Origin of the sequence: Kribbella italica (genome assembly GCF_014205135.1) — a bacterium.
Taxonomy (GTDB): Bacteria; Actinomycetota; Actinomycetes; order Propionibacteriales; family Kribbellaceae; genus Kribbella; species Kribbella italica.
This window is the reverse complement of the sequence record NZ_JACHMY010000001.1, coordinates 6,812,022-6,865,921: the sequence shown is the minus strand read 5'-3', so window position 1 is coordinate 6,865,921 and position 53,900 is coordinate 6,812,022. Positions and strand designations below refer to the sequence as shown.

58 protein-coding genes, 1 tRNA gene and 1 other RNA gene (2 of these 60 cut by a window edge) are annotated in these 53,900 nt (G+C 68.1%); 26 read left to right on the top strand and 34 right to left on the bottom strand.

Features of this window, described 5'->3' with window-relative positions:
• Together HDA39_RS32080 and HDA39_RS32075 are read left to right on the top strand one after the other, a co-directional pair.
• Positions 1-327: the 3' portion of a MarR family winged helix-turn-helix transcriptional regulator gene (locus HDA39_RS32080; protein WP_202893181.1), read on the top strand. 171 nt of this gene lie to the left of the window's left edge; the window shows 327 of its 498 coding nt (coding positions 172-498); the start codon falls outside the window, past its left edge; it ends in the stop codon at positions 325-327.
• Between the two features lie 2 nt (positions 328-329).
• Entirely contained in the window at positions 330-728 is a 399-nt protein-coding gene (locus HDA39_RS32075; protein WP_184801579.1) for an SRPBCC family protein, read from the top strand.
• 3 nt (positions 729-731) lie between these two features.
• Here HDA39_RS32075 and HDA39_RS32070 read toward each other — a convergent pair whose 3' ends face one another.
• The gene (locus HDA39_RS32070; RefSeq protein ID WP_184801577.1) at positions 732-1,904 is read right to left on the bottom strand and encodes an acyl-CoA dehydrogenase family protein; all 1,173 of its coding nucleotides are present in this window, start codon (positions 1,902-1,904) and stop codon (positions 732-734) included.
• 94 nt (positions 1,905-1,998) lie between these two features.
• Between HDA39_RS32070 and HDA39_RS32065 the strand changes: the two genes are divergently transcribed.
• Positions 1,999-2,868, top strand: coding sequence for an alpha/beta fold hydrolase (locus HDA39_RS32065; protein WP_184801575.1), 870 nt, complete (start codon positions 1,999-2,001; stop codon positions 2,866-2,868).
• Positions 2,869-2,899: 31 nt separating this feature from the next.
• Here the strand turns inward: HDA39_RS32065 and nadE are convergent, their stop codons facing one another.
• Positions 2,900-3,715, bottom strand: a complete 816-nt coding sequence (nadE, locus tag HDA39_RS32060; protein WP_184801573.1) for an ammonia-dependent NAD(+) synthetase — start codon at positions 3,713-3,715, stop codon at positions 2,900-2,902.
• Between the two features lie 130 nt (positions 3,716-3,845).
• Between nadE and ffs the strand changes: the two genes are divergently transcribed.
• Both ffs and HDA39_RS32050 read left to right on the top strand, forming a co-directional pair.
• An RNA gene (gene ffs, locus HDA39_RS32055) (signal recognition particle sRNA small type) lies at positions 3,846-3,942 on the top strand.
• 102 nt (positions 3,943-4,044) lie between these two features.
• Positions 4,045-4,857, top strand: coding sequence for a TIGR03620 family F420-dependent LLM class oxidoreductase (locus HDA39_RS32050; RefSeq protein ID WP_184801571.1), 813 nt, complete (start codon positions 4,045-4,047; stop codon positions 4,855-4,857).
• 25 nt (positions 4,858-4,882) lie between these two features.
• On the opposite strand, the gene HDA39_RS32045 is transcribed toward HDA39_RS32050, so the two are convergent.
• Both HDA39_RS32045 and HDA39_RS32040 read right to left on the bottom strand, forming a co-directional pair.
• Complete coding sequence (locus tag HDA39_RS32045; protein WP_184801569.1) at positions 4,883-5,980, bottom strand: GNAT family N-acetyltransferase; 1,098 nt, start codon at positions 5,978-5,980, stop codon at positions 4,883-4,885.
• Positions 5,962-6,606, bottom strand: a complete 645-nt coding sequence (locus HDA39_RS32040) for a CatB-related O-acetyltransferase (protein ID WP_184801567.1) — start codon at positions 6,604-6,606, stop codon at positions 5,962-5,964. The genes HDA39_RS32045 and HDA39_RS32040 overlap by 19 nt, the downstream gene beginning before the upstream one ends.
• A gap of 819 nt (positions 6,607-7,425) precedes the next feature.
• On the opposite strand from HDA39_RS32040, the gene HDA39_RS32035 reads away from it, so the two are divergent.
• Positions 7,426-7,513: transfer RNA gene (locus HDA39_RS32035), tRNA-Ser, on the top strand.
• A gap of 145 nt (positions 7,514-7,658) precedes the next feature.
• On the opposite strand, the gene HDA39_RS32030 is transcribed toward HDA39_RS32035, so the two are convergent.
• The 9 genes from HDA39_RS32030 to HDA39_RS31990 form a co-directional block, all read right to left on the bottom strand.
• On the bottom strand, positions 7,659-8,936 hold the full coding sequence (locus tag HDA39_RS32030) for a tyrosine-type recombinase/integrase (RefSeq protein ID WP_184801565.1): 1,278 nt from the start codon (positions 8,934-8,936) through the stop codon (positions 7,659-7,661).
• Between the two features lie 12 nt (positions 8,937-8,948).
• Entirely contained in the window at positions 8,949-9,221 is a 273-nt protein-coding gene (locus HDA39_RS32025) for an excisionase family DNA-binding protein (protein ID WP_184801563.1), read from the bottom strand.
• On the bottom strand, positions 9,218-10,540 hold the full coding sequence (locus HDA39_RS32020) for a DUF3631 domain-containing protein (protein WP_184801561.1): 1,323 nt from the start codon (positions 10,538-10,540) through the stop codon (positions 9,218-9,220). Before HDA39_RS32020 ends, HDA39_RS32025 begins: the two co-directional genes overlap by 4 nt.
• On the bottom strand, positions 10,537-11,415 hold the full coding sequence (locus tag HDA39_RS32015; RefSeq protein ID WP_184801559.1) for a bifunctional DNA primase/polymerase: 879 nt from the start codon (positions 11,413-11,415) through the stop codon (positions 10,537-10,539). The genes HDA39_RS32020 and HDA39_RS32015 overlap by 4 nt, the downstream gene beginning before the upstream one ends.
• Complete coding sequence (locus HDA39_RS32010; RefSeq protein WP_238356192.1) at positions 11,415-11,696, bottom strand: hypothetical protein; 282 nt, start codon at positions 11,694-11,696, stop codon at positions 11,415-11,417. The genes HDA39_RS32015 and HDA39_RS32010 overlap by 1 nt, the downstream gene beginning before the upstream one ends.
• Positions 11,697-11,946: 250 nt before the next feature.
• Complete coding sequence (locus HDA39_RS32005) at positions 11,947-14,151, bottom strand: cell division protein FtsK (RefSeq protein WP_184801555.1); 2,205 nt, start codon at positions 14,149-14,151, stop codon at positions 11,947-11,949.
• A 2-nt stretch (positions 14,152-14,153) separates the two neighbouring features.
• Positions 14,154-14,972 (bottom strand): ABC transporter permease, encoded by an 819-nt coding sequence (locus HDA39_RS32000; RefSeq protein WP_184801553.1) that lies wholly within the window; start codon positions 14,970-14,972, stop codon positions 14,154-14,156.
• A complete protein-coding gene (locus HDA39_RS31995; RefSeq protein ID WP_184801551.1) occupies positions 14,969-15,331 on the bottom strand; it encodes a hypothetical protein in 363 nt (120 codons plus the stop codon). Before HDA39_RS31995 ends, HDA39_RS32000 begins: the two co-directional genes overlap by 4 nt.
• A complete protein-coding gene (locus HDA39_RS31990; RefSeq protein WP_184801549.1) occupies positions 15,328-15,576 on the bottom strand; it encodes a DUF6284 family protein in 249 nt (82 codons plus the stop codon). The genes HDA39_RS31995 and HDA39_RS31990 overlap by 4 nt, the downstream gene beginning before the upstream one ends.
• Before the next feature lie 188 nt (positions 15,577-15,764).
• Between HDA39_RS31990 and HDA39_RS31985 the strand changes: the two genes are divergently transcribed.
• Positions 15,765-16,496, top strand: a complete 732-nt coding sequence (locus tag HDA39_RS31985; protein ID WP_184801547.1) for a GntR family transcriptional regulator — start codon at positions 15,765-15,767, stop codon at positions 16,494-16,496.
• Complete coding sequence (locus HDA39_RS31980; protein ID WP_184801545.1) at positions 16,496-17,032, top strand: GNAT family N-acetyltransferase; 537 nt, start codon at positions 16,496-16,498, stop codon at positions 17,030-17,032. The genes HDA39_RS31985 and HDA39_RS31980 overlap by 1 nt, the downstream gene beginning before the upstream one ends.
• Here HDA39_RS31980 and HDA39_RS31975 read toward each other — a convergent pair.
• The 4 genes from HDA39_RS31975 to HDA39_RS31960 form a co-directional block, all read right to left on the bottom strand.
• Positions 17,004-17,564 carry a hypothetical protein gene (locus HDA39_RS31975; protein WP_184801543.1) on the bottom strand — a complete coding sequence of 187 codons (561 nt, stop codon included), beginning with the start codon at positions 17,562-17,564 and terminating at the stop codon, positions 17,004-17,006. The genes HDA39_RS31980 and HDA39_RS31975 overlap by 29 nt on opposite strands.
• Entirely contained in the window at positions 17,561-17,785 is a 225-nt protein-coding gene (locus HDA39_RS31970) for a hypothetical protein (protein WP_184801541.1), read from the bottom strand. The genes HDA39_RS31975 and HDA39_RS31970 overlap by 4 nt, the downstream gene beginning before the upstream one ends.
• Positions 17,786-17,819: 34 nt before the next feature.
• A complete protein-coding gene (locus HDA39_RS31965; RefSeq protein WP_184801539.1) occupies positions 17,820-18,581 on the bottom strand; it encodes a TIGR04255 family protein in 762 nt (253 codons plus the stop codon).
• A gap of 314 nt (positions 18,582-18,895) precedes the next feature.
• Positions 18,896-20,092, bottom strand: a complete 1,197-nt coding sequence (locus tag HDA39_RS31960) for a helix-turn-helix domain-containing protein (protein WP_202894297.1) — start codon at positions 20,090-20,092, stop codon at positions 18,896-18,898.
• Positions 20,093-20,155: 63 nt separating this feature from the next.
• On the opposite strand from HDA39_RS31960, the gene HDA39_RS31955 reads away from it, so the two are divergent.
• Entirely contained in the window at positions 20,156-20,317 is a 162-nt protein-coding gene (locus tag HDA39_RS31955) for a hypothetical protein (RefSeq protein ID WP_184801535.1), read from the top strand.
• Between the two features lie 609 nt (positions 20,318-20,926).
• On the opposite strand, the gene HDA39_RS31950 is transcribed toward HDA39_RS31955, so the two are convergent.
• On the bottom strand, positions 20,927-21,316 hold the full coding sequence (locus HDA39_RS31950) for a hypothetical protein (RefSeq protein ID WP_184801533.1): 390 nt from the start codon (positions 21,314-21,316) through the stop codon (positions 20,927-20,929).
• Between the two features lie 231 nt (positions 21,317-21,547).
• Between HDA39_RS31950 and HDA39_RS31945 the strand changes: the two genes are divergently transcribed.
• The 4 genes from HDA39_RS31945 to HDA39_RS31930 all read left to right on the top strand — a co-directional run bounded on the left by HDA39_RS31945 (position 21,548) and on the right by HDA39_RS31930 (position 26,664).
• The gene (locus HDA39_RS31945; protein WP_202893180.1) at positions 21,548-22,225 is read left to right on the top strand and encodes a VOC family protein; all 678 of its coding nucleotides are present in this window, start codon (positions 21,548-21,550) and stop codon (positions 22,223-22,225) included.
• A 134-nt stretch (positions 22,226-22,359) separates the two neighbouring features.
• Positions 22,360-24,048, top strand: a complete 1,689-nt coding sequence (locus HDA39_RS31940) for an AfsR/SARP family transcriptional regulator (protein ID WP_184801531.1) — start codon at positions 22,360-22,362, stop codon at positions 24,046-24,048.
• An 85-nt stretch (positions 24,049-24,133) separates the two neighbouring features.
• On the top strand, positions 24,134-25,552 hold the full coding sequence (locus tag HDA39_RS31935; RefSeq protein WP_184801529.1) for a tetratricopeptide repeat protein: 1,419 nt from the start codon (positions 24,134-24,136) through the stop codon (positions 25,550-25,552).
• Between the two features lie 128 nt (positions 25,553-25,680).
• Positions 25,681-26,664 carry a BTAD domain-containing putative transcriptional regulator gene (locus HDA39_RS31930; RefSeq protein WP_184801527.1) on the top strand — a complete coding sequence of 328 codons (984 nt, stop codon included), beginning with the start codon at positions 25,681-25,683 and terminating at the stop codon, positions 26,662-26,664.
• Here HDA39_RS31930 and HDA39_RS31925 read toward each other — a convergent pair.
• On the bottom strand, positions 26,648-27,472 hold the full coding sequence (locus tag HDA39_RS31925) for a nitroreductase/quinone reductase family protein (protein WP_184801525.1): 825 nt from the start codon (positions 27,470-27,472) through the stop codon (positions 26,648-26,650). The genes HDA39_RS31930 and HDA39_RS31925 overlap by 17 nt on opposite strands.
• A gap of 235 nt (positions 27,473-27,707) precedes the next feature.
• On the opposite strand from HDA39_RS31925, the gene HDA39_RS31920 reads away from it, so the two are divergent.
• Complete coding sequence (locus HDA39_RS31920; RefSeq protein ID WP_184801523.1) at positions 27,708-28,304, top strand: TetR/AcrR family transcriptional regulator; 597 nt, start codon at positions 27,708-27,710, stop codon at positions 28,302-28,304.
• 420 nt (positions 28,305-28,724) lie between these two features.
• Here the strand turns inward: HDA39_RS31920 and HDA39_RS31915 are convergent, their stop codons facing one another.
• The 4 genes from HDA39_RS31915 to HDA39_RS31900 form a co-directional block, all read right to left on the bottom strand.
• On the bottom strand, positions 28,725-29,627 hold the full coding sequence (locus tag HDA39_RS31915) for a carbohydrate ABC transporter permease (RefSeq protein WP_184801521.1): 903 nt from the start codon (positions 29,625-29,627) through the stop codon (positions 28,725-28,727).
• On the bottom strand, positions 29,620-30,564 hold the full coding sequence (locus tag HDA39_RS31910; protein ID WP_184801519.1) for a carbohydrate ABC transporter permease: 945 nt from the start codon (positions 30,562-30,564) through the stop codon (positions 29,620-29,622). The genes HDA39_RS31915 and HDA39_RS31910 overlap by 8 nt, the downstream gene beginning before the upstream one ends.
• Positions 30,561-31,835 carry an extracellular solute-binding protein gene (locus HDA39_RS31905; RefSeq protein ID WP_184801517.1) on the bottom strand — a complete coding sequence of 425 codons (1,275 nt, stop codon included), beginning with the start codon at positions 31,833-31,835 and terminating at the stop codon, positions 30,561-30,563. The genes HDA39_RS31910 and HDA39_RS31905 overlap by 4 nt, the downstream gene beginning before the upstream one ends.
• Positions 31,836-31,946: 111 nt before the next feature.
• Positions 31,947-33,032 carry a LacI family DNA-binding transcriptional regulator gene (locus tag HDA39_RS31900; protein WP_184801515.1) on the bottom strand — a complete coding sequence of 362 codons (1,086 nt, stop codon included), beginning with the start codon at positions 33,030-33,032 and terminating at the stop codon, positions 31,947-31,949.
• 90 nt (positions 33,033-33,122) lie between these two features.
• Between HDA39_RS31900 and HDA39_RS31895 the strand changes: the two genes are divergently transcribed.
• Together HDA39_RS31895 and HDA39_RS31890 are read left to right on the top strand one after the other, a co-directional pair.
• Positions 33,123-33,752: a DUF624 domain-containing protein gene (locus tag HDA39_RS31895; protein ID WP_184801513.1), complete on the top strand. Its 630-nt coding sequence runs from the start codon at positions 33,123-33,125 to the stop codon at positions 33,750-33,752.
• A 56-nt stretch (positions 33,753-33,808) separates the two neighbouring features.
• On the top strand, positions 33,809-35,299 hold the full coding sequence (locus tag HDA39_RS31890; protein ID WP_184801511.1) for an MFS transporter: 1,491 nt from the start codon (positions 33,809-33,811) through the stop codon (positions 35,297-35,299).
• Between the two features lie 4 nt (positions 35,300-35,303).
• Here the strand turns inward: HDA39_RS31890 and HDA39_RS31885 are convergent, their stop codons facing one another.
• Positions 35,304-35,723, bottom strand: coding sequence for a hypothetical protein (locus tag HDA39_RS31885; RefSeq protein WP_184801509.1), 420 nt, complete (start codon positions 35,721-35,723; stop codon positions 35,304-35,306).
• Between the two features lie 122 nt (positions 35,724-35,845).
• Between HDA39_RS31885 and HDA39_RS31880 the strand changes: the two genes are divergently transcribed.
• Positions 35,846-38,302 carry a Tex-like N-terminal domain-containing protein gene (locus tag HDA39_RS31880; RefSeq protein ID WP_184801507.1) on the top strand — a complete coding sequence of 819 codons (2,457 nt, stop codon included), beginning with the start codon at positions 35,846-35,848 and terminating at the stop codon, positions 38,300-38,302.
• A gap of 165 nt (positions 38,303-38,467) precedes the next feature.
• On the opposite strand, the gene HDA39_RS31875 is transcribed toward HDA39_RS31880, so the two are convergent.
• Positions 38,468-38,860, bottom strand: a complete 393-nt coding sequence (locus HDA39_RS31875; RefSeq protein ID WP_184801505.1) for a helix-turn-helix domain-containing protein — start codon at positions 38,858-38,860, stop codon at positions 38,468-38,470.
• A gap of 39 nt (positions 38,861-38,899) precedes the next feature.
• Here HDA39_RS31875 and HDA39_RS31870 point away from each other — a divergent pair, with 39 nt between their 5' ends.
• Complete coding sequence (locus tag HDA39_RS31870) at positions 38,900-40,123, top strand: MFS transporter (RefSeq protein WP_337925979.1); 1,224 nt, start codon at positions 38,900-38,902, stop codon at positions 40,121-40,123.
• Here HDA39_RS31870 and HDA39_RS31865 read toward each other — a convergent pair.
• Positions 40,120-40,893 (bottom strand): GNAT family N-acetyltransferase, encoded by a 774-nt coding sequence (locus HDA39_RS31865; protein WP_184801501.1) that lies wholly within the window; start codon positions 40,891-40,893, stop codon positions 40,120-40,122. The two genes, HDA39_RS31870 and HDA39_RS31865, sit on opposite strands and share 4 nt — an antisense overlap.
• Positions 40,894-41,234: 341 nt before the next feature.
• A complete protein-coding gene (locus HDA39_RS31860) occupies positions 41,235-41,663 on the bottom strand; it encodes a winged helix-turn-helix transcriptional regulator (protein WP_184806735.1) in 429 nt (142 codons plus the stop codon).
• A 70-nt stretch (positions 41,664-41,733) separates the two neighbouring features.
• On the opposite strand from HDA39_RS31860, the gene HDA39_RS31855 reads away from it, so the two are divergent.
• From HDA39_RS31855 to HDA39_RS31845, 3 genes are all read left to right on the top strand, one after another.
• Positions 41,734-43,113, top strand: a complete 1,380-nt coding sequence (locus HDA39_RS31855) for an MFS transporter (protein ID WP_184801499.1) — start codon at positions 41,734-41,736, stop codon at positions 43,111-43,113.
• Between the two features lie 392 nt (positions 43,114-43,505).
• Positions 43,506-43,694 carry a hypothetical protein gene (locus tag HDA39_RS31850; protein WP_184801497.1) on the top strand — a complete coding sequence of 63 codons (189 nt, stop codon included), beginning with the start codon at positions 43,506-43,508 and terminating at the stop codon, positions 43,692-43,694.
• On the top strand, positions 43,691-44,002 hold the full coding sequence (locus HDA39_RS31845) for a recombinase family protein (protein ID WP_184801495.1): 312 nt from the start codon (positions 43,691-43,693) through the stop codon (positions 44,000-44,002). The genes HDA39_RS31850 and HDA39_RS31845 overlap by 4 nt, the downstream gene beginning before the upstream one ends.
• Before the next feature lie 145 nt (positions 44,003-44,147).
• On the opposite strand, the gene HDA39_RS31840 is transcribed toward HDA39_RS31845, so the two are convergent.
• Positions 44,148-44,918 carry a hypothetical protein gene (locus HDA39_RS31840; protein ID WP_184801493.1) on the bottom strand — a complete coding sequence of 257 codons (771 nt, stop codon included), beginning with the start codon at positions 44,916-44,918 and terminating at the stop codon, positions 44,148-44,150.
• 453 nt (positions 44,919-45,371) lie between these two features.
• Positions 45,372-46,154, bottom strand: coding sequence for a methyltransferase domain-containing protein (locus HDA39_RS31835; protein WP_184801491.1), 783 nt, complete (start codon positions 46,152-46,154; stop codon positions 45,372-45,374).
• Positions 46,155-46,342: 188 nt separating this feature from the next.
• Here HDA39_RS31835 and HDA39_RS31830 point away from each other — a divergent pair, with 188 nt between their 5' ends.
• Together HDA39_RS31830 and aac(3) are read left to right on the top strand one after the other, a co-directional pair.
• Positions 46,343-47,212 carry an aminoglycoside phosphotransferase family protein gene (locus tag HDA39_RS31830; RefSeq protein WP_184801489.1) on the top strand — a complete coding sequence of 290 codons (870 nt, stop codon included), beginning with the start codon at positions 46,343-46,345 and terminating at the stop codon, positions 47,210-47,212.
• Positions 47,213-47,322: 110 nt separating this feature from the next.
• Positions 47,323-48,171: an aminoglycoside 3-N-acetyltransferase gene (gene aac(3), locus HDA39_RS31825; protein ID WP_184801487.1), complete on the top strand. Its 849-nt coding sequence runs from the start codon at positions 47,323-47,325 to the stop codon at positions 48,169-48,171.
• Positions 48,172-48,189: 18 nt separating this feature from the next.
• Here aac(3) and HDA39_RS43495 read toward each other — a convergent pair whose 3' ends face one another.
• Together HDA39_RS43495 and HDA39_RS31820 are read right to left on the bottom strand one after the other, a co-directional pair.
• Complete coding sequence (locus tag HDA39_RS43495; RefSeq protein ID WP_273482564.1) at positions 48,190-48,315, bottom strand: hypothetical protein; 126 nt, start codon at positions 48,313-48,315, stop codon at positions 48,190-48,192.
• Between the two features lie 73 nt (positions 48,316-48,388).
• Positions 48,389-48,817 carry a nuclear transport factor 2 family protein gene (locus tag HDA39_RS31820; protein ID WP_238356190.1) on the bottom strand — a complete coding sequence of 143 codons (429 nt, stop codon included), beginning with the start codon at positions 48,815-48,817 and terminating at the stop codon, positions 48,389-48,391.
• Between the two features lie 33 nt (positions 48,818-48,850).
• On the opposite strand from HDA39_RS31820, the gene HDA39_RS31815 reads away from it, so the two are divergent.
• The gene (locus HDA39_RS31815) at positions 48,851-49,651 is read left to right on the top strand and encodes a helix-turn-helix domain-containing protein (protein ID WP_238356189.1); all 801 of its coding nucleotides are present in this window, start codon (positions 48,851-48,853) and stop codon (positions 49,649-49,651) included.
• A complete protein-coding gene (locus tag HDA39_RS31810; protein ID WP_184801485.1) occupies positions 49,651-50,202 on the top strand; it encodes a DinB family protein in 552 nt (183 codons plus the stop codon). Before HDA39_RS31815 ends, HDA39_RS31810 begins: the two co-directional genes overlap by 1 nt.
• A 175-nt stretch (positions 50,203-50,377) precedes the next feature.
• Here HDA39_RS31810 and HDA39_RS31805 read toward each other — a convergent pair whose 3' ends face one another.
• On the bottom strand, positions 50,378-51,394 hold the full coding sequence (locus tag HDA39_RS31805; protein WP_184801483.1) for a hypothetical protein: 1,017 nt from the start codon (positions 51,392-51,394) through the stop codon (positions 50,378-50,380).
• Positions 51,391-51,912 (bottom strand): SigE family RNA polymerase sigma factor, encoded by a 522-nt coding sequence (locus tag HDA39_RS31800; protein WP_184801481.1) that lies wholly within the window; start codon positions 51,910-51,912, stop codon positions 51,391-51,393. The genes HDA39_RS31805 and HDA39_RS31800 overlap by 4 nt, the downstream gene beginning before the upstream one ends.
• 185 nt (positions 51,913-52,097) lie before the next feature.
• Here HDA39_RS31800 and HDA39_RS31795 point away from each other — a divergent pair, with 185 nt between their 5' ends.
• Positions 52,098-53,315 (top strand): hypothetical protein, encoded by a 1,218-nt coding sequence (locus tag HDA39_RS31795; RefSeq protein ID WP_184801479.1) that lies wholly within the window; start codon positions 52,098-52,100, stop codon positions 53,313-53,315.
• A gap of 48 nt (positions 53,316-53,363) precedes the next feature.
• On the opposite strand, the gene HDA39_RS31790 is transcribed toward HDA39_RS31795, so the two are convergent.
• Positions 53,364-53,900 carry the 3' portion of a hypothetical protein gene (locus tag HDA39_RS31790; RefSeq protein WP_184801477.1) on the bottom strand. 414 nt of this gene lie beyond the right edge of the window, so the window shows 537 of its 951 coding nt (coding positions 415-951); the start codon falls outside the window, past its right edge — the gene reads right to left on this strand; the stop codon is at positions 53,364-53,366.

The following is a 53,900-nucleotide window of genomic DNA, read 5'->3' as shown; positions in this document are numbered from 1 at the left end:
TTGACGCTCAACGCGCTCGGCGGACTGCTCGTCTGCGAGACCGGCACGAGCCCGAGCCGGCTGGTCGAGCGACTGGTCGGCCAAGGCCTCGTACGGCGTGAGACCGACAAGGTCGACCGCCGCTACCTGGCGCTCAGCCTCACCTCGCGCGGGCGTCAGCTCTGCCGGCGCGTCGTCACCGCCGAGGAGCGGCTGCATCGGCGAATCGCCGACCTGGTCGCCGGGCAGCCGGTCGACGAAACCATCAGCACGCTGCGAGCCGTCGCCGAGGCCTTCCCGGCCGGAGCGGCCCTGGCTCGCCGGCGCGACACCGTGAAGGAGAAATAGCCATGGAGTACGCGAGCTCGACCATCCCCGCCTCGCGGGACGCGATCCGGCGCGCATTGCTCGACGCGCGCGCCCTGCCGGAGTGGAACGAGGCCTTCGTTTCCCTCGACGGACCGGCCACGCCGACAGTCGGTACGCCGTACAAGCTGAAGGTCCGCCCGCGCTTCACCGGCGAGCTGAAGTACACGGTGATCGAGCCGGACCGGGTCGAGTTCGTCTGGGAGGTCCCCGGCTTCCACGAGACCGCCAGCTGGATGATCGGCCCGGACGGAGAGGTCACGCACGCCTTCAGCCAGTCCGGTCCCCTCGCCACGGTCCTGCGCCCGGCGTACCGAGGAATCGCCGCGGTCCGCCTCGGCCGCCTCACCAACCGCCTGACTCAGCTGGCCCGCGCCGCCTGAGTGCTAGTGGAAGTGCGCGCCCGGCTTGCGGTAGCCGCGGAGCAGGTCGCGGGAGATGATCAGCCGCTGCATCTCGTCCGTACCTTCGAAGATGCGCCACAGGCGGACCTCGCGGAACCACCGCTCGATCGGCAGCTCCTTCGTGTAGCCCATTCCGCCGTGGATCTGCAGCACACGATCCGCGACCCGGTTGACTGTATTGGTTCCGTACAGCTTCGCGATCGCGCTGTCGTGCTGCGGATGCCGGCCCTGGTCGACCACCCACGCGGCGTACAGGACGAGCCAGCGCGCCGCCTCCAGCTCGACCTCCGAGTCGGCGATCATCCACTGGATCGCCTGGTTGTCCCCGATCGCGCGGCCGAACGTCTCGCGGCTGTTCGCGTGCTCGACCGCCAGCTCGATCAACCGCTCGCAGGCGCCGATGCCCCGCGACGGAATCAGGAACCGCCCCTTCATGATCCAGCGCATCGCCAGCTCGTACCCCTGGCCGATCTCGCCCAGCACATGATCGGCCGGCACCCGGACGTCGTCGAAGTTGAGCGTCGCGGGCACCGCCTGCCCCATCGTCACGATCGGATCCGACGTCCAGCCCCGCTCCCGATCGACCAGGAACGCGGTGAAGCCGCCCTTCGACCCCAGCTCCCCGTCCGTCACCGCGATCACGATCGCGAAATCCGCCTCGTTGCCGCCGGTGATGAACGTCTTCTCCCCGCGGATCACCCACTCGTCGCCGTCGCGCCGCGCCGTCGTCCGGATCGCCCGGGTGTCGGAGCCGGCGCCCGGTTCGGTGATCGCGAAGCACGACCTGCGCTCGCCGGAGATGGTCGGCAGCAGGTACTCCTTACGCTGCTCCTCGTTGCACTCGTAGAGGATGTTGTCGGCCTCGCCGCCGAAGGAGAACGGGACGAAGGTCCTGCCCAGCTCGCTCGTGATCAACGCCTGGTCGACCGCCGAGAGATCCATCCCGCCGTACTCCTCAGGCGTGCTCAGCCCCCAGAACCCGAAGCTCTTCGCCTTCTCCCGCAGGGCTTTCACGACGTCCGGCTCGACGCCCGGCAACCCTTCCCGCTCGCGCCGCAGGACTTCGTTCTCCAGCGGCATCAGCTCCCGCCGGACGAACTCCCGGGTGGTGGCCCGGATCGCCTGCTGTTCCTCGGTGAGCGAGAAGTCGACCATGCAACGCCTCCTGGATTCTGCGTCCGGAAGAATGCCTGAAGAGTTCCTACTGAGTGCATTCTTTGCCACCTTAGGCCGATCTACTCTCGATCACATGTTGACCGAGATTCGCGACACACGCCTGTACGTCGACCAGCGCGGCGCCACCGACGCACCACCTCTGCTCTACATCCACGGCGGCCCCGGCGCGGGGTCCTACGACTTCCTCGCCTACCAGGGCGATCGACTGGCCGAGCGGCTCCACGTGATCGGCGTCGACCAACGCGGCGTCCAGCAGTCCGACCCGATCGACGGACCGGTCACCGAGGACCTCGTGATCGCGGACTTCGAGGCGCTGCGCGAGCGGCTCGGGCTGGAGCACTGGGCGATTCTCGGCCACTCGTACGGCGGCCGCCTGGCGCTGCGGTACGCCGCGAACCATCCGTCGTCGGTCAGTCGGGTGATCTTCGAGAATCCGCCGTGGGACATGGTCCTGGCCACCCGCACGTTGGTGGAGTCCGCCAAACCGATGCTCACCGAGCTCGGACTCCTGGACGAGGCCAACAGGCTGCTGTCCTGGACCGGCCCTGCGACCACCGAGATGTGGACCGATCGGACCACCCTGCTGCAGCAGCTCGGAGAGCGCCGGATGGAGATCTATCTCGGACCGACCTCCCGAGACCTGGTGCTTCCTTCCGGCGACCTGCCAGAGGAGATTCAAGAACGCGCCGGCTACTTCGCCCAGACCATTGCCCAGAGCACCAGCTTCAACGAGTCCCTGGTCCCGTTCCTCACCCGCCTGTCCCAACCGGCCCTGCTCATCAAAGGCCTGCACGACCCGGTCACGAGTCCCGAGGAGATCCGCCATTTCCGTACTGATGTCGCCAACGGCAGCTACCGCTGCTTCGAGGGCGCGGGCCATTTCGTCCACGCCGAGCAGCCCACGGAGTACGCCGATGCCGTCACCGAGTTCGTGCTCCGCTGAGCTGCCGGCCGGCTCCGCGGTCCACGGAGGGTCAGACGGCGACCGGGACCGCGCGCTTGTGAATGGTGCGGCGGTGGTAGCCGATGATGACCTCGGCCGCCTCGGGCTCGATCTCGCGACCTTCGAGGAAGTCGTCGATCTGGTCGTAGGTGACCCCGAGCACGGTCTCGTCCGGTACGCCCGGGCGGTCGGACTCGAGATCCGCGGTCGGGACCTTGCCGGTGATCTCCGGGGCAGCACCGAGCCGTTCGCCCAGGGCGCGGACGCGACGCTTGGTCAGGCCGGAGAGCGGCGTCAGGTCGCACGCGCCATCGCCGTACTTGGTGAAGAAGCCCATCACGGCCTCCGCGGCGTGGTCGGTGCCGACGACCAGGCCGCCGCGCGCGCCGGCGACGACGTACTGGGCGATCATCCGCTGCCGTGCCTTGATGTTGCCGGTGTGGAAGTCGGCGCGGTCGCCGAGTCCCGCGTGGGAGACCGACCCGACCATCGCGTCGGTGGCCGACTTGATGTCGACGGTGAGCGTCTCGTCGGGCTTGATGAACTCGAGCGCCCGCTGAGCGTCGTCCTCGTCGTGCTGGACGCCGTACGGGAGCCGCATCGCGACGAAGCTCGCGTCACCGCCATCGGCCCGGACCCGCTCGACCGCGAGCTGGCACAGCCGCCCGGCCGTGCTGGAGTCGACGCCGCCGCTGATCCCCAGCACGTACGCCGAGGAGCGGGCCAGCCGCAGCCGGTCGACCAGGAAGCCGATCCGCCGCTCGATCTCGAGGTCCGCATCGAACGACGGCGACACCCCGAGCTCGGCGATGATCAGTTCCTGCAGGTAGCGACGGTCCTCGCTCATCGATCTCCCTCACCGGTCGAATCCCGGCCTCCAGTATCCAAGTCAGCTCCGGTCGCCTCGTCTCCGCCCCCGACGCGAGCGTCGGCCGGAGCCGATTCCCGATCCGCGGTGGCGATCCCGTACACTCTTGGCTGGTTCCCCGCGTGGCGGTATCTCGCCCAACTCCCCCAGGGCCGGAAGGCAGCAAGGGTAAGTGAGCTCTTCCGGGTGCGCGGGGAATCCTTATGTCCGGGCCCGCTCAGGTGTGTGCTCCCTGCCGCGGAAACCGTTGAGTCTCCGCGTCCACAGGCACCGCGTGAGCAGTTAGCGGGCGACCTAAGGTGGGTGGCGTGAACAAGCCGTCGTTCGGACCGTTCGGGATCACCACTGGGTTGACCAGTTCACCGGAGTCGCTGGAAGCAGCCCGGGTTGCCGAGGAGTTGGGCTACCCGGTGATCTGGCTGTCGGGCGGGCCGCTGCCCGGACTCCAGACGATCAGGGACCTGGTCGAGGCGACGAACACGATCAGGTATGTCACCGGGATCCTGTCGGTCGACGCTTACTCGGCCGAGGACGTGGCGGCGACGTACGCCGCGGTCGAGGCGGAGACGCCTGGCCGGTTCACCGTCGGTCTGGGCGGGGCGCACGGATCGCATCCCCTGGCAGCACTCGGCGAGTACCTCGATCAGCTCGCCGTACCGCAGGAGCACCGACTGCTGGCCGCGCTCGGGCCACGGATGCTGAAGCTCGCCGGCGAGCGGACCGCTGGCGCGTACCCGTTCCTGGTGACGGCGGACTACACAGCCGAGGCGCGGGCGGCATTGGGCGACGACAAACTGCTGGCGGTCAGCCATCTGGTGGTCGTCGAAGCCGACGCGGATCGAGCCCGCTCGATCGCCCGCGACACCATCAGCTTCTTCACCGGCATCCCCGGGTACGCCGCGAACCTCCGCCGGATGGGCTTCACCGACGACGACTTCTCCGAGCTCCCAGACCACATGGTCGACGCGTTGGCCGCGTGGGGGACTCCCGGTCAGATCGCCGAGAGTCTTCACCAGCACTTGACCGCCGGAGCCGACCACGTCGCCGTCAACGTCATCACCGGCATCACAGGCCCACAGCCGACCGAGCAATGGCGAACGCTGGCGCCCGCCTTGCTCTGACACCGGGTCGGCTGTCGCCTGATGGCTAGCGATTCTGGCGGGCTAGCAGCTCGGGGATCCAGTGGTCGCCGTACCGGTCCTGAAGCTCCGGCAGTTGCCAGTCCGATCCAGTGATCAGCCGACGGCAGAGAGCTGAGCCGCAAGCACAGCTCATCTGCCAGTCCGGGATGCCCGTGCTGGTGCCGTAGTCGCTGGTCAGCTCGTCTCCGGGCGCGAAGTCCCGGCGAGCGGTCAGGGTGACGGCGTCGGTCCACCAGGTGTTCGGGTCGCAGCCGTGGTTGCCGTACGCAATGACCGGTCGCGGGTCGTTCGGAAGGACCAGGTGGAGATCCTCCTCCAGCGTGATCGTGTCGACCGGCGGATGCTTCAGCAGCTCGGTCAGCTCAGCCGTCGACACCTTGCGCCCGGCCAGCACCGAGACGACCTCGCCGGCAGCGATCGGTGCCGTGGCGAACAATCCCTGCCCCGCGATCGACGACTCCCGTACGACGAGGTGCGGATGCGCCCAGCACAGCGCCTTCTCGTAGAGCCGAGCCGTCGAGGTCACCGCCTCGTTCTCGTACGCCTTCGCCTCGCCGGTCGCCTCGAACCCCTGCCGAACCCAGAACGGCGTCGCCGACTCCGCGTTCGTATCGACCACCGCCAGCCGAAGGCGTCGGACCTCCATCCAGTTCTCCACGACGTACTGCTCCACCAGCCGGTACGCCGTACGCCCGATCCCGCGCCCCTGCCGGCCACGACGCACCTGAAGCAGGCCAATGAACGCAACCGACTCATCCGGATATCCGCGAAGAAGATCAACAACCGCAACCAACTCGCCGCCACCACCCGCCGACTTGCCGCTGTTCGTCGCCCCGAACCCATGGTCTTCGGACGACCCTGACCCGTCGTCGTCAGCCGCCTTGGATTGTGCGTCCTCGACCGCCGCGGACTCATCGCCCTCGAACACCCCAAGGACCACCTTCGCCTCGGCGCTCAGCCCCGGCGGCCGCATCGTCAGCAGGCCCTGCGCGTCAGCCGCGCCAGGCGGCGCTCCCGTGATCCGCTCGTTGTAACCCGGATCAGACTCGATCAGCCCCTGGACGGCCTCAACGTCGGCAGCGCCTAGCGGACGGACTTCCACACGCTCTCCAGCTCGTCAATGCTCCCCGCCATGATCGCCGGGACATGCTGGGTGACCACCTCGGCCGGCCAGTCCCACCAAGCGATCGCCAGCAGCCGCTCGACGTCCTCATCGCTGAACCGCCGCCGAATCACCTTCGCCGGATTCCCACCGACGATCCCGTAGTCCGGCACGTCATCGACCACCACCGCCCCCGTCGCGACGATCGCCCCGTGCCCGATCCGTACACCCGGCATCACCTTCGCGTCCAACCCGAACCACACGTCGTTCCCCACCACGGTGTCCCCACGGCCCGGCAACCCGGTGATCAGCCCGAAGTGCGCAGCCCAGTCCCCACCCATGATCGGAAACGGGTACGTCGAAGGCCCGTCCATCCGGTGATTGGCCCCGTTCATCACAAACGTCGTACCGGTCCCCAGCGCGCAGTACTTCCCGATCCGCAACTTCTCCGGCCCGTAGTGATAAAGCACGTTCCGCGTCTCGAAACCCTCCGGATCGTCGGGGTCGTCGTAGTAGGTGTACTCCCCCACTTCAATCAACGCCGACCGCACCAACGGCTTCAGCAACACCACCCGCTCAGCCCCCACCACCGGCCGCACCACATCAGGATCAGGCACTCCACTCATCCCCCGACCCTAGAACCAACCCCGGTCCCAAGCCTCCCGTTTTCACAACCCCACGCATGCCGTCCCCGCTATCACCAGCCGGTCGCCGGTCGCCGGTCGCCGGTCGCCGACGAGCGAACCGAGATGCGGGCGCCGGGAGGTGAAACGCCGGGGCCCGTGTGCCGGGAGGCGCGATGCGAGGGAGCCGGGCGCAAAGCGCGGAAAGGCAAGTGCCGGGCGGCGCGGGGCGATGCCGGAAGGCGCGGGAGGCGGACGCCGGGAGGCGGTGGCAGGTGCCGGGAGGCGCGGGGGCGGTGGCGGGAGGCGCGCTGACGATGCCGGGAGGCACGCGGGGCAGATGCCGGGAGGTGCAGGGAAGCCGCCGTGGCCCGGCTCGATCACCACCGTGTGCGCGGATGCCAGGAGGCTCGGGGGACGATGCCGCGAATCGCGAGGCAGGGTGCCAGGAGGTGCGGAGCAGATCCCGTTAGGCCCGATGCGCCCGTGCACGGGACGCGCAGGCGGCAGGCGGCAGGCGGCAGGCGGCAGGCGGCAGGCGGCAGGCGGCAGGCGGCAGGCGGCAGGCGGCAGGCGGCAGGATCCTGGTACCGGCCGGTTGCCGGACGCGGAGGAGTCCCCGGGTGGCCCGACTGTGGGGATCGGCGCCCGGCGTCGGCAGCTGGCGGCTGTATCCCTGGCCTGGTTGCCGGGAGACGAGGCGTCCTCCATGCACCCGGTTGCCGGGCGGCGTTGGCTCCGGAAGGGCTCTCCTCGATCCACTCCGGGGCTTCCCACCCCCGATTTCCCCCCGCCCACCCCGCTCGCGTATTCTCTCCGCTTGGAGGATTCGCCTAGTGGCCTAGGGCGCACGCTTGGAAAGCGTGTTGGGGGCAACCCCTCACGAGTTCGAATCTCGTATCCTCCGCCACTCTCCGAGGGGCCGATTGACCGGTGTTTCCGCTGGTCAGAGCAACATCCGGTCACTCGCAGAGAACGAAGTAGAACCGGCCCGGTCGCATCAGCGACCGGGCCGGTTTCTCGTGTGGTCTCAGTTCTGGTCTCATTTGGCCCCGTCAGGCCGGTACGGCGACCCCCGCTGCTCCGCCTTCCTCGTCTCGATCCTCCGGAGTCGCAGGCAGGTCGGGAACGGCCCAGAGCAAGCCGCCGACCCGGTCGGCAATGTCGCGACGGACTGCCTCGGTGATGTGCTGATAGCGGGCAGCCATGGCCGTTGTCGACCAGCCCATGATCCCCATCACTGCCCGCTCCGGCACCCCGAGCACCAGGAGAACCGTTGCGGCGGTGTGCCGGGCGTCATGCAGCCGACCTTCTCGGACTTCAGCCGCTGTCAGCAATTCCTTCCACCGGTGGTAGTCAGTGTTCGGATTCAGGGGCTCTCCTGTCTCCGACGCAAACACCCAACCACCTTCTTGCCAGAGCTGCCGCGCCGCTGATCGCTCGGCGTCCTGTTGCTTCTTATGCGCCCGCAGGAGTTCTACTAGCTTGTCGGGTAGCCCCATGCTGCGGCGGCCAGCCTTCGACTTCGTGTTAGCGACCTCCGGCCCGACCTGCCGTCGATCAGGGCAGTAGCCCGCGTGCTTCCTACCGCACTGGTCACCGCATCCGTGTTCGTACTTTGGCCTCACCCGGCTTCGGCGGACTCTGAGTACTCCTTTGTCCAGGTCGACGTCCGACCACATCAGGCCGAGCGCTTCGCCCTGGCGAAGTCCAAGCGCAAGCGCGAAGGCCCATCGGGTGCTGTTCCGCGACTTCTTGGCCTCCTCGAGAATGAGCTGGACCTCAGCCACGGTGTACGGCTCTACCTCGTCATCCACATCATCGATTCGCGGCGGCTTGGCCATTGCAGCGGGATTCTTGGTGATGCGCTTCCGGCGATGCGCCACACCAAGAGCCGTGCGGATCGTTCTGTGAGCCTGATGGGCCGTCCCTGCCTTGCTCCCCTCCTCCTGCATCTTCCGGTAGAGCTTTTCGAGGTGCTCAGGCTCAAGCTTGTCGAGTCTGTGAGCACCGATCCCAGGAATCAGGTGCTTCCGTACGGCGACCTCGTAGGCCGCATAGCTCGACTCTCGAACACTCGGCCGCGCGATGTTCTCAAGCCAGTGATTCAGCCACATCTCTACTGTCCACGGCTTTCCTGCCTTGCGGACATTGCCGTCCTCGCGGGAGCGCTCCAGCTCACGCACCTTCTTCGTTACGACGGCCTCACTCTTGCCGCGCACGTGTCGCCGGTCCGGCGTTCCGTCGTCCTTGACTCCGACGGTGACTCGGCCGTGCCAGCCACCGTCTGAGCCCTTGTAGATGCTTGAGGCGTGGTTCGGTTTGCGTCCCATTCTCAACTCCTCCTAGGCGGCTGTCTGGTGCTGGTGAGCGGCCGAGCGAAGTCGGTTCACGTACTCCGTCAGGCATTCGACTGGGACCCTCCGCAGTCGGCCAACGGCGACAGACTCCAGCTCGCCCGATCCAATGAGTGCGAACGTGAACGTGCGTCCAAGCCCGAGACGTGCTGCCGCCTCCTCAACCGTGAGCAGCAGCGGAGCCAGTTCATTAGTTGCCTGCTGCAACTGGGCATCTCCCTCATGAGCGTTAGTCACGAACAGCTCCCTGTGGTCATTCATGCGGTCGCTCGGGTGTGATTGGTGTCAGTGGCGCCGTCGTCGGAGAGGGGTGGAACGGGTCGGGGTCCCCAAGGCGTACCAGCCGTACCAGGCTCGTTTTCGCAGGTCAGGGTCAAGGAGGCTTGGGTGCTTGGTACGGCTTGAGCCGTACCAGTGGGGGAAGCCTCTTCGGGGCTGACCTGCGATGTTGAGGCTGGTACGGCTGGTACGGCTTCCCCGGACGCTGGTTTTGGGTCGGGGCAGTAGCGGTTCCATGCGTCGGTGAAATCGCTGCGGACGTAGCCTTTGGCTTGGCCGGTGGTGAAGCGGATGGTGTCGCTGCGGATCTCGAAATCGCGCAGCAGGTTGCCCATCTTCATGGCCGTGAGTCCGTTGGCGCCCAGCGTCGCCCAGGGCGCTTCAGGGTCGGCGCAGAGCCGTTCGAGCAGGACAGCGGTCTGAAGCGCGTCGGCGTCCTGGAACGCGGTACGGCAGTCGGCCAGCAGCCGGGTCGGGATTGATCCTTCATCGCTCGCGTCGTGGTCGCTGGTCAGAGACAGGGCAGCTTTGCGGGCGGCGCGCGGCCACTGCCCACCTGCCAGATCGGCCAGAGCAATCAGCGGTTCCCAGGTGTCGGCAGCACGGTCTTCCAGCGGCATATCCGGGGTGGCGTCGGTGAGTGTGTCGATGTGCGGGGTGATCCACTGGTTGAGTCGCTGGCGCAGCAGGTCGAGGTCCGGGCCGTCACGGCGGATCCGGTACGGCGCGACGGTTTCACCGCGCGCACGGCGACGCATCCGGATCACGGCCGCGCGGTCTTCGATCGTGTCCGGCATCGCGCCGATGCCCGCGAGGGCGGCCATAGCGAACGTCTCGATCTCCTCGTTTTGCCGGGTGCTGGCATCCCACCGCAGCGTTGGACGGTTGCGCTGGTGACCGGCGTTGAGCAGACCGCGCAGCGCTTCGTTGTCGCCTGCCTTCGGGCCAAAGATCGTGTCTGCTTCGTCGATCAGCAGCGTCGGCGGGTGACCCGGATTCGCGCCGATGGCGCGGTAGACCGCTGACGGGCTGGCGTTGACGGTCATCAGCGGCCGGTGGCACATGGCTTCGACCATGTCGAGTAGCCGTGACTTCCCGCAGCGTCGTTCGGGTGCGCGGATGACGAGCCGGGCGGCGCAGTTCCAGGCTTCCATGGCGTGCGTGGCGGCGATCCACAGAACCACTGCGATCAAGGCGGACGTGCTGGGCAAGATGACGTAGCGGCCGATGGTCGCGGCCACGTCGTCCAGCAGCTCGGCGCCGTCGATGGCGTCGGCCTGGTCGTGGTTGTCGGTGGTCATGCGGCGATCCCTTCGTCGCGGAAACCGCCGTCGATGGCGGCTTTGATGTCTCGGTCGGTCTGGGCGGCTTGGTGTCCGACGAAGGTCAGCGCGGTGACCGCGTCGGCGGGGTCGATCGCACCGGCTGCGACCATCCGCGCGACCCCTCGCGCGGCGCCGTACAGGGTCGCCCGGCGCTTCCCCTTCGGGGCACGGCGTACGGCGTCCAGGTGAGCGTCGAGGAGCTTGTCCGGGTGGGAGATGCCCCCGCCCGGTCGCGCCGTGGTCGAGCCCGGTTGGAGGGTCGCCAATTCGGCCGGCGCAGGGGGCAGGCAGGCCGTGACCAAGGCGGGGGGCATCTCCATCACCTCGGCCGCGCCGATGGTCGCCCACCGGTAGGGCAGGCCGGTGCGGTGGTGGATCGACGGCGGGAGGACGACGTACCCGCCGTCTGCCTTGATGTCGATTCCCTGGTGGCCGGGCATCGGCCGCGACGGCAGGTGCTGGCCGGGGTGGCGGTAGTACAAGTGCAGGCCACCCGAGCCGGTGATCACCCGCCGAGTGCGCGGCAGCAACCCGCCGATCAGCAACCGGTTGAGGCTTTCCGTTCCGCCGTGCGCAGGATCGACGTCGACCACCAGGAGGCCGGACACGGCGCCGGTGCGGACGGCGAGCTGGCCGTAGGGAACGGCAGCAACAAGCGCCGTGATGCGATCCGGTTCGGTGGTGGCGGCGTAGAACCCGTGGCAGGTCAGGTGACCGCAGGACGCGGGGTCATGGTCGGTGGCGATCCGGCAGGGCTCGCAGTTGGCGACCGGCCGCTTGGAGCGGCCGAGCATGAACACTGGCCAGCCGTGTGCTGCGGCGGCGAGTGCTGCGGTCAGGGTCTCGGTCATCACTTGTCTCCCTTGCTGGTCGAGTTGCTGCCCGCGCTGCGGGTGCGGCGGTAGTAGCCGATGACCTTGCGGCCGAACCGGACCCGCAGACCCGAGCCGTCGCACTTCCCGCAGTGCCGGAGCGCGTTGCCGAATGGGGACTTGAACTTGCCTGCGCCCTTGCAGCGTCGGCACTTCCCGAACGGCCAGACCGCGCAGGTGAGGAGGTAGAAGACGGCACAGGCGGTGACGGCCAGGGCGACGGTGGCGACCTGTCCGGCCGTGTGGACGGTGGCGGCCATCTCGCTACCGTGGGTAGCGGCGACCAGGTAGGGGGTAGCGGCACTGCTGGGCATGGAATGCCTCCAGAGGGCTGTTTTGGGCGTGAGGAGCCGTGGCCGCTACCCGCTACGCGTGGATGAACGGCCTGGTCAGGTCTGGGTTGCGGGGTAGCGGGACGGGTAGCGTTGCCGCTACCGGTAGCGGCCAGGCCGCTACTCCGGCTGTCCCGCTGCCCCTGATGAGTTGGTGACTCTCTGTTGCCCGCGCGGTTTAGGTGTTGCGGCGGGCGATGGCGGCGCGGATGTCGTCGGCCTTGGCGCCCTTGCGGGTCGCGCCGTCGCGCTTCACGTTGACGCTGGACACGTTCAGCCCGCGCGCCTGAGCCGAGATCGCGTCCGGCGTGGTGCCGTCGTACTGCTCCGGCATCTGGTCGGCCAACCGACCGGCGATCGTGTCCCAGTGGGCAGCAGTGTCGGCGCCCATGACGGTGAGGATGTCGGCCAGGACGTCACGGCTACCGCGCTGCATCTCCTCGCCTGCCGCCATGCCGGACAGCAGTCCGAGCCGTTCCCGCAGCACGCGAGCGGCGGTCAGGATCTTGTCCGCGTCGGTCGCGTCGGCCAGCTCGGTCCGCACGGTCGGCGTCGCGTCGGAGGCGCCGTACAGGTAGCCGACGCCCCGGTACTCGTCACCGACCGGCAGGGTCGCTGCGTCGAAGCCTTCCTGGTAGGCGTCACCGCCCAAGATCGCCTCGGACACGACCCGGTTGCCACACTTCAGCGCGAACCGCAGCGTGTGGTTATCCCTGTACCGGTTGAACAACCGCGCCACGTCGCCCGCACCAACACCGGACGGCTTCTGCGAGCTGGACTCGATGATCACACCCGCCGACGGGCCGACGGCTTGGATACGGGACAGCTTGGCGGCGATCTCCTTGTTGACCGCCTGGTCCTCAGTCTCGAAGTACACCTGAAACTCCTCCATCACCAGCACCAGGACGTGCAGGTCCGGGTAGCGGGGATCGTTGTGCAGTTCCTCAGTGAGCTTGCCTTCCGGGCACAGCTCCACCGGCAGCGTCGTCAGAATGCTGTTCACCCGGTCGATGTGGGCAAGGATCTCGTCGAGGATCGCCCGGAACGTCTCGATCGGGTCATCAGTGTTCGGGTTGGGATGGGTGCCGAAAACGATGCGGTGGGCAACCTTCTTGAACGCCAGCCAGTCCGGCGAGTTCTTCCCGTCGACCACGATCAACCGGACGTTCGGATCCAACGCGGCGTAGAGCGCCAGGAGGCGCGCGAAGTACGTCTTGCCCTTGCGGGGCTGGGCGCCGACCAGCAGCGAGTTCCACATCAGCGACAGCTTGACCGGCGAGTCCCGCTCATCGCGGCCGATCACGAACGCCTTCCAAATCGACCGGCGCTTGCAGTCCAGCAACGATGTCCGGCCGACCGGGACGGCGAGTGGGTCACGGTCGGCCACGAACAACGTGTGGCGGCGCGAGCTGGTCTTGTCCGGCGTCAGGAACACCTGATTCACGTGCACGTCCAGCCCGGAAGCGATCTTCTCCCTGCTACCGGACACGTCCGACCAGCCCTTGCCATACGGGAGATCCACCAGCACCTGAGAGCCGGTGTTGCGGGCATCACGCGACATCTGCGACCCGAACCGCACCTCCTGGTCGGCACGGTCCGGCTTGCCGAGTCCGGCCGCGTAGTAGGCGCGCAGCACGATGTCAGAGTTCAGCTTCCGGAACCGTGCAGCGACCACCGCCGTACCGACCAGGGTCTGACCAGCCGGACGCCCGTAATGCGCCGCCGCAGCGACCAGACCAGCACCAGCAAGCGCCACAGCAGCCGTAGGAGCAGCGTTCAGGGCAATTGGCGCACTGATGGCAAGGCCAAGGTTCTGGGCCGCGAGAACGCCGCCACGCCACAGCCGGGTCCGCTTCAGCTCGCGGTGGATCTTCTCCCACTCCTTCAGCTCGTTGCCGTCAGCAGCCTTCTGCTCAAGGGCAAACGAGTTCGGCACCCACCACCACCGCAGTTGGTTGCTGACCACACGAGCGAAGCCACGACCGGCGAACCAGGCCAGCTTGGCGCCGTACCACGGCGACCGGACCGCGTGGAACGCGGCCACGTGACCCGACCGGACCACCGCACGCCGGACCGTGGCGCGAAGGTTCTGCGGGAGCAGGTGAACCGGGATGATCGGCAGCCGCTCCCCCGGCGTCACCGGCACCGCCAAACCCGGCGTATCCACCGGCACCAACACCTTGCCCGCACCGGTCTCCGCGTCGTCGTCCAACGCGACCTCATAGGCGGTATCCATCCGCTCGACCTCACCAACCGACAGCGGCACCGCTACGCCGGCACTTTCGGTCGACTCAGCCGAGGCGGCCGGGGCGGTGTCGTCACGGCGGGCGCGGCGGGCGTCCAGGTCGATCGGCTCGGGGATCTCATTGGCATTCTCGGGCATGGTCACTTCTCCCCGTTTTCGGTGGGCTGAAGGTGGATCAGGTGGGCGAGGGCGGCGCCCATGCCGAGTACGGCGACCGGAAGGCAGGCAACGACGGTGGTGATCCACCAGGGCGCCTGGGTGACCCCAGCGGCGTCTAGGAGGTGGTAGGCGACTTGGCCGAGCGCGCCGAGCACGAGCGCGGACAGTGCAGACCACTTCGCAAACCGACGGGCCGGTACAGGGACCTGACCGGACAGCCACACCCGCAGCGCGAACGCGGCGTACGTCTCGACACCGATCGGTAGCGTGATGGCCGAGTTGATGGTGAAGCTGTCCGCGATCCCCGGCAGCGGGTGGACCACACCGAACCCGGTCAGCTCACCGAGCCCGACCCAGCCGGACCAGACCGCGACGAACGCGGGCAGCGCCAGCAACAGCACCGGCCACGAACGGATCGGGTTGGCATCCCGAGCGGCAGCCGCGGGAACCTCCTCGGGTTGGGTGGTTTCGGCAACCGTGCCCAGGTCTGTAGGAGGCGTGACCTGCGGAGATGCCCCCTCCCTCGGCGCGGAGGGCATCTCATCGTCACTCGCGGTCGGTTCCAGGTCCGTCCGGTTCTCAACCGCCTTCAGATGCGGCGCAGCCGGTTCCGGCGTTGGGTCCGGGGTCGGCTCGGTGAGCGCGTCGCGGATCGCACGGGCCTTGTCCGCACCGATCCGGAATTCCTTCATGATCCGGTTCCGAGAAGGGACCGTGCCCAGGTCCGCAGCCAGCTTGCGGGCGGTCGGGATCAGGTCCTCAACAGGAACCGGGTAGCTGCTACGAAGCGGCATGCTCATGACCGAGCCTCCTTGACGCCGGTGTTGCCCTGGCCCGCGATCACGGCTTGCGCGTTCGTCAGGCATTCCCCAACTCGGCGGGCGTGCTGCCCCGCCAACAGCAGCGAGTCGACCGCGAGCGCGACGCTCTTGGCAGGGTCGCCCTTGTCGTCGTACACGTCGTGCGTGGTCAGTGACCGGACCAGTCCGGCGCCGAGCTGGCGCGTCAACTGGTCCAAGGCGAATCCGACCTGTTGCAGGTTGCCGAGTACGTCGTACGCCTCCGGGGCGGCCACCGATCGGGCGAGCGTTTCGTGGTTCAAAGTCCGAATCGCCTCGTAGGCAGCGTCAGCGGCGCGGGCCATGGCAGCGGCGCTCATGCGGCACCGTCCACAATGACCTCGTCGGTGGCCAGTTCGCGGCTCACGGCCAAAACGCGGCGTTCGGCGCGGCGTACCCGGCGCCGGTCCAGAACCGATGCGGCAGGGCCAGCGGTGATATAGGCGATCTCGGCATCCAGCAAATCCAGCTCGGCCGCGATCAGCGGCCACTCCTGCTCGATCTCGGCCAGGTCTGCTGCACTTGGGTCTTCGCTGCGGGAGGCCGGAAGGGAGATGATGCTCATGGGTTGCGTGCTCCTCTGCAGAAACGGATGAGAGCGACCCCAGACGCCTCGGCGGGTGCCACCGCCGGGGCGTCGTCTTTCGGGTCCTATCGGTCTTGGTCTACTTGTACAGCTTGTGGGAACAAGTTGCCTGAGTGACATGTTGGAACAAGCTGGCTAAGCTTGTCAAGTAGACGAGAGGAATTGAGATGCCAGAGACGTTGCAAGAGCGGGTTGCGCGGCTGATCCGCGACTCGCTCGGGGAGCCAGGCTCCCCCCTGCCCAGTGAGGCCGAGCTGGTGGAGCGCTACGGCGCGAGCCGGAACACGGTGCGTGCTGCACTGGCCCTTCTAGAGGCCGAAGGACTGATTACCAGCAGCCAGGGCAGGACCCGGCAAGTCCGCAAGATTCACCGCTGGGAATGGAAAATGGCCGAGTGGGAGAAGGCCCACAACAACGATGGCGACGCCTGGTCGAACACGATCAGGGCTCAAGGTGGGATCCCCAGGAACGACATGCAAATCCTCAGCATCGAGGCGCCGGCCGATGTCGCCGAAGCGCTCAAGATCCCTGTAGGTACAGCGATCCAGGCACGAAATCGCCTCCGCTGGGTCAACGACGAACCTCACCAGCTCAGCGACTCCTACTTCCCGCCGTTCGTAACGGACGGGAGTGATCTGTTCTGGAATCCCAAAGACCTCGCAGTCAAAGGCGGTCTACTCGCCGCAAGTGGCCACAAGCAGACCCGCTGGCACGACCTCCTCACGGCCCGCATGCCCAGCGCAGACGAGTCGCAGCGCCTCATGATGGCGCCGGGCACCCCGCTACTCGTCCATAGCCGCGTCGGCTACGACGCCGAGGGCCGACCGGTTCGCTACATGGTCTCCCGCATGGCCGCCGACCGCGTAGAAGTCTCCTACGACCTCAACTCGGACGACTGATGCTCATCACCCTTGACGAATCGCACCGGCAGCTCGTCCACCAGGTCCGCGACGACGCAGGCGAATGGCTCGCAACGAAGGGCACCGACCAATACCGGGGCGGCCTCGACATGGCCCAGGTCCACGCCAACATCGACCACGACTTCGACCGCTTCCCCTTCGTCGGCTGGAAGATCGACGGCCAACTGGTCGCCATGATGGCGATTATCGACCCAGAAGTCGACTTCTGGAGCCCTGAAGAGTTAGCCGAGCCACAGACCTACATAAGCCGATTCTTCGTCACAGAACACGGCAACGGCTATGGCTCAGCCCTGCTTGAAGCGGTAACCGGACAGGCGCGCCAAGATGGCAAGCACTGGATCCGGTTGAACTGCTGGAGCACCAATACCATGTTGCACAGCTACTACATCTCACACGGATTCCAGCACGTTCGCACATGCAACATCCCGGGCCGCATGAGTGGCGCGTTGTTCCAGAAAGATCTAAAGCAACTCGACGGGCCCACCGTCACGCATCGGATTGCTTCTCATCAATAGCCAAGCGCGTCCAGTAGCCGATCCACTTGCGGTGGAAATGATCAAGGCATACCTGTTTGATACGCCCGAAACGAGTATCGTTTTGACCCGGCACTATTCGCCAACCCGGCTTTCCCGAAGGCTCAACAACTTGAATGACCTCTAGGGCAAAATAGTCTGCTGGCACCGAGAATGGGTCTGACATCGCGACAAATGCTTCCCCGAATCTTGGAACTTCTCCAAGATAAAGGCCCTCGACAGGCTCGATCTCTTTCTGCTTGTCTTTCAACAGTCGTTGCCGGTCCCCAGTGGTGGAGTGGAGACTCTGCAGCGGTAGAAAGTGAGCGCGTTCGAGCTTCGCCACCCCAGACCGCGTGCATTTGTCCAGCGAGCATCCGTGAGTGATCAGCATGGCCGGACCCCTGCTGATCACCATCGAGGTCGCCCCCGTCACGTCCCGGATAACGGGCACTGGAACGCTCGTAAAAAGATCCCCTGGACTAAGCCATCGGTCACAATCGACGACGGACCAGTCCTCGTCGGCTTCAGTCACCACTCATCATTGTCGACGAGTTCGACGAATTTCTTCACCTTCAAGGAGTCCGCGCCGGCCCCGTCGAGAGTCACCGTCCTGAACATAGTTGAAGGCAGCGAGCGCATCGCCATCGACACCTCCTGCTGGTCTCGCCAGAACTGCGACGTGAACGCAAGCCGCTGCTGAGCATCCTGCACCGGCGCCGACGTTAGCGCACTGCGCGTGCTCGCGCGGTTCACCGTACTCTCTTGATTCGTATTTGCGGTCGGCAATTTATCTGATCAGCCCCCTTGTTGCATCTGTGATACATGCCTCAAATACGTAGTCTTTCGCTTCCCTCAAGGTCGACAACTCTGACCATAACCTGTCGGTCAGGTCAGCGCCCTGAAGATCCAGATTGCAGCGCTTATAGGTATCCAGATCCAAGACTATGCGCGTACTTCCAGGAGGAGCGAGCGCAATGGTGGACGATATCTTTACCCCCATTTGGTGTTCATAGTCGAGCGGCACTTCAACCTGCATGAAGAACCCCTCAAGCGCCTGCGGTAAGTACGGCGATATATCTACTGACGTTCTGAGATAATCTTTTATCTCGACCACAGTTGACGGAATATCTATAACATTGACGAAGCGGGTACCAATCCTCCGAAGGTGGGTTGGCTTCGCGAGGTCTCGATAGACCTCCCAGGCCGCCACAGCTTCGCTGGCAAGCTCTTCCCAAGTCTCGTAATTTGCGCCCCATGAGTAGGCACACCGATCAAGGGCGGCATGCAGCGTTCTCGCTTGATCCGCGCGGGAAAAGATGTGCGCGACGTGCTGTGGTGATGCCACCTCCGCACCGGCAGGCGAGAGCGCGACCTCACTAGCTAGTAGGTAGTCGTGAGTCGCATCGCTCCATCCCTCTAGCCGGTCTGCCAAGGGGAGGAGTTCATCGAGATCCGACAGAGGTGACTCGACCTGAAATTCGAGGATCGCCTCCACGATCGGAGCCTTGGCGTAGTGGGTCCCGCTGGAGAACGGCCGATGCTCAGCCATCAGGGACCTTGGGACCCATGTGGAACTCGACAACGCATCACCATCCCTTCAGTCCTCATACTCATGGTTGATCACCTCTGAGTGTCATCGACACGCGGCCAACCCGCTATAGCTCGTCCGCGCCCAGAAGTCCAGTCTATGCGGCGGCGATGGCTGACGCCGTGTATTTCGTGTCTCAGGTGGAGTGGCGGCCAGAGCGTAACTGGTCCGCCGAGCGTCGCTCACTCCGATCGACTCGGCTCTCCTCGTTGCCCCTGAAGACGCTCACCGACGGCAACCTCCAGCGCTACAACGCCCACCAAAACTCGGGTGTCTCAGAGCCCGCGCAAGGCTTCTTCGAACTCAGTAACGAGGCCCTCGCTGGGGAAGCGTTGGCGGAGTTCCTGGTCAAGTTCTCCGGCGATCATCTGTAAGTGGACCTTGCTTTGGCGGCCGTCCTTGAGGCCGGTGAGGCCTAGGCCTACGGCCTGCTCAAGGTCGCCTTCGCGGCCTGCAACCATGCCGAGGGTGATGCGGCACTCAGAGACTCGCATTGGGCTTAGTTCGTGGCCGTCTGGAGTGATGTTGTCGCTGATGACGGCGCTGGCGTACTTGGTGGCCAGGTCGTCGTCTCGGGCGATTCGGTGAACGTCCATCGCGTAGTAGTCCCACTTGGCGGGATCGATTTTGAAATGGTTGTCCGGCCGGTCCGGGTAGGGCAAGCGGTCGAGGACGTCTCGACCCCGCTCAAGCACAGTGTGCAGCCCAGACTCACCGAGCCGCGCTTTGGCCTTGGCCTCCTGAGCGATGAGTTGGACATGCACGCTGCTGGTCTTCGCGATGGCTTGCCCACGCTGGGATGCGTCGACAGCCTGGCGGAAGCGGCCTTGTGTCAGAGCGAACCAGGCAGTCATCTCGTGGCCCCAACCGGTGATCTCTGGGTGGCCGGCCTCTAGACCTAGCTGCATCGCTGCGGTCCTGGTGGACTCTGCTGCTGTTCGCATTCCTAGGTCGTACTCGACACACCCAGCCAGTAAGGCAAGCCATCCACCGGCCACTAGGAGGTCTGCGTGGGCTTTCAGGCCGACCGGACGACGCAGGAGGCCTGTGACGTGCTGTAGCCAGCTATGCGCTTCCTGCCGCAGCTCAAGGGCGTCGCGGTGGTTGTACTGGCAGCACAGCTCTTCGACGGTTGAGTGCAGGCTCTCAAGGGTGCCTGCCGTGGTGTCGCTGGCTTGCATCCGTTGGACGAGCTCGGCCGTTTGCCATGGAGTCTGGTCGAGCTTGGAGACCGTGTCATCTCTGGCCGCTGCCAGCAGCTCGCCCTTGGCGCGTAGTACTTCGTCACAAACGCGGGCCAGATCCTCGTTGGGGAGCTTGCGGCCGTTCTCAAGGTTCGACAGGTAGGAGCGGTGGTAGTGCGTGGCTTTGCTGAGGTCGGCCAAGGACCAACCTCGGTGTTGCCGGTACTCCCTCAGCCGGTCTCCGAAGGTCACCGGTCCAGTGTCTCCTATCGGTTTGTCTCCCTGCATCCTGAGAGCGAGGGATACGCGGGAACTGGTGATCTCACGCTTGGTGGTCGGCAAGCTGGATCCATGAACGGCACACGTACGGGGCGCGAAGTGAACGGAGTTGAATGGGCAGGGACCGACGTCTGCGACGGCCTCCACCCGAACACCGGCATGCCGTGCATCCTCGGAGAACACAAGGGCTACCACCGCACTGCCAACGGCGCGGAGTGGCTGGACGAGAACTGACCTACACAGACCGGCGGGGTGTGCGTGTGAAGCCCTGAGAACCGCGCGCACCCCGTCTACCAACGGTCTCAATTCTGGTCTCATTCACCGGCGTTCAGGCCCGTTCGTCACCGGTTCACGATCGTGCCCGCTGACCGTAGAAGTAGCGCCCGACCTTTCCCGGACGCCGATGGGCTGAGTTGGAAAGCGTGTTGGGGGCAACCCCTCACGAGTTCGAATCTCGTATCCTCCGCCACTCTCCGAGTGACCGATTGATCGGTGTTTCCGCTGGTCAGTGCACCATCCGGCCACTCGCAGAGAACGAACAAGCTGTGGGGCGGTTCCCGATCGGGGAACCGCCCCACAGTCATTCCGTCTCGGACGCAGGCGAGGTGCTGGTCGGATCGTGCCGCGGGCCTGCTCTTGGTGTTCGGTTGCTGCTGGGGATCGTGTCGAGGTAGTCGGCAATCGCGTCTCGGTGCGGGGCCGGCACTCGCTGCGTCCGGACAGTCGGGCTTGCTGGTGGTGCAGTGCAGTGCAGCGATCGTGCGGGGTTCAGGGGCGCGGCCCGATGACCGATGGTGAGCAGCCGGCACCGAACCTTCTCGGCAACGGCAGCGAGGGGCGAGTTCAGCTGTGGAAGGACTTGACCGGCGTGCAGTGCCTCCAGTCGGACCCTGCGTGGAAGCAGAGCTTGCCCTTCAGCGCGACGTCCTCCGCCCAGATCAACGCGCAGCTCGAGGCCCCGTCCTCGTTGGTCCAGTCGTTGCAGATGATGTGGTCCCCGCCGGGATTTCCCTCCCGCCAGACATCGAGAACAGCGACGTAGTCGTCATCGAACCTGTCGGTGACGTACACGCGGTTCGCGGCGTCGCTGAAACTCGCCTTGCCCCCGTCCCGCCCGTTGTAGTGCACCGGCCCCCACGACATGTCGTTCGCGGACGCCACCACCGGCGTGCCGACCACTACAGCGAGCGCGCCAACGATCGAGATCGCAACGCGGGCAATGGACTTCCTCATGGCTGTACTCCCCTACGCAAAGCCGTCAATTGGTGATCGCATGCTAGGCGCCAAAGGGTCAGCGAGATCGAGCCCGACTACACCCGCGTCAACGCCGAGCTGCGAGGCCGGCCCGGCGAGTACGCCTTGGAGGGCGGACGACCGGGGCGGCGTTCAGGAGACTTGGAGTCGCGTGGGCCTTTCGGTGGCTGGTGAGGGTGGGCGATAGCTGCGGTCTCCTTTCGTAAACCAGTGCCGCAGCTTGTGGAGCCCCCGCAGCGCGACGGCGGTGTTAGGTTCGCCGGCATGGTGACGGCTGGGGAGTTTCATGCGGCGGGTGGGGTTGGGGACTGGCGGTCGGTTTATCACTTGGTGTCGGCGCATTTCAGGACTGGGTCGCTGGCCGAAGGTGTGGCGCTCGTCGAGGGGATCGGTGGGGTGGTGGGGGCGGCGGAGGAAGTTTTGCGGGTTGATCTGCGGGTCGACGGGGTGACTGTTTCGTTGGGGCGGCGGGATGTGGAGGTGGCTCGGCGGATTTCGGGGGTGGCTGCTGGGTTGGGGATCGTGGCTGATCCGAGTGCGGTGCAGGTTGTCAACGTGACGCTGGATGCGCTCGTCGGGGAAGCGGTGTTGCCGTTCTGGCGGGTGGTGCTGGGGTACGGGCAGCTTGGGGAGGACTACCTGTTCGATCCGGTACGGCGGGGGCCGGGGTTCGGGCTGCAGCAGATGGACGTGGCTCGGGGTGGGCGGAGTCGGATGCATCTTGATGTGGCCGTGCCGCATGACCTGGCGGAGGCTCGGGTTGCGGCGGCGTTGGCCGCGGGTGGGCGGCTGGTGTCGGACGAGCACGCGCCGAAGTGGTGGGTGCTGGCCGATGCCGAGGGCAACGAAGTGTGTATCGCGACCTGGGTCGGGCGGTCAGCGGGGTGAGGATGAGCCGACAGGTGACGCGCACCGCTTGCCCGAAAGGGCACTGCAAGCACGAAGCTTCGAGGCTGATGCAAATGTTTGCTTGAGAGAATCGGGCGCTCCTACTCTGAGCGGGAACTCGGGGAGGGTGGGGCATGGAGGCGGAGATCGGCGTGCTCGGGCCGTTGCGGGTGGCAGTGGCGGGGCAGGAGATCGAGGTCGGGTCGGGGCGGCTCCGGGCGGCGTTGGCGATGCTGGCCAGTGAGGTCGGGCGGACGGTGTCGGTGGACCGGCTCGCGCAGGCGGTGTGGGGCGAGGAGCTTCCCGCCAACGTCCGGAACAGCACGCAGACACAGATCATGCGGTTGCGGCGGCTGTTGGGCGGCTCGCTGATCCGGACCGAGGGTGATGGCTACCGACTCGACGTCCCGCCGGAGCGCGTGGACGCCGTACGGTTCGGTCGGCTCCTGAGTGAGGCGCAGGCCTCAACGGCTCCGACAGAGCAGCGGCGGCTGCTGACCGAGGCTCTCGCGCTGTGGCGGGGTAGGCCCTTCGAGGGGGTCGCTTCGAAGTGGCTGAACGACGTCGAGTCGGAGCGGATGGTCGAGCTCTACCTGAGTGCCCGGGAGCGTCGGGTCGACCTGGAGCTGGCGGCAGGGCGACATGGCGCGGTCGTGGCCGAGCTGCGGGAGCTGACAGGCAGGTTCCCATTGCGGGAGGCCTTCTGGTCCCGGCTGCTCACGGCACTCAGGCAGTGCGGGCGTCCGGCCGAGGCGCTGGCTTGCTACGAGGCGGTGCGGGTCCTGCTGGCCGACGAGCTCGGTGCTGATCCCGGTCCGGAGCTGAGACGCCAGTACGCCGAGCTGCTGGACTGCGAGGAGCAGTCCGCCAAGCACGTCGTACCGCAGCAGCTTCCGGCCGCACGGGGAGCGTTCGTCGGCAGGGCTCAGCAGCTGAAGGCACTCGACGAGGCGGTGGAGTCGACGACGGTTGTGCTGCACGGGTTCGGCGGGATCGGCAAGACGGCGCTGGCCTTGCAGTGGGCGCAGCAGCACAAGGAGCTGTTCCCCGACGGCCAGCTGTTCATCGACCTGCAGGGCTATGGCCCCGGCGAGCTGGTCGACGCCAAGAACGCACTGCGGAGCTTCCTGATCGGACTAGGCGTACCTGAGCACCAGATCCCGTACGACGTAGAGGCGCGCAGCTCACTACTCCGTACGACGCTGGCCGGCCGCCGCTGCCTCCTGGTGCTCGACAACGCGCTCGACGCCGACCACGTCCGCCCGCTGATCCCAGGGCCCGGGTCGCTCGCGCTGGTGACCAGCCGCAACGAGCTGCACGGGCTCGCCGTACGGGAAGGCGCACCGCGGATCGCGCTCGACGAGCTGACCGCCGAGGAGTCCATCGAACTCCTGCGCGCGAAGACCGGCGAGCAGGACAACGCCGTACTCCAAGAGCTCGCGGAGCTCTGCGGCTACATCCCCTTGGCGCTGTCGATCGCGGCGGTCCGCTCCGACGGCGACGTCGAGGCGATGACCAGCGAACTGCGCGAGCGACGCCTGACGGCGCTCGCGATCGGCGACGAGAGCGGTGACCTGCGGGCCGTGTTCGCCCGGTCGTACCAGGCGCTCGACCCGTACGCCGCCCGCGCGTTCCGCCTGCTCGGGCTGCATCTCGGCTCGGAGTTCAGCACGTCGACGGCGGCCTGGCTGCTCGGCACCACGCCGTACGACGCCCGCGCGGTCCTCGACAATCTGGCCGACCAGCATCTGCTCTGCCGCACCCGCGGCAAGCGTTTCGAGTTCCATCAACTGGTTCGCGCGTACGCCGTCGAACTGACCTAGTGGCAGGTCCCTGACACCCGGGGTTCAACCCTCGTCGAATGTCGCACACTGACAGTGACGAGGCCTGCGCTGGGGAGAGGGACCGATGAGCTACACGCCGCAATACGCCTGGCAGCCGCCACCACCGCAGCAGCCGCCTCCTGCACCGAAGGTGGATCCGCTCGCGGTCGCGGTGGGGAACGCTTCGCTGCTCGGTCTCGGGTACGTGATGATGAAGCGCTGGGGCCTCGCGATCCTCAACCTGATGGTCGTCGGCGCCCTGCTGATCTTCCTGCTGGTGCTGAAGCAGACGTGGTGCGAGATCGCGCTGGTCGGCTGGTGGGTGCTGGTCATCGCGCACGGGCTGTTCCTGGCCTTGCGGGCGCCTCAGAAGGAATCAGATCTGACCAAACGGCTGGTCGCGCTCGGCATCACGATCCCGATCCTGCTGACGATCGGATTCGTCCGGTACGACGCCGGCCGGATCGCGGGCGAGGTCTCCGACGCGCGCGAGGCGGGCGACTGCGCCAAGCTGACCGACGCCCAGGAGGAGCTGTGGTTCGGGCACCGGCTCGTCGACGCGCCGGGTACCGAGAAGGGCGACGCGGAGGTCCAGCTGTGCGGTCGCCTGGACGACGCGAAGGCCGTGCTCGCCACCGGGTTGACCGGTGACTACACCGCGCTCGAAGACGGGTTTGGCACCCTCGGCTCGGTGCTGGCCGAGCCCGGCCACGACAAGGGCGTCGACCTGACGCTGAAGGGCTGGCTCGACGACCTGCCGGTGGCGGACCCGTGCCGGACCGTCCGGGTGACCGACTGGCTGCGGCAGCGTAAGGCGACCAACAACCTCCTGGACCAGTCGAAGGCGACCGTGACGAAGACGGCCCCGGCGGCGATCGTCGGGTGCGCGGATCGGCTGATGGGGCAGAAGAGCTGGGACGCCGCGCGTTCGTCGTACCAGCAGCTGGTGACGCAGTACCCGAAGGACTCGCGGGTGGCGAAGGCGAAGGCGGGCATCCGGCAGGCGACGCTGGCGATCGAGCTGACCAACGTACGCAATCTGCTGGCGAGCAACTCGTACTGCTCCAACCCCGCGAAGTTCAGCGGCGCCCGGCCGTACGCCGGCGGCTTCAACTCGGGGATGTTCGAGGGCGACGACGAGTACACCAAGCGGCTCCCGGCCTCGTGGCGGGCGAGCGACGCCAGCAACGCCGTCATCGTCGTCTGCGCCGAGGACGCCGTGGACGGTACGTCGCTGCGGACCTGCCCCTACCGGAGCGAGCGGAACCCGCAGAACATCTCCGACGTCACCTTCCACAAGGTCGCAGTCCCGGTGAAGGTCTACGAGCTGCGCACCGGCCGGGTCGTGTCGAACGCCCGGGTGCAGATCGACGGTCCGGACTGCCCGGTGCGGATCACCTACTCGACGTACCTGACCAGCTTCGACTACCCTCCGTCGAGCCTGCAGGTCGTCCCGTCCAACACCAACGTCCAGGCCGCCTTCCGGTACCTGTTCCTGCGCTGACTCTCAGTGATCCTTTCGGCGGTTACCGTGGCCGGAGGGATCACTGGGGGAGGTCGCTGGTGGGTTGTCAGGTCCAGGTCGGGTTGCTGGGACCGCTGCAGGTAGCAGTCGACGGACAGCCTGTACTAGTGACCGCTCCGGGCCAGCGGGCCTTGCTGGCCGCACTGGCGGTGCGGACCGGCTGGGTCGACGCAACCGATCTGACCGGTCAGCTGTGGGACAGGCGGCCGAGCAATCCGCGTGCTGCGCTGCAGAACGCCGTGCTGCGGTTGCGGCGGGCGCTGGGAGTGGAGCAGGTGCAGTCCGGGCCTGCCGGGTATCAGCTGGTCGCTGAGGTGGACGTACGCCGGTTCGAGGAGCTGTGCGCCCAGGACGCGGTCGACGCCGCGCTGGCGCTTTGGCGCGGAGAACCGTTGGTGGACTGCGGGTCTGAGGTCCTGCGCCGCACGTTCGTCCCGACGTTGACCGAGCGCTACCTGGGGGCTGTGGAGCGGCGGGCCGACCCGCTGCCTGACGAGCTGCAGGAGCTGGCTGGGCGCCACCCGTTGCGGGAGTCGTTGTGGGCGCGGCTGATCGTCGTACTGGAGCAGCTGGGCCGGCGGGACGAGGCACTGAACGCCTACGAGGCAGTGCGAGCGCATCTGGCCGAGGAGCTCGGGGCGGACCCGTCGGAGGAGTTGCGGGAGGCCTACCGGAGGCTGAGCGAGCTCCCGGTGGGTGATGACGGCTTGAGCGCCGTACGGCGAGGTAGTGGTCTGGCTGTCGTGTACGGCGAAGGTAAGACCGCGCTGGTACGGCAGTGGGCTCGGGAGCAGAGCTTCCCCGACGGGGAGATTCGCCTTGATTTGCAGGGGTCTGCCGCAGGGTGCTCCGACCTGCTGCGCGCGGTCGGCGTGACCGAGATCCCTGAACGGCTCGAGGAGCAGTCCGCACTCTTCCGGACGGTGACCGCCGGGCGGCGGATGCTCGTGCTGCTCGACAACGCGCGCGACGCCGAGCAGGTGCGGCCGTTGCTGCCGGGTCGAGGCCCGATGGTCGTGGTGACCAGCCGGGCCCCGATCCAGGGCCTGCAGGTGCGCGAAGGCGCGGTGGCGATCAGAGCAGGGGGATGAGGATCGCCTCCTCGGTGTCGAGGTGGGTGGTGAGCTCCGCGATCAGGCGATCGACCTCGGGCAGTACGTCGACCGGGCGGCCGGTGCCGATCAGTTCCTGCAGCTCGTCGAGCAGCAGGGCAATCTTGTCGTGGTCGGCCTGCAGGGCGCCGATCTCCTTCGAGAGTTCGGGATAGCGGTCGAGCAGGGCGGGGAACATGCCCAGATTCTCGCCGGTGTGGTGATTGTGCAGGCCCTGGCAGAGCGTGAGGCAGTTGATCCGGAGCTGGGCGCCGAGGCCGACTGCGTTGGCGCCCGACGCTGCGATCTCCTTGCGGATCAAGGCGAGTTCGCGGCGGAAGGCGCCGTGGATGAGCTGCAGGTACTCGCCGAAGGAAGAGACGTTCGGCGGACCGGCCTCGACCTGGGTGAGGGCGACGACCGGGATCGACCGAGTGGTCTGGCGCTGGTACTCACCCCAGCCTGCGTCGGCCTCGACCAGGCGGGCGAAGGTCTCGTCCCGTTCGGCGCCTTGCAGGACAGTCGCTTCGGCGTCGTACGTGAAAGCGCCGGTCTCGATCGTGACGCGTGGGTTGGCGCGCAGGTTGTGGTACCAGTCGGGGTGCTTGGGGCCGCCACCGGCCGAGCCGACGACGAGCACGCGATCGGCGGTGTCGGGGTAGTACCCCAGCACTGCCGTGTGCCGGCGGCCGGTCCGGGCGCCGGTGGTGGTGAGCAGGAGCAGCCGGGCACCGTCGAACGGGCCTCCGACCTGGCCTTGGTTGGCGCGGAACTCCTGGATGATCTGTTCGGTGAAAGCGTTCGGCATTCAAGACCTTTCGGGAAATGGGCATGACGAAGTGGCCCGCGAGTGAGCGCGGGAGGGGGTACGGCGCAGCGCAGACCGCAGTTGTGGAGTGGAAGAAGGCGCGGCAGAACTCACACGCCGATCAGGTGGAACAGGCGGGCCGCGATCGGCCCTCGCCGCGCTCAGAACGCGGCCGGGAACCCTACTCGTACTTGGCTCGAAGCCGACCCGGCAGTCACGTCAGGAATCGTACGGCATGGCGGGGCGCAAGAGAACAGGCTTCTTCCTGGGGAAGAATGGCGCGGTGGACGAGATCCCGTTGCGCGACCGGTTGGTGCTGGCCGGCGTCGAACTGCTCGAGGAGGAAGGGCTCGCGGCGTTGTCGTTGCGGGCGATCACTCGGCGGACCGGGGTTTCGCACGGAGCGCCGCGGCGCTACTTCCCGACCCACAACTCCTTGCTGGCGGCGATCGCGGCGACCGGGCTGGCCGATCTCGCCGGGCGGCTGACGGCGCCGGCCGACGGTGCGGCCCGTGACCAGCTGGTCGAGCTCGGCCGGCGCTACCTCGCCTTCGCCGCCGAACGCCCCGCGATGTTCGAGCTGATCTTCCGCCACGACCTGCTCGAAGGTGCTGGAGGCAACCTTCGGACGACGACCCTGCCGCTGCTCGAGTCCCTCACCCGGATCGTCGCCACCGTGGCCCCCGCCGACGCTGCCGAGCGGACCGTCGGCCTGTGGACCAGCCTCCACGGCCTCGCCGTCCTCCGCGCCACCAAGACCCTGGACCTGGTCCTCGGCACCACCCAGCTCGACACCTTCGTCACCCGCGCCGTGGACGCCCACCTGAGCTGAGCGGCCGCGATCGTCACACAGCGTAAACACGAAGACCCGGAACGCGACAATTCGGTGTTCCGGACCGTTCAGGACTGAAATCCTCCGGGAATCTCCTGAAAAAGGTGGAGGAAACGTGTAACGGACTTCACCTTGGGACGATAAAAGGGTCGAGCGGCCTGGCTGGGGGGCTTGGTGGACGCTCCGGTGCTTCTTCGGGATCACCGGTTTGTGGAGGGGGCCCCAGCAGGTGCTCGCCCGGGGCGGGGCGAGCACCTGCAGAGGGGCACCTTCCGAAATGGGGGGTAGTAAATGGGGGAAGTAACAAGGGGGGAACACGGGGAACTCTCTAGGGGGGCCTGAGAGCGAACCACCGAAAAGAGCCGGCGTCGACCAGGTGGGTCGACGGCGGCTCTTCTCGTTCGTGCGAGCCCTGGAGGGCTACCCCTTGATGCCCACGTTCGCCATGCCCTCGACGAACCGCTTCTGGGCGAAGACGAACATCACGATCATCGGCAGCGTCGCCAGCGCCGTACCGGCCATCAGGTAGGGCCACTGCACCTCGGCCGGGTTCTGCGCGAAGATCGCCAGTCCCAGCTGCAGCGGGCGCAGCGCGTCCGACGTGGTGATCATCAGCGGCCAGAGGAAGCCGTTCCAGGCCGCCTCGATCTGGAACACGCAGATGGTGATCAGGGCCGGCTTGATCAGCGGCGTCATGATCCGCCAGAAGATGCCGAACTCCCCCAGCCCGTCGACCCGGGCCGCCTGGGCCAGCTCGTTCGGGATCGAGACGTAGAACTGCCGGGCCAGGAAGGTGAACAGCGGCGCCGCCCCGAGCGGGATGATGAGCCCCCACCAGGAGTTCAGCCACCCGATCCCGCCCTGGCCGAGGATGTTGTTCCCGCCGAACAGCGGGATCGACTTCACGATCAGGAACAGCGGGACCAGGATGATCTGGAACGGCACCATCAGCAGCAGGATGAAGTAGCTGAGCAGGGCCTTCGCGCCGCGGATCGGCAGCTTCGCCAGCGCGTAGCCGGCCGTCGTACAGACCGCGAGCGTGAACGCCGTCTCGCCGACCGCGATGATCAGGCTGTTGCGGAAGTAGCGCAGGAACGGCGCCGTCTGCATCGCCTCGACGAAGTTGTTCCAGCGCAGCTCGCCGGGCAGCCAGGAGAACTTGGTGATCTCCAGCTCGCTCTTGAACGCCGTCAGCACCATCCACAGGAACGGCGTGATCATCAGGATCGCGCCGACCGTCAGGGCGACGTACAGGACGATCCGGCCGGTGCGGACCGTGGACTCCTTGGTCTCGCTGACCACGGACACCGTTGCGCTAGTCATTGACATCCGCCCTCTGCAGCAGGCGTCCGAGACCGATGAAGACCGCGATCAGGATCATCATGATCACCGTCTCGGCGGACGCGTAGCCGAGTCGGAGTGCCTGGAACGCGTTCTGGTAGATGTCGAGCACCAGCACCGTGGTTTCGGTGCCGGGACCGCCCTTGGTCATCACGTAGACCAGGTCGAACACCTGGAAGGTGCCGACGATCGACGTGATCAGGACGAAGAACTGGACCGGTCCGAGCGCGGGCCAGGTGACGTTGACGAACCGCTGCCAGCGGCCGGCGCCGTCCAGGGACGCGGACTCCACCAGATCCCGCGACACCCCCTGCAGCGCGGCCAGGTAGATGATGATCTTGGTGCCGAGCCCCTGCCAGATGCCGACCACCATCAGCGACGGCAGCGCCGTCCCCGGGTCGGACAGCCAGGAGCTCGGCGCGAAGCCGAACAGGCTCAGGAACCCGTTGGCCAGCCCCGAGCCCGGGTTGTAGATCCACAGCCAGATCGTCGCCACCGCGACCGTCGCGGTGACGGTCGGGATGTAGAACGCGGTCCGGAAGAAGGCGAGTCCGCGGATCTTCTGGTTCAGCCCGAGCGCGATGAACAGCGAGATCGCCATCGAGATCGGGATCACCACGACGGCGTACAGGATCGTGTTCTTCAGCGCGGCGCGGAAGTCGGCGTCGTTGAACAGGTCGGAGTAGTTCTGGAAGCCGACCCAGGCCCAGGAGTCACCGAAGCTGTAGTCGGTGAAGCTCAGCCCGATCGCGAAGATCACCGGGATCACGATGAAGATCCCGGAGTGCAGCAGCGCCGGGGCGATCAGCACCCAGCCGGCCCGGACCTGGCTGCGGATCAGCTTGCGACTGTCCTTGCCGGGGGCAACCGTACGGGGCGCCGTCAGGGCGGGACTCGGACGTTCGAGGGTCGCGCTCATCGGGACTGTCCTGCCAGGTTGGCCAGCACCTTGGCGGGATCCTTCTGACCGAGGACCGCCTGGGTGAGCTGGGAGTCGAAGTTGAACCGCATCTCCAGCCAGTTCGACGGCGGGCTGTTCTCGTTGACCGTGAACGGCAGACCCTCGGCGACGAACTTGCTCAGCGGGTTCGACTTGGCCTGCGGCGAGTTCGCGGCGTCCTTGTACGCCGGGAGCTTCTTGTTCAGCTTGGCCATCGCGTCCAGGGTGGCCGGCTGCGTCAGCGACTCGATGAACGCGAAGCCCGCGTCCTTGTGCCGGCTGCGCGAGCCGATCGAGGCGAGGTCGCCACCGACGTACTCGATCTCCTGGCCGCTGTTGAACCGGAAGAACTTCAGGTCGTCGCAGGTCGCCTGGCCCAGGCCCTTCTCGGAGCAGTCGATCGCGCCGCCGACGATGCCCATCGCCGCCTCGCCGCTGTAGACCAGAGGCTGCTGGGCGGCGTTCTGCTGCCCGTACTTCTGGACGTTGTTGATCATCGACTTGATCCAGTTCAGGGTCTCCAGACCCTTTTCGTTGTTGAAGTTCGGCTCGTTGTTCACGTACAGCGGCGTCCCGGTCGAGGCCAGGAAGGTGACGAACGGCTGGCGGAAGCTGGTCGCGCCGGCCAGGTCGAACCCGCTGCGGGTGATGTTGCCGTCCTGGTCCCGCTTGGTGAGCTTCTCGGCCGCGACCTTGATCTCGGCCAGCGAGGTCGGCGGGTCGTTCGGGTCCAGACCGGCCTCCTTGAACGCGCTGATCCGCAACGCCACGGCGCGGGCGTCGGCCAGCAACGGGTAGGCGTAGATCCGGTCCTGGTACGAGACCGCCGGGATCAGCGCCCCGGTGCTCTTGGTCTTGATCACGTCCGGGGTGATCCCGTAGTCGCCGAGATCGGCGAAGATCCGCTTGGCCGCGAACGGCTGCACCCAGCCGACACCGGTCACCATCACGTCGTACGGGATGCCGGCCGCGATCGAGGTCGAGATCTTCTCGTTCAGGTTGTTGTACGTCGCGAAGTCGGGCTCGACCTTCATCTTCGGATACTTCTTCGAGAAGTCCGCCACCACCTTGGCGAACTCCTTGCGGCCCTCGTTGCTGGCCGGGAACGACGGGAGCAGCACCCGCAGTGTCCCGGTCGCCTCGGCAGGCGGGACACCGTCCGTACTCTTGTCGATCACCCCGTTGCCACAAGCGCTCGCGACCAGTCCGACCGCGGTCACCAGCACCGCCAACCCAGCACTACGTTTCACAGGGGAACTCCTTCGCTGCCGTGTGCTCCCAGTCAGGTCACGACCGGCGCACCGAGTGCAGCGAAAGTATGGGAAAGGGCTTTCCCCGTCAATACCCTGGCGCTCGAATGATCAAATTCGATCAACTGAGACCTGGCCCAGTGCCGCCCCGCAGGACTCTCGGACGCGGAGTTCCGGCAGGAGGCTCAGGTGCTGGGTCGCCGAACGCCGGCCGGGGCCCGCCTTCAGGCGGCGGAGCAGGAGCTCGCAGGCGGTCTGGCCGAGCTGGAGCTTGGGTGGGCAGACGGCAGTGAGCGGTACGACGGCGAGGGCCGCGGTCTCGTCGTTGTACGCGATCACGGACAGGTCGTCCGGGACGCGGAGGCCGCGCTCCATCGCGCGTTCGACCAGGCGCGCGGCGTGCTCGTCGGAGTGGACGAGGACGGCGTTGGCGCCGTGGGACTCGCACTCGGCCAGGAAGGCGTCCAGCTGGGCGATGGTGTCGGGGTCCTCGCCGCGGGCGGGCAGGGCGACCGGTGAGACGAACAGGTCGGCCCCGAGCGCCGTCGCCGCCTCCGCGATCCCTTTCCGCAGCCAGTACGCCGTGACGCTGGCGTTCAGGTTGATCCCGATCCGGCGGTGACCGAGCGAGACCAGGTGACGCAACGCGAGCATCGCGCCGTACGCGTGGTCGGTCCGGACGTGGTCGTACTCGTTGCCGACGTCGGGGAAGCCGAACGCGCGCTCCATCAGCACGACCGGTACGTCGATCGCGTCGAGCCGGCGGCCGGTCTCGGCGGCGCGGTTGTCGCCGAGCGCGGTCGCGAGCAGCAGGCCGGCGACGCCGAGGCTGAGGATCTTGTCGATCCGCTCCTGCTCGACCTGGACGTCGTACCCGGAGACACCGAGCACCAGGCGTGCGCCGTACCGGTCGGCCATCGCCTCGGCGCCGCGGATCACGTCGGTGTAGTAGAAGGTCGAGCTGGGCACGACCAGGCCGACCGTCAGCTGGCTGCCCGCGGCCGAAGCGCCCGCCGGGCCCGTCCCGACCGCGCCGCCGTGCACCCGCCGGAGCATTCCGGCGGCGTCCAGCTCGGCGAGATCACGGCGTACTGTGATCGCGGAGACGCCGAGTTCGGCGGCCAGTTCCGCCACCCGGAGCCGGCCGTGCCGGCGCAGGCTTCGCAGGATCAGCTCGTGGCGCTCCGGTGCAAGCATGCGGCTCGGCCCCCCTGTGCGCTGTGATCTGCTTGTGATTGTTTGTGATCATACGATCATCTCTGTGCCGATGAACCAGGAGGAACCGGTGTGAGCGACGCCACCAGCCGGACCAACGTCGTGCTGTCGAAGCTCTCGCTGGTCGGCGACCTGCTGATGCTGCAACTGGTCTTCCTGCTGCTGAGCCTCGGCATCGTCACGCTGTTCCCGGCGGCGTTCGCGTTCCAGCGGGTGCTGCCGTACGCGATCGGGCAGGAGCATCCCGCGCTGATGCGCCGGTTCTTCACCGAGTTCAAGTGGTGCTTCAAGCGCTTCTGGCTGTCCGGACTCGCCCTGTACGTCGGCGGCGTGGCCCTCGCGTTCGGGCTGTTCTTCTGGGCCTCGACCAACGGCCCGGTCCGGATCTTCGCGCTGGCCGTCCTGGTTCCGCTCAGCGGAATGATCGTCGGGCTCTACCTGAGCACGCTCGCCGTGATGCCGCAGGCCGGGGACGACGCGACCACGCGCAGCGTCTTCCGTACGGCGAACCTCTTCCTGCTGCGCCGGTCCCTGGCGGTCGCAGGCGGGGTGGTCGGGCTGGCCACGTGGTTCCTGGTGGTCGGCCGGCTGCCGACACTGTTCGTGATCTGGTCGGGACTGGTGCCGGCGCTGCTCGCGTACTGGATCTCGCGGCCGCCGCGGACCCGTCGGGAAAATTCTTCGGAGACCGTGTCAAATTGAGCCGCTCTGGTTCGACGTAGGGGTGTAAGCAACCTACGGACCAGAGGAGAACCAGCATGTACGCGACCACCGAATCCCTGGCGACGACGCCGGCCGTGCAGGGCAGCGGCAGGTCCCGCTGGCTCGCCCTCTACACGCTCTGCGCGGGCATGTTGATGATCGTGCTCGACGTGACCGTCGTGAACGTGGCCCTGCCCGCGATCCAGGACGACCTGGGCTTCACCAGCTCGTCGCTGGCCTGGGTGGTGAACGCCTACCTGATCGCGTTCGGCGGCCTGCTCCTACTGGCCGGGCGGCTCGGTGACCTGCTCGGACGGCGGAACATCTTCGTCGCCGGTCTGGCGCTCTTCACCGCTGCTTCGGTGTGGTGCGGGCTGGCCGGCTCGCAGGAGATGCTGGTCGCCGCGCGGTTCCTGCAGGGTGTCGGCGGCGCGCTGACCTCCGCGGTGATCCTGGGCATGATCGTCACGCTGTTCCCGGAGCCGCGCGAGCAGGCCAAGGCGATCGGCGTCTACGCGTTCGTCGCCTCCGCTGGTGGGTCGATCGGTCTGCTGGCCGGCGGTGTCCTGACCCAGGCGATCAGCTGGCACTGGATCTTCTTCATCAACCTGCCGATCGGGATCGCGACGGCGTGGCTGGCCGTGCGGTTGATCGGTCAGGACAAGGGGCTCGGTCTGGGCCGCGGGACCGACGTACCGGGTGCTGTGCTGATCACCGCCGCGCTGATGGTCGGCGTGTTCACCATCGTCAGCCCGGCCGCCGAGCTCGGCTGGACCGCGCCGCGGACGATCGCACTCGGTGCGCTGACGCTAACGCTGCTGGCCTGCTTCATCGTCCGTGAGTCGACCGCGGCCAACCCGCTGGTGCCGCTGCGGATCTTCCGCTCCCGCACGCTGACCGGCGCGAACCTGATCCAGGCGCTGTCATCGTCCGGGATGTTCGGCATCTTCTTCCTCGGTTCGCTCTACCTGCAGCGGGTGCTCGGGTACGACGCGCTGGAGATCGGGCTGGCGTTCCTGCCGACCACGCTGATGATGGGCCTGCTGTCGGTCAAGTACTCCGAGAAGCTCGTGATGCGCTTCGGCCCGCGCCGCCCGCTGATCGCCGGCCTGTCGCTGATCGTGATCGGGCTGGTCCTATTCACCCAGGCACCGGTCGGCGGAAGCTACGTCGTCCACGTCCTCCCGGTCCTGGTCCTGCTCGGCCTGGGCGGCGGCATCTGCTTCCCGGCCCTGATGGGCCTGTCGATGGCCGACGTGAAGCCCGAGGACGCCGGCCTCGCTTCCGGCCTGATCGGCACGACGGCCGAGGTCGGCGCTGCACTCGGCCTGGCGGTCCTCGCCACCCTGTCGGCCACCCGCACCGAGTCCCTCGCCACAGCCGGCAAGCCGGCCCTGGACGCGCTGACCAGCGGCTTCCACTACTCCTTCGCGGTAGCCGCCGGCATCGTCGCCGCGTCGGTGGTCATCGCCTGCACCCTGATGCGGCCCACTCGGGAGGCCGTCGAGACGGACCAGCAGACCGACGAGGTCCTGGAAGCCGCCTGAGTCGTCAGCTCGTCGGCCCGTCGTCCACCCTGGACGGCGGGTCGACTGCTGTCCGGGCGCGGCGCCTCTGTTCTCCGAAGCCGCCGGCGGCGATGCCGATCGGAACCGCGATCAGCAAGCTGGTCCAGCTCCCGAGGACGAACGACAGCAGGATGAAACAGCTGAGCGTCATCAGCACGGCGCCCAGCAGGCCGTCCAGGACCGGGTGGTCCTGGGAGCGATCGCCGTACAGAAATTTCTCTCCGACGGTGTTCCCGAGGGCGAGCAGACAGAAGAACGCCGCGAACGCGATCGCCTGCGGGGTGTGGTCGTCGCGCAGCTGCACGAGCATCACCACCGCAATGACCACGGTGAAGTAGCGCACCAGGCGTGGTGGCGGCACCAGCGAGCCGTCCTTGAACGCCTTCCGGCCGATCCCCCTCATGAGTTCGGATCATGAGGCTCGGGCGCGGGTTTGTCCACAAGGTTGGGGGGCGCAAGTCGCCGTTGGTCGGTGGGATGGGGAAGGATGGCGGCAGTCAGTTGGACGTAGAGGGGAACGGCACAGTGGGTTTGCAGTCGATCGAGCAGCGGATCGCCGATGAGCTGGAGGTCGGGGTCGGGCAGGTGAAGGCGGCGGTCGGGCTGCTGGACGAGGGCTCGACGGTCCCGTTCATCGCGCGGTACCGCAAGGAGGTCACCGGGGAGCTCGACGACGCGCAGCTCCGCGACCTCGAGGAGCGCCTGCGGTACCTGCGGGAGCTCGAGGAACGCCGGAAGACGGTCCTGGAGTCGATCGAGAGCCAGGGCAAGCTGGACGACGCCCTGAAGGCCTCGATCCTCGCCGCGGAGACCAAGTCGCGGCTGGAGGACATCTACCTGCCGTTCAAGCCGAAGCGGCGGACCAAGGCGATGATCGCCCGCGAGGCCGGGCTCGAGCCGCTGGCCGACGGGCTGCTGAGCGACCCGACGTACGAGCCGCTGGCCGCGGCGGCGGTGTTCGTGAACGCCGAGCTGGGCGTCGCCGACCCGCAGGCCGCGCTGGACGGCGCCCGCGCGATCCTGGTCGAGCGGTTCGCCGAGGACGCGGACCTGATCGGCGAGCTGCGCGAGCGGCTGTGGAGCCAGGGCCGGCTCGCCTCCGCGGTGCGTGAGGGCAAGGAGACCGACGGGGCGAAGTTCTCCGACTACTTCGACTTCGACGAGCCGTTCGGCAAGATGCCGTCGCACCGGATCCTGGCGATGTTCCGCGGCGAGAAGGAGGACGTGCTCTCGCTGACCGTCGAGCCGCTACCGGCCGGCGTCGAGGCGGACGGCCCGACCGAGTACGAGTCCACCATCGCCCGCAAGGTCGGCGTCGAGAACCAGGGCCGCCCGGGCGACAAGTGGCTGCTCGACACGGTCCGCTGGGCCTGGCGGACGAAGATCCTGGTCCACCTGGGCATCGACCTCAGGATGCGCCTGCGGCAGACCGCCGAGGACGAGGCCGTCCGCGTCTTCGCGGCGAACCTGCGCGACCTGCTGCTCGCCGCCCCGGCCGGCACGCGCGCCACGATGGGCCTCGACCCGGGCTTCCGGACCGGCGTCAAGGTCGCCGTCGTCGACGCGACCGGCAAGGTGACCGCGACCGGTGTCATCTACCCGCACGTCCCGCAGAACCAGTGGGACAAGTCGATCGCCCAGCTGGCCGCGTTGTGCGCCGCGCACCAAGTCGACTTGATTGCCATCGGCAACGGTACGGCGTCGCGCGAGACCGACAAGCTGGCCGCCGAGCTGATCGCGAAGCACCCGGAGCTTTCGCTGACCAAGGCCGTGGTGTCGGAGGCCGGCGCGTCGGTGTACTCGGCGTCGGCGTTCGCCTCGCAGGAGCTGCCCGGGATGGACGTCTCGCTGCGCGGCGCGGTCTCGATCGCCCGCCGACTGCAGGATCCACTGGCCGAGCTGGTCAAGATCGACCCGAAGTCGATCGGCGTCGGCCAGTACCAGCACGACCTCCCGGAGAACTCGCTGTCCCGATCGCTCGACGCGGTGGTCGAGGACTGTGTGAACGCGGTCGGCGTCGACCTGAACACGGCGTCCGCGCCGCTGCTCACCCGGGTCTCCGGCATCACCCAAGGCCTGGCCGACAACATCGTCCAGCACCGCGACGTCCACGGACCGTTCGCCTCGCGGACGGCGCTGAAGGACGTGGCGCGGCTCGGGCCGAAGGCGTTCGAGCAGGCGGCCGGGTTCCTCCGGATCCCCGACGGCGCCGACCCGCTGGACTCCTCCAGCGTGCACCCGGAGGCGTACCCGGTGGTCCGCCGAATCCTCGACAAGACCGGGTCCGACCTGAAGGCGCTGATCGGCAACTCGTCCGCGCTGCGGTCGGTCAAGGCGGCCGAGCTGGTCGACGAGACCTTCGGTCTGCCGACGGTGACGGACATCCTGGCCGAGCTGGAGAAGCCGGGGCGGGACCCGCGGCCGGCGTTCAAGACCGCGTCGTTCGCCGAGGGTGTCGACAAGATCGGCGACCTGAAGCCGGGGATGAAGCTGGAGGGCCAGGTCACGAACGTGGCGGCCTTCGGTGCGTTCATCGACATCGGCGTGCACCAGGACGGGCTCGCGCACGTCTCGGCGCTGTCGAAGAACTACGTGAAGGACCCGCGCGAGGTGGTCAAGCCGGGCGACATCGTCAAGGTCAAGGTCCTCGAGGTCGACATCCCGCGCCAGCGGATCTCGCTGACGCTGCGCCTGGACGACGAGGTCGGCACACCGACCTCGGGCCGCTCGGGCGGCGGCCAGAACCGCGGGTCGAGCCAGGGCGGTGGTCGTGGACCGGGCCAGAGTGGTGGCGGCCGTGGGCCGGGCCAGGGTGGCGGCGGACGCGGGCCGGGCGGCCAGGGTGGCGGCCGTGGGCCGGGTGGACGCGGGCCGGGCGGCGGCCAGGGCGGACGCGGCGGCCAGCAGGGTGACAAGGAGACCCCGATGGACGAGGGCTCGCTGGCAGACGCTTTCCGGAAGGCAGGTTTCACCGTCAGGTGATCGCGAGCGAGTGCTGGAGCGCGGCGAGCGCGTACGACGTGCACGCCCGGCGCGCTCCTGCGTAGCTGAGCGCCCACGACGTACCCACTGCTCGCCTGGGCATCTGCGGCGTACCCCGGTGTGCGGCTGGGTGATTGAGGCTCCGGCCCTCTCAGGGCGGGGCTTCTAGCTTCCCAGGAGGGTTAGGTCGAGGAGGCGGTCGATGTCGCGGGTGGTTGGTTCTCTTCCCAGCAGGTCTTTCAGACCTTCGAGCGTGGTGTGCAGGTCGCGGCGAACCGCTTGTTTTGTTCGCCTTTGAGTGGCCGCCAGCTGGTCGATGACCTGTACGGCGCGGGGGCTGAGGTTGTCGGGGTCGACGCTTGGCTGATCGTCCAGGTCGACTCTCAAGGTGGTGCCCAGGGCTTCGGCCAGGCGGGTGAGGGTGGCGACCGTCGGGTTGCCTCGGCCGTTCTCGAGGTTGGCGATGTACGGGACGGACAGGCCGGCGTCGACGGCGACCGAGGCGATGGTTCGGCCGGCGGTCTTGCGGCGGTCTCTGAGTTCTGCGCCTAGGTCCACAGTCTGCAGACTATCTCTTCAGAACAGTATTGCCTAGGAGTGTTTTGTGAGGATACCGTCGAGCGGGTGAGCATCTGGGGGAACCGGGACTTCCGGTTGGTATGGACCAGCGGGGCCGTCTCAGGCGTCGGGTCCTGGCTGCTGGTGGTGGCGATCCCGTTTCATGTGTTCCAGCTGACGGGGTCGGCGGCAGCGACAGGTTTGACCTTAGCGTTGGAAGCCTTGCCTGCATTGCTCCTCGGGCCCTGGGCCGGCGTGCTGCTGGACCGCTGGGATCTGGCCCGGGCCATGTGGGTGGCCGATCTGGTCAGCGCGGCGGCAGTGGCGGTGATCCTGTTCGCCGATCGGCCGGAGCGGTTGTGGATGATCTACCTGGCGGTGCTGGTCGAGAACATCGCGACCACCGTCTTCAGGCCGGCTTCACGGGCACTGCTGCCGAGCGTCGTCGGCACCGGACCAGAACTCGCAGCCGCCAATGCAGCAAGGGCTTTCGCAGGAAGCGTGACCCGGCTGGGAGCACCACCCCTTGGCGCGCTACTGCTGGCCGGACCAGGAATCACCTTCGTGCTCGCGGTCGACATCGCGAGCTACTTGTTGTCAGCAGCAACGATTGCCGCGATCAGGACCCGGCCGGCGAGAGCACCGCACCAACCACTCCGACCCCTCGCGGGACTCCAGTACGCCGTACGGTCGAAGCCCCTGCGCGGCCTGCTGGCCGGCAACGGCGTCTTCCTGATCGCCAACGCCGGGCTGACCGCGCTGCTGGTGCCGTTGATGGTCGAACGGCTCGACGCACCGGGATACACCGTCGGCTACGTGTTCTCCGGCCTCGGCGCCGGCTACCTGCTCGGCGCCGCGATCAGCGTGAGAGCCCTGTCCTGGTTGGGGATCCGCGATCTGATCGCGGCGACCCAGCTCGCGACCGGCGCGGCGTTCTTCGCGCTGGTGAACGCGCCGAACGTCCCGTGGGCGATCGCGGCCGCCGTACTGATCGGCCTGCCCGGCAGCGTCCTCCTGATCACGACCGAGACGACCGTGCAGCGCATCACCACGCCCGGCATGCTCGCGCAGGTCGGTGCGTTGTTCTTCGCGGTCGACGCGCTGGCGGCGGTCGTCGGCGCGCTTGCCGCACCGGCGATCACCGTGGTGGCAGACCTTCCGGTGACACTCAACCTGCTGGCCGCATCGGCCGTGCTGGCCGCGCCGCTCACGCTGTACGCCGTACCGGGTCATCCGGCGGAGCTGACGCGGAAGCCCTCCTAGACCAGGTCGTCCAGGTGACCGCCGGGGTCGCCGAGGTGCACGGCCGTTGCCTCGGGCGCGTATCCGAGGCGGCGGTAGATGCGGTCGGCCCCTTCGTCGCCGGGGGTGAGCCACGCGAGATCGGCACCGGCGGAGAACGCCTGCTCGGTCGCGTACGCCGTCGCGAGCGCTCCGAGGCCGCGGCGGCGATGAGAGTGCAGGGTGCCGACGCCGGCGACCTCGGTGACGCGGTCGGCGATCGCGGTCCAGGAGGCGGTCGCGACCGGTACGCCGTTGTCGCGGATCAGGACGGCGCCACCGTTGGCGAGGTCGGGCTGGAAGGTGGTGGTGAAGTCCTCGGTCTCGTACGCGTCGGCGGCGACCGCGTTGGAGGCGGCGTGGTCCTCAGGCGTCGCGACGAGCGATGCGGTGATGCCGTCGGGGAACTCGGGGACGACCAGCCCGGCCGGCTCGACGGCGAGGAGCGGCGGGCGCGAGCGGATGATCATGCCGTGCTCGGTGAGGGCCTCGGCGAGGCCGGGATTGGCTTCCTCGATCAGCTCGCCGTGCAGCCAACGGCCCTCGGCGGCGAAGGCCTGGCGGATGGTGTCGAGCGCCCAGGAGACCTCGTCGGGGTCGAACGGCGCCCCGGGGTCGGAGGCGAGCATGGCCGAGAGGAACCACACGTCGTCGTCGTGCAACAGCCCGACCAGCGGGCCGGCAACGATCTGGCGACGGCTCCGGGTGAGCCCTGACAACTGAGCGGCGGCAATCCGCGCGGCAATCCCCATCCCTCGACCCTATCTCCGGGAAAGACAGGGAAAGCACGGGAGCCCCGCGCGCCTGGGGCCGGGGCTGCGGGCGCGGGGAGGGGGCGCGGGTGCGCGGGGCGCGGCGGCGCGGGTGCGCGCGGTGCGCGGCGGCGCGGGTGCGCGGTGCGCGGGGCGCAGGGCGCGGGTTGGTGATGCGCGGGGGCGCGGGGGTGCGATGCGCGGGTGCGCGGTGCGCGGGGACGCGTGGCACGGAGCCCCTGGGGGCAGGACGCCCAGGGCCGGAGGGCAGGAGGCCGAGGACCGGGAGGCCGGGAAGCAGGAGGGCGGAGGACGGGGGCGCGGCGCGGAAGGGTGGCGGACTACACCCCGGCCTTCTCTGCGGCGGTGCGGATGTCGTAGGCGGCGCGGGCCAGGGCGATCTGGTTCTGGTGGGTTTCGGTCCAGTTCACCAGGGACTGGATCGTCGCGTGCAGTGTCACGCCCAGTGGGGTGAGTTCGTAGTCCACGCGGGGCGGCACGACCGGGTGGACGGTACGCCGTACGAGCCCGTCGCGCTCCAACTGCCGCAGGGTCACGGTCAGCATCCGCTGGCTGACCCCGTCGATGGTCTTCTTCAGCTCGGAGAAGCGCAGGCTGCGGTTGTCGAGCAGTGCGATCACCAGCAGGGACCACTTGTCGCCGATCCGGTCGAGGATCTGCCGGACCTCGCAGTCCTCCCGCGTGTCCCACTGGAACGCGTCCTCGGTGCAGCAGGAGTAACCCGGTTCCTTTGAAGTGCCTTCTTCCATACTCACCGATGGTTCCTCACGATGGAGTCAGTTACAAGAGATAACCGACCTAACGATGAGGAACTCAACTATGTCAACCACAGAAGCACCCCACCGACTCGGCGCCCGGGCCTGGGCGGTGCTGCTGGTGCTCTGCGGCGCGATCTTCCTGGAGGGCATCGACATCTCGATGATGGGCGTCGCCCTGCCGTCCATCCGCGCCGAGCTCGGTCTGTCGACCGGCGAGCTGCAGTGGGTGGTCAGCGCGTACGTGCTCGGGTACGGCGGTTTCGTGCTGCTCGGCGGCCGCGCGGCCGACCTGCTCGGCCGGCGCCGGATGTTCGTCGGCTGGCTCGGCGTCTTCCTCGTCTTCTCCGGCCTCGGCGGGCTGGCGAACGACGGCTGGGTGCTGATCCTGGCCCGCTTCGTCACCGGCATCGCGGCCGGCTTCATGACCCCGGCCGGCCTGTCGATCATCACCACCAGCTACCCCGAGGGCAAGCAGCGCAACAAGGCCCTGCTCGTGTACGCCGGAATCGCGGCGGCCGGCTTCTCGCTCGGCATGGTCGTCGGCGGTCTGCTCACCGCGATCGACTGGCGCTGGGTCTTCTTCGCCCCGGTCCTGCTGTCCGCGGTGCTGCTCCCGGCCGCGCTGATCCTGCTGCCGAAGGAACCGGTCAGCACCGAGAAGAAGGTTTTCGACTTCGGCGGCGCGTTCACCCTGACCGGCGCGATGATGCTGCTGGTCGCCACGGTCGTCCGCGCGCCCGACGTCCCCGCCCTCCAGACCGTGCTCACGCTCGCCGCGGGACTCCTCCTGCTCACCCTCTTCGTCGCCATCCAGCGCCGTACGCCGGCGCCGTTGGTCCGCCTCGGCATCCTGCGCAACGCCGGCCTCGTCCGGGCCAACCTCGGCGCGATCGCGCTGGTCGGGTCGTTCGTCGGGTTCCAGTTCATCGCCGTGCTGTACCTGCAGGAACTGCGGCACTGGTCCGAGCTCGAGACCGGCCTGGCCCTGATGGTGATCGGCATCGACTCGGTCCTCGCGCCGACGCTGACGCCGTGGCTGGTCAACCGCTTCGGCAACACCAAGGTGGTGCTCGGTGGATTCGGGTTCGCCGTCGCGGCGTACGCGCTGTTCCTGCCGCTCGGTGCGGACTGGACCTATCTCGCGATGCTGCCGACGTTCCTCCTGCTGGGCCTGGCGTTCTCGCTCGCGTACGGTCCGCTGACGATCGCCGCGACCGACGGTGTCGCCGAGGAGGAGCAGGGCCTGGCGAGCGGCGTGCTCACCACGTCCTTCCAGTTCGGCGCGGCGCTCGGCCTGGCGATCGTCGCCGCCGTACTGGCCGCCGCCGACGAGTTGACGGTCGCCGACTTCCGTACGGCGCTGGTCGTGCCGCTGGCTGCCGCGGTGCTCGGTCTGGCGGCCGGCGCACCAGGCCTGGTACGCCGTACGGTGGCCGCCTGATAGCTCAGGGTTACCTGGACATCCGACAATTCAACGGTCGTCGAATGAGCACCGGCCGGCGGCCGAATCGTTATCGGTAAATCCCTGTGAACAATCTTGACAGGGCTGTACCGGAACGGCCGCCGGAACCGGTCCCAGCGGGCCTGACCAGGGGTTTTCCTTCGCGCCGCGATCCGTTCACCGGGTGCGCCGTAAGGCCTCTGTAAAGGTCCTTCCCGGTCTATTCCCGGGATACCTCTTTTTGAGGTGTTCTTTCCTTACCACCCGTGAGCACGTGAGGTGGGTCACCGGCTTCCTCACTGTCGGCGACCGGCAGCGAGCACACGGTCCCCGTCCCCTCGAGGTGCCCGAGCGTCCCACTCGCCGCCTCACACACCTGAAGGAAAGCCCCCATGACCGAGTCGCTGGAGATCCCCGCAGAGCAGCGCCGCGTGCGGGTCTGGTTCGGCGCTCACACCATCGCGGACCACACCGCGACCGTCGACCAGGCAGCGCAGTACGAGGAGGCCATGCGGCGGCGGTTCGCCTCGCTGCGGGTCACCAACGAGCCCGCTCTCGTCAGCAGCGGCCCGGTCCGATGAGTCCCCGCCCGACGTTGCTCGGTTACGTCCGCGCCGACGCGCTCAGCTGCGCGGAGGAGCTGGCCGCCGCGACCGATGCCCTGGTCGCCTACGCCACCACGGAGGGTTTCACCCTCGGCACGGTCTACACCGAGCGGGACGCCGCCCAGTCCGCCGCGTTCAGCGCGCTGCTGGACGAGGCGAAGCGGACCGACGTACGGGCCGTGGTCGTTCCCACCCTGCAGCACGTCGGCGCGGTCGGATCGCCCGGCGCCGCGCAGCACCTCGAGTTCCACCAGGCCCAGACCTGGGCGGCGAGCCCGAGGTAACCCGAAGACAAGCGGAGCCGGCGTCTTGACCCCTGCATCGGCGCCGGTTCCGCTCTCCAACCCCACAGCTGCACCGGGAGTGCCCGGGTGGTAGTGGACCAACCAAGGCCCCACCGGCTGCTACCGGTGGGGCCTTGTCGTTGCGTCAGGCAATGATCTTGTACCCGTAGCGCTTCATCACCGCGGCCGTCGTCGCGTCGAACCGCCCGGTGACCGGCAGCTTGAACTTCTGCTGGATCTTGCGCGTCATCTGCTGGAAGTGCACCCGCCACGCCACTCCGGCCGGCGGCCTGGTCTCGTGCTTGCCGATCGCCGCGACCTTCGGGTGCGCCGCCCAGGCCAGTACCTGGGCCCGGTCGGCGCCCCAGACGCCGCTCATCGAGTCGTGCGTCCGGGCGTACTCCATCGCGCCGAGCGAGATCGTCGTGTTCGGCTGCGGCGGCGCCTGGGCCGCGGGCGCCGTCCCCGGGTGGTACTTCAGGTAGATTTCCCAGGTCATCCCGTAGTACCCGGGCGGGCCGTCGTCCGCGCCGCGGTTGGCCAGGCCGTTCTTGCACCGCCGGTACTCCGCGATCTGGTGCGCGGCGCCGCGGGACAGGTCCTTGTCGCCGGCCGCGATCGCGTGCACGTGGTACGGCCAGTTGCCCTGCGCCGGCGTCCGCAGCCAGGCGGCGAACCCGACCTGCCGCATCGCCAGGACGACGGCCCTGCGCTGCGCGGCGGTCAGCTTGTCCGCCGCGAGGTCGACCGCGCCCCCGCCGTCGTGCGTCCCGGCCGAGGCCTCGACGCCGCCTTTGTTGTACGAGCCCTGGATGATCGTGAACGGGACCTTGGCCAGCTTCTCGGCCGCCTGCAGCATCGCGACGGTGCGCGTGCACAGGGTCGCGCCCCGCCAGGACATCCTTGCCTCAGGCATCTAATCCCCCGAGGATCCGGGCCGCGTCCTCGGCCGCCCCGAGTGCCTCGAGCTCGTCCAGGTCCGCCTCGGTCAGCTCGTCGTCGTACCGCTGCTGGTCCGTCATCGTGCACCTTCCCCCACCTCACGTCCGCGACCTCCCCTGCCACGGAACCGCGGTCCAGGTTAGGCAGCGCCGGTGGCATCCGTCCATGGCCGACCGCGACCGTTACAGGTCCACGCGTTCGAGGAATGCAAAGTTTTCGCTCCGGAGCGGGTGTGACCGGACAGCGGTGGGGTACCTGTAGTCATGTCCCGCGGTTCAGTCAGCCCCATTCGGGCATGGGTGGAGTTCACCGAGCCGCGAGTTCTCCCACTGAGGGGCGGGAGGGCGACCGAAGAGGACGGGCGCATCCCACGGTGCGCCCGTCCCCTGGCCACCCTTCTCGGCGTACGGCGAAGTCTTGGGTCGCTTCAGATCGCCGAGGCGACGAAGAGGTAGCGGTTGAGGCTGAAGAAGTAGGCCTCCCCTTGGCTGCGCAGTTCGTCGGCCCACGCTTCGGCTTCCGCCTCGGTGATGTCGGCGCGGCCGGGGACGAACGCGGCGACGATGTCGATCAGGCCGGCGCTGTACGTGCGGTGGTCGTAGCCGACGTTGAGCAGCGGGATGACCTGCAGGTGGGTGCGGGTGAAGCCGGCTTTGTCGAGGGCTTCGCCGAGGGACCGCGGCAGGTGCGGGTCCTGCAGGTGCTCCTCGAACGCGGTCAGGACGCGGGCCATCCGCGCGTCGTCGCTGGAGCGCCAGACGATCGAACCCCAGTCCGTGTCGAGCAGCAGGACCCGGCCGGCCGGGCGGAGGACGCGGCGGATCTCCGCGAGCGCGCCCGCGACGTCGTCGACGTACTCGAAGACTTGGGTGGAGACGACGACGTCGAAGTTCTCCGCGCCGTACGGCAGCCGCGCCACCGACGCCGGCTCGAGCTCGAGCGTCGGACCACCCGGTACGTCGGCGCGCGTGCCCGCGATCGCCAGCATGCTGTCGCTGATGTCCACGCCGCAGACCCGGCCGTCCGTCCCGACCTCGCCGGCCATCTCCGCCGCCAGCAGCCCCGGCCCGACGCCGACGTCGAGCACCCGGTCCCCCGGCCGCAACGCCAGCGCCGTCCGCACCACCCGCCGCTGCTCGACCACGTCCGGCGTCGTGTACATCGCCTCGATCTGCCGCGACACCTCCGGGTCGAACTCCAGACTGCTCATGCCCTCCGCCTCAGCACCATGCTGCTCATCATGATCCGCGCGACGCCTCCCCGCGAGACCACACGCAAGGGCAGATCGGGGCTGATCACGTGCGTAATCGCTGCCCTGCAAGGAGTAAGCAACCGGTCATCGGTCCCCTGCCGGAAATACGATCGGCACGGGCGGCGTCAGCGACTAGCGTGCGGGGCGTGATCGAGTTGCCGCAGTCGTTCCTGGAGATGCCCCGATGGTGGACCGAGGGCGCCGAGTGGTTGGCGGGCCTTCCACGCGCGGTCGAGTCGCAGTGTTCGCGGTGGGGTCTGACGATCACCGGCCCAGTCGCCCACGGGTCCAACGCGGTGGTCGTGCCGGTCGAGCGGGACGGCGCCGCGTTCGCGCTCCGCATGTCGCCGCCGGGCGACGAGGTCTCCGAACAGGTCCGAGCACTCCGCTGGTGGGACGGCCGAGGCACAGTCCGCCTGTACGACGCCGACGCCACGCGCGGCGCGATGCTGCTGGAGCTGCTCGGTGAGTCGCTGGACGAGCGACCGGTGGGCGAAGCCGTCGAGGTACTGGGCGGGCTGATGCGGCGCCTCGCGGTGGAAGGCCCCAAGGACGCCTGGTCGACCCAGGACCTCGTCAGAGCCAGCGCCCGGAAAATGGAAGGGCACCTGACCGGGCAGACGAGGGCAGTTGCCCCGCCGTACCTGCTGGCCGCCCTGGACGTAGCCCCCAAGCTCGCCGCCTCAAAGGCCACAGCAGCAGTAAACGGCGACCTGCACTCCGCACAGGTCCTCCGCGGCCGGCGCGAGCAGTGGCTAGTCGTCGACCCGGTCCTCTACCGCGGCGACATCGAGTACGACCTGGCCCGCATCCTGTGGACCCGCCTCGACGAAATGACAAACGACGCGGAAATCCAACAGTGCTTCGACACCGCAGTACGAGCGGCCGCCCTCGACCGCTCGCACGCGCGCGACTGGGTCATCTTCAGAACCGTCGACTACTGGCTCTGGGGCCTCAGCGTCGGCCTGACCACAGACCCGGTCAGATGCCGACGACTCCTGGGCGCCATCCTCTAGGAGCTGGACCGAAGCCCCTGGGCGGACTTCTTCACCGCCAGCCGGCCGCGACTGGGCAACTGTGCCGCCGGCGGCGGGCGCCGTACTCGATCTCAAGGAGCTTGAAGCCCATGGATGACGCGCGATGGATCACGGCGGATCAACTCGCCACTGCCCTCACCGACATCGGGCTGCCCACCGGCGGAATCGTGATGGTCCACAGCCGGCTGTCAGCGTTTCCATGGATCGTCGGCGGAGTCGAAGGTGTCATGCGAGCCCTCCTGACATCCTGCGGCCCGAACGGAACGATCACCGCATACGCCGGCTGGGAGGACAACCCCTACCATCTGGCCGGCTGGCCAGAAGTTCGACAGGCCGCCTACCGGACCGGCATGCCGGCTTTCGATCCCGCTGTCTCCGAAGCCCGACGCAGCTTCGGCCGGCTACCCGAACGTATCCGGACCTGGCCCGGCGCCCAGCGCAGCGCCCACCCCGAGATGAACCTGGTCGCAGTCGGTGCACAGGCCGCCTGGCTCACTCGGAGCAGCCTCGACGACGATCCCTGGGGACCCGACTCACCGCTCGCACGCTTGGTCGAAGCACAGGCGACGATCCTCTTGCTCGGCGCACCACTGGACAGTCTCACTCTTGTTCACCACGCCGAGCGCATTGCCACGGCCGAACCCAAACGATGGGTGTCCTACGAAATGCCCGTCACTACGGATGGCGGTGGCACCGTCTGGCATCCTTTCTCGGCCATCGACACCTCACGCGGCGCTTTCGACTACGCCGCGATCACCACCGGCGTCGATTACATCGAAGCGATCGCCCGGTCCGCCCTCACCGCAGGAATCGGCCGCCATGCCTCAGTGTTTGGCGCACCGTGCCACCTGTTCCCTGCCCACTCGCTCGTCGAACACGCGACAACTTGGATCGATCAGCGCTTCGGATCTGCTCAGACGCCACCAGCCCGCCCATGATCCCGGCCCTCCACCGACCTACGAAAACTCCGTCTGTCCTGCGGAGGGACGCGCGTAGTCGAGCCGCGCCGCGGCAACAGCCGGTACGCCGAGCAGCAGACCCGTTCCGGCCAGACCCAACGCCAGCAGTCCCTTGATCAGCATGCCGCCCAAGTTACGCACCACGAGGTTCGCCCGGCATCAGCTGATCGGAGGGGTCAGGATCAACCCCAGGGCCCTAGTGCGCCGGCGCGAAGTCCAGGAAACCGACCACTGAACTGATTCGGCCGTCGGCGGTGACGGTGACGATGTCGGTGCCTCCGGCAACGGCCGGCTGGCCGTCGGCGGCCAGCTCCCAAGTCCAGCGCAGGTGGTCGTGGTGCTCGTCGACGTCGCCGGTGACAGCAAACCGCAGGCCCGGGAACAGGCCCTGCGCGGTGCCCACCATCGCGCTCAGTTCGGCGTACCCGGTGGCCTCCAAGCTCGGGTCGACGAAGGTGCCGTCGGGCGCCCAGGTCTTCTCGATCAGCCGGGCCCGCTGCTCGGCATCGGTCTCGTTCCAGATGGCGAAGTACTGCTCGGCCAGGGTCATCGTGTCCTCCTCAGGATCGGTTGACCAGAACCTTGCCGCCGGGACCCGTGATCCGGCCATGACGTCGGAGGTCATGCCGGTGATCACCTGGACGGCTACCGTCGAGGCATGACGATGATCGCCGAGGAGACGTTTCAGCGGCCGGTGGGGGAGTTGTTGCGGGGCTGGCGGGAGCGGCGGCGGCTCAGCCAGCTCGATCTGGCCAATCAGGTCGAGGTGTCCACCCGCCACGTGAGCTTCGTCGAGAACGGGCGGTCGAAGCCGAGTCGCGAGATGGTGTTGCGGCTGGCCGAGCATCTCGACGTGCCGCTGCGGGATCGCAACCAGTTGCTGCTCGCCGGCGGTTACGCGCCGGTCTTCAGCGAGGCCTCGTTGCACTCACCGGCGATGATGGCGATCCGCGAGACGCTGCGCCGGTTGCTCAAGGCCCATGAACCGTTCCCGGCGCTGGTGGTCGACCGTTGGTGGAACATCGTCGAGACCAACGCCGCTGCCGCGCTGTTCACCGAGGGGGTCGCGCCCGAGTTGCTCGCGGCACCGATCAACGCGCTCCGCCTCACCCTGCACCCGGACGCGCTCGGCGGCCGGATCACCAACCTCGCCGAGATCCGCGCGAGCGCGCTGAGCACGCTGCAGCGCCAGATCGCGAGCACCGCCGATCCCGAGCTCCAGGACCTGTACGACGAACTGCGCGGGTACGCCGTCCCGGGCGGCGACCGGTTCCCGGCCGCGCCGACGCCGGAGGTCGTCGTACCGATGAAGCTGCGGCGCGGCGACCGGGAGCTGTCGCTGCTGACCACGATCGCGACGTTCGGTACGCCGTTGGACGTGACGGTGTCGGAGCTGATGATCGAGCAGTTCTTCCCCGCGGACGACGCGACGGCCGAGTACCTCAAGGAGCTGTCCTGATGCTGCCCGACGAACGTCTCGGCGATCCGGTCGAGCTCCCGCTGGCGTGGCTCGACTTCTACCGCGAGACCGTACGGCGCAAGCTCGAAGGCCTGTCCGGCCAGGAGTTGCGGACGAGCCAACTGCCGTCGGGGTGGACGCCGCTGGAGCTGCTGAAGCATCTGGTGTTCATGGAACGGCGCTGGCTTCGCTGGGGATTCACAGCGGAGCAGGTCGAGCAGCCGTGGGGTGACAGCGACGCCGACGAGCGCTGGCGGCTCGAGGAGGGCGACACGCTCGAAGGCCTGCTGGCCGCGCTGCGGGAGGGCGGGGAGCGGACCCGGGAGATCGTCACCGGAGTCGTCCGGGCTGAGGCGGCTGCTGTTCAGGGCGTCGGTGTGGTCGGCGTCGGCGCGCTCGGTATGCGGTCCAAGGAGGGCGGGCGGTTCGGGGCCGACGACGTGAAGCCGACGCTGGGGTGGATCTTGTTCCACGTGCTGCAGGAGTACGCGCGGCACACGGGCCAGTTGGACGTCGTACGGGAGCTGGCGGACGGGACCACCGGCGAGTAGGGCCCCCGAGGCCCCACTCGCCGGTGGGGGCCGCAGTTGATCTCGGTGTACATCAACTGCGGCCACAACAGATCCGTGTTTCGGGCACGGAGCTGACGTTGTGGCCCCACCGGCGGCCGACCCGTTCCGCCCGCGGGCCGGCCGACGGTGTCATCGGTGTGAAGGGGAGGGACGACTACCGATGAGTCGGCAGCCCAGTGGGCCGCTCGGTGGGCAGGGAGGGAAGGTTCGGCAGCGACGGCTTGGCCGTCGGCAGCGGGAGGGAAGGCTTGCCCGGCAGGGACGGCTTCCCGGTCGGGACGGACACCTTCGGCAGCGAGGGCTTGCCGGGCAGCGAAGGCTTCGTGGTCGGGAGCGACGGCTTGCCCGGTACGGACGGCAGCGTCGTCGGCAGGGTCGTCGGCACGTGCACCGGCGGCGCGGTCGGCACGTGGTCGGTCACGCACGACGGCAGGGCGGGCTTACCCGGGACCGACGGCTTGGCGGTCGGCAGCGAGGGCTTCCCCGGGAGCGAGGGCTTGCCGGTCGGCACCGGGACCGAAGGCAGCGACGGCTTACCGGTCGGCAGCTTGCTCGGCGCGGTGGTCGGCAGCTTGCTCGGCACGGTGGTCGGCAGGTCGCTCGGCGCGGTGGTCGGCAACTTGGTCGGCACCGGCGGAAGGCTGGGCTTGCCCGGAAGGCTCGGCTTGCCCGTGGGCAGCGCGGTCGGCAGACCCGGCTTGCCCGGAAGCGACGGCTTCGCGGTCGGCAGCGAGGGCTTCCCCGGGAGCGACGGCTTACTGGTCGGCACCGACGGCAGCGCAGGCTTGCCCGGCAGAGAAGGCTTCCCCACCGACTCCGGCAGCTTGCCCTCCACCGTCACCTTGACCGACGCCTCGATCTTGCCCCTGCTCGGCACCTTCGGCAGGCAGGTCGGGTCGACCGACGGCACCGCGGTCGGCGTACCGGCCGGGAGCTGGACAGGGACCGGCGGCTTGTCGCCACCGGCGAGCAGGTTGCGGACGTCCGACGGTCCGCCGATCGCGGCGGACACCGTCGCGACACTGCCGGCGAGAGCGGTCACGCCCGCCGCGGCCAGTCCTCGGCGCAGCCAGGCGAGCCGCCGGCCGCGGCGCATCAAGTCGGCCGGGTCGGGCTGCCACGGCTCCAGGTCGTACTCGAGCGCGCTGCGCACCCGCTGCTCGTCGCTCATCTTGTTCCTCCAACTACTCCGGATTCGATCAGGTCGGGTGCCAGGCGCAGCTTGGCCAGGGCCCGGGAGGCCGTGCTCTTCACGGTCCCGGCGGCCATGCCGAGAAGCTCGGCGGTCTCGGCTTCGGAGAGGTCCTGCGAGTACCGCAGGGCGACCACGGTCCGCTCGCGCACTGTCAGCCCACCGAGAGCTGACAGCACGGCGTCACGGGTCTGCACCTCACCGGCGAAGTCCGCCACCGACCGGTCGTCCCAGTCGTTGTCCACCGGATCGCTGGGCACTTCGTTGGACCAGCGCCGGCGTGCCTGCGAGAGGAACCGGTTGACCAGCACCCGACGGACGTAGCGCAGCCGGTCGCCGTCCAGCCGGTGCCACTTCGGGTAGGACCGCATCAGCGCCTGCTGGACCAGATCTTCCGCGGTGTGGCGATCACCGCACAGCATCTCCGCGAACCGCAGCAACGGCGTCGACTGCGCCTGCACGAACCGCTCGAAGTCGGCGTCCGCGGCCCGGGTCATCGATTCTCCTCTGCCTCTGTCACACCGGTCCAAACCCGCTGAGTCACCGGTTAGGTTCTGTCCGTTCCGGAATTACTGGAAGAAATTTATTCACGCGCTATGCAAGGGCAGTGTTTGTTTGTCACGATCGGTGCGCCGGGTGTCGCACCCGGTGACAGCGTCCTCACCGCCCCGGAGGTACCGCCATGCGTATCACTCGAAGGTCCGCGGCCGCACTTTGCGTCGCCGCCGCCCTGGCCGCAGCACCCCTGGCAGCCGCCGTCCTGCCCAGTACGGCGGCCGGCACCGACCCGATCGGAGTCGCCGCCCGCCCGGCCGAAGGCTCCACGAACGTCATCGCCGACGGCAGCCGGATCGTCCTCGGCGACGCGCCGGTCCGGATGGGCTCGGCCGAGATCAAGCAGCGGTCCGGCATCGGCAACCTCGATCCGGTCCGCTTCCCCGCCGCGACGTCCGCGGTCGTCGTCGACTACACCACCAGTACGCCGGACGGCTCGACCGCGGAGGTCGACGTACGGGCTCTCGTGAAGGACAGGTGGTCCGAGTGGACCCCGGCCAAGGCCGGTACGCCGACCGCGCTGCCCGGCGCGAGCGACCTCGTCCAGCTCCGCATCATCGTCGTCGCACCGCCGAGCGGCGCCAAGCCGTGGGTCGAGGACGTCCGCGTCCAGCCGACCGACAAGGCCGCTTCCAGCGGGATGGAGGTCCAGGCCGCGCCGCTGAAGTCGCGCGTCTTCGCGACGAGGGAAGGCCTGGTCGGCGGTACGACGGCCAACGGTCACGTGATCATCAGCCGGGACCACTTCGTCGCGCTGCCGTCGCGCCGCGGGCTGGCCAACAACGGCTCGGGCAACTACTCGGTCAAGGTCTGTACGACGACCGGCACGATCCGGTGCGCGTTCGAACCGGTCTGGGACGTCGGCCCGTGGAACACCAAGGACGACTACTGGAACCCGAGCGCCACCCGCGAGATGTGGAAGGACCTGCCGCAGGGCCGGCCGGAGGCGCAGGCGGCGTACCAGAACGGGTACAACGGCGGGAAGGACCAGTTCGGCCGGACCGTCGCCAACCCGGCCGGGATCGACCTGGCCGACGGGACCTTCTGGGACGCGCTCAAGCTGACCAACAACGCCTGGGTCGACACGACCTACCTGTGGACCGGTGACGGCGGCCGCGGCACGGTCTCCATCACGTCCGGCTACCTGAACGTCCGCAGTACGGCGAGCTCGACCGGCGCCGTGGTCGGGATGGCCGGCAAGGCCGCCCAGGTCCCCGTCGAGTGCCAGGTCACCGGCCAGAGCGTGAGCGGCTCGCAGGGCACGTCGAACATCTGGCTGCGCGTGCACGCCGGCATGTACGTCGCGAAGGCCTGGATCAGCGCCGGGTCCTTCGGCGCCTGCTGAACGACCGCGTCCGGAGAGCCTCGGGCGGGACTCTCCGGACGCGGTTCCTCAGCAACCGTGGGTGATCTGCGCGCAGGTGTGGGTGCCCCAGTCGAGCGTGAAGGTGCGGACGACCGAGCCGTTGGCCGCGGTCAGCTTGACCGCGATCTCCTTCGCACCCGCGTCACTACCGGGCGTCCACGGCCGCGCGTCCTGGTGCTGCACCAGCCAATAGTTGCCCTGGACAACGGCCTTTTCGGTCGTGCCGTCCGGGAAGGTGTAGGCGATCTTCGCGACCCCACGCGGCACCAGCCCGGCCGCCCAGTAGTACTGGTAGTCCTTGCCGTTCCGCGGAACGATGTTCGCGGCCACGGCGAACGCCGCGGTGTCCCGGGCCGAGGGCTTGGCGATCCGGGCCGGCGCCCGCAGCGACCCCTTCTCGTTGTGCCGCGCGTACGCCGTGTCGCAGGCGGCCCAGTGCGACGCGTCCGCCAGGACGACGATCGAGCCGGGGCCGCCGTCGAGGCGCGCGACCGGCTTCGCCGTACGGCCCGGGTGGTTCTGGTCCGCGCCGGCGAGCAGCGCCTTGCAGGCTGCGACCGCGTC

What these genes read in the sequence shown, in the direction of transcription:
- HDA39_RS32075 (WP_184801579.1), top strand. Translation starts at nt 330, where the DNA reads ATGGAGTACGCGAGCTCGACCATCCCCGCCTCGCGGGACGCGATCCGG.
- HDA39_RS32070 (WP_184801577.1), bottom strand. Translation starts at nt 1,904, where the DNA reads ATGGTCGACTTCTCGCTCACCGAGGAACAGCAGGCGATCCGGGCCACC.
- HDA39_RS32065 (WP_184801575.1), top strand. Translation starts at nt 1,999, where the DNA reads ATGTTGACCGAGATTCGCGACACACGCCTGTACGTCGACCAGCGCGGC.
- nadE (WP_184801573.1), bottom strand. Translation starts at nt 3,715, where the DNA reads ATGAGCGAGGACCGTCGCTACCTGCAGGAACTGATCATCGCCGAGCTC.
- HDA39_RS32040 (WP_184801567.1), bottom strand. Translation starts at nt 6,606, where the DNA reads ATGAGTGGAGTGCCTGATCCTGATGTGGTGCGGCCGGTGGTGGGGGCT.
- HDA39_RS32030 (WP_184801565.1), bottom strand. Translation starts at nt 8,936, where the DNA reads ATGGGACGCAAACCGAACCACGCCTCAAGCATCTACAAGGGCTCAGAC.
- HDA39_RS32025 (WP_184801563.1), bottom strand. Translation starts at nt 9,221, where the DNA reads ATGAATGACCACAGGGAGCTGTTCGTGACTAACGCTCATGAGGGAGAT.
- HDA39_RS32020 (WP_184801561.1), bottom strand. Translation starts at nt 10,540, where the DNA reads ATGACCACCGACAACCACGACCAGGCCGACGCCATCGACGGCGCCGAG.
- HDA39_RS32015 (WP_184801559.1), bottom strand. Translation starts at nt 11,415, where the DNA reads ATGACCGAGACCCTGACCGCAGCACTCGCCGCCGCAGCACACGGCTGG.
- HDA39_RS32010 (WP_238356192.1), bottom strand. Translation starts at nt 11,696, where the DNA reads ATGGCCGCCACCGTCCACACGGCCGGACAGGTCGCCACCGTCGCCCTG.
- HDA39_RS32005 (WP_184801555.1), bottom strand. Translation starts at nt 14,151, where the DNA reads ATGCCCGAGAATGCCAATGAGATCCCCGAGCCGATCGACCTGGACGCC.
- HDA39_RS32000 (WP_184801553.1), bottom strand. Translation starts at nt 14,972, where the DNA reads ATGAGCATGCCGCTTCGTAGCAGCTACCCGGTTCCTGTTGAGGACCTG.
- HDA39_RS31995 (WP_184801551.1), bottom strand. Translation starts at nt 15,331, where the DNA reads ATGAGCGCCGCTGCCATGGCCCGCGCCGCTGACGCTGCCTACGAGGCG.
- HDA39_RS31990 (WP_184801549.1), bottom strand. Translation starts at nt 15,576, where the DNA reads ATGAGCATCATCTCCCTTCCGGCCTCCCGCAGCGAAGACCCAAGTGCA.
- HDA39_RS31985 (WP_184801547.1), top strand. Translation starts at nt 15,765, where the DNA reads ATGCCAGAGACGTTGCAAGAGCGGGTTGCGCGGCTGATCCGCGACTCG.
- HDA39_RS31980 (WP_184801545.1), top strand. Translation starts at nt 16,496, where the DNA reads ATGCTCATCACCCTTGACGAATCGCACCGGCAGCTCGTCCACCAGGTC.
- HDA39_RS31965 (WP_184801539.1), bottom strand. Translation starts at nt 18,581, where the DNA reads ATGGCTGAGCATCGGCCGTTCTCCAGCGGGACCCACTACGCCAAGGCT.
- HDA39_RS31960 (WP_202894297.1), bottom strand. Translation starts at nt 20,092, where the DNA reads ATGCAGGGAGACAAACCGATAGGAGACACTGGACCGGTGACCTTCGGA.
- HDA39_RS31955 (WP_184801535.1), top strand. Translation starts at nt 20,156, where the DNA reads ATGAACGGCACACGTACGGGGCGCGAAGTGAACGGAGTTGAATGGGCA.
- HDA39_RS31950 (WP_184801533.1), bottom strand. Translation starts at nt 21,316, where the DNA reads ATGAGGAAGTCCATTGCCCGCGTTGCGATCTCGATCGTTGGCGCGCTC.
- HDA39_RS31940 (WP_184801531.1), top strand. Translation starts at nt 22,360, where the DNA reads ATGGAGGCGGAGATCGGCGTGCTCGGGCCGTTGCGGGTGGCAGTGGCG.
- HDA39_RS31935 (WP_184801529.1), top strand. Translation starts at nt 24,134, where the DNA reads ATGAGCTACACGCCGCAATACGCCTGGCAGCCGCCACCACCGCAGCAG.
- HDA39_RS31925 (WP_184801525.1), bottom strand. Translation starts at nt 27,472, where the DNA reads ATGCCGAACGCTTTCACCGAACAGATCATCCAGGAGTTCCGCGCCAAC.
- HDA39_RS31920 (WP_184801523.1), top strand. Translation starts at nt 27,708, where the DNA reads ATGGCGGGGCGCAAGAGAACAGGCTTCTTCCTGGGGAAGAATGGCGCG.
- HDA39_RS31915 (WP_184801521.1), bottom strand. Translation starts at nt 29,627, where the DNA reads ATGACTAGCGCAACGGTGTCCGTGGTCAGCGAGACCAAGGAGTCCACG.
- HDA39_RS31910 (WP_184801519.1), bottom strand. Translation starts at nt 30,564, where the DNA reads ATGAGCGCGACCCTCGAACGTCCGAGTCCCGCCCTGACGGCGCCCCGT.
- HDA39_RS31900 (WP_184801515.1), bottom strand. Translation starts at nt 33,032, where the DNA reads ATGCTTGCACCGGAGCGCCACGAGCTGATCCTGCGAAGCCTGCGCCGG.
- HDA39_RS31890 (WP_184801511.1), top strand. Translation starts at nt 33,809, where the DNA reads ATGTACGCGACCACCGAATCCCTGGCGACGACGCCGGCCGTGCAGGGC.
- HDA39_RS31885 (WP_184801509.1), bottom strand. Translation starts at nt 35,723, where the DNA reads ATGAGGGGGATCGGCCGGAAGGCGTTCAAGGACGGCTCGCTGGTGCCG.
- HDA39_RS31865 (WP_184801501.1), bottom strand. Translation starts at nt 40,893, where the DNA reads ATGGGGATTGCCGCGCGGATTGCCGCCGCTCAGTTGTCAGGGCTCACC.
- HDA39_RS31860 (WP_184806735.1), bottom strand. Translation starts at nt 41,663, where the DNA reads ATGGAAGAAGGCACTTCAAAGGAACCGGGTTACTCCTGCTGCACCGAG.
- HDA39_RS31855 (WP_184801499.1), top strand. Translation starts at nt 41,734, where the DNA reads ATGTCAACCACAGAAGCACCCCACCGACTCGGCGCCCGGGCCTGGGCG.
- HDA39_RS31850 (WP_184801497.1), top strand. Translation starts at nt 43,506, where the DNA reads ATGACCGAGTCGCTGGAGATCCCCGCAGAGCAGCGCCGCGTGCGGGTC.
- HDA39_RS31845 (WP_184801495.1), top strand. Translation starts at nt 43,691, where the DNA reads ATGAGTCCCCGCCCGACGTTGCTCGGTTACGTCCGCGCCGACGCGCTC.
- HDA39_RS31840 (WP_184801493.1), bottom strand. Translation starts at nt 44,918, where the DNA reads ATGCCTGAGGCAAGGATGTCCTGGCGGGGCGCGACCCTGTGCACGCGC.
- HDA39_RS31835 (WP_184801491.1), bottom strand. Translation starts at nt 46,154, where the DNA reads ATGAGCAGTCTGGAGTTCGACCCGGAGGTGTCGCGGCAGATCGAGGCG.
- HDA39_RS43495 (WP_273482564.1), bottom strand. Translation starts at nt 48,315, where the DNA reads ATGCTGATCAAGGGACTGCTGGCGTTGGGTCTGGCCGGAACGGGTCTG.
- HDA39_RS31820 (WP_238356190.1), bottom strand. Translation starts at nt 48,817, where the DNA reads ATGACCTCCGACGTCATGGCCGGATCACGGGTCCCGGCGGCAAGGTTC.
- HDA39_RS31815 (WP_238356189.1), top strand. Translation starts at nt 48,851, where the DNA reads ATGACGATGATCGCCGAGGAGACGTTTCAGCGGCCGGTGGGGGAGTTG.
- HDA39_RS31810 (WP_184801485.1), top strand. Translation starts at nt 49,651, where the DNA reads ATGCTGCCCGACGAACGTCTCGGCGATCCGGTCGAGCTCCCGCTGGCG.
- HDA39_RS31805 (WP_184801483.1), bottom strand. Translation starts at nt 51,394, where the DNA reads ATGAGCGACGAGCAGCGGGTGCGCAGCGCGCTCGAGTACGACCTGGAG.
- HDA39_RS31800 (WP_184801481.1), bottom strand. Translation starts at nt 51,912, where the DNA reads ATGACCCGGGCCGCGGACGCCGACTTCGAGCGGTTCGTGCAGGCGCAG.
- HDA39_RS31795 (WP_184801479.1), top strand. Translation starts at nt 52,098, where the DNA reads ATGCGTATCACTCGAAGGTCCGCGGCCGCACTTTGCGTCGCCGCCGCC.